Origin of the sequence: Sporanaerobium hydrogeniformans, from assembly GCF_002735925.1 — a bacterium.
GTDB classification, from domain to species: Bacteria; Bacillota; Clostridia; order Lachnospirales; family Cellulosilyticaceae; genus Sporanaerobium; species Sporanaerobium hydrogeniformans.
In genome coordinates, this window is record NZ_PEDL01000009.1 from 57672 (window position 1) to 115342 (window position 57671).

At 33.5% G+C, this 57671-nt stretch carries 57 protein-coding genes and 1 riboswitch (2 of these 58 cut by a window edge); of the genes, 17 read left to right on the forward strand and 40 right to left on the reverse strand.

Going from position 1 to position 57671, the window contains the following annotated elements; genetic code table 11:
* From CS063_RS09745 to CS063_RS09760, 4 genes are all read right to left on the reverse strand, one after another.
* On the reverse strand, window positions 1-473 hold the beginning of the coding sequence (locus CS063_RS09745; RefSeq protein ID WP_099449515.1) for an oleate hydratase. 1267 nt of this gene lie to the left of the window's left edge; the window shows 473 of its 1740 coding nt (coding positions 1-473); the start codon lies at window positions 471-473; its stop codon lies off the left edge, out of view.
* Window positions 474-609: 136 nt separating this feature from the next.
* Window positions 610-2046, reverse strand: a complete 1437-nt coding sequence (gene proS, locus CS063_RS09750) for a proline--tRNA ligase (RefSeq protein ID WP_099449516.1) — start codon at window positions 2044-2046, stop codon at window positions 610-612.
* Between the two features lie 293 nt (window positions 2047-2339).
* Window positions 2340-4058: a proline--tRNA ligase gene (locus tag CS063_RS09755; RefSeq protein ID WP_099449574.1), complete on the reverse strand. Its 1719-nt coding sequence runs from the start codon at window positions 4056-4058 to the stop codon at window positions 2340-2342.
* A 381-nt stretch (window positions 4059-4439) separates the two neighbouring features.
* Window positions 4440-4724 carry a sodium ion-translocating decarboxylase subunit beta gene (locus CS063_RS09760; protein ID WP_099449517.1) on the reverse strand — a complete coding sequence of 95 codons (285 nt, stop codon included), beginning with the start codon at window positions 4722-4724 and terminating at the stop codon, window positions 4440-4442.
* A 359-nt stretch (window positions 4725-5083) separates the two neighbouring features.
* Here CS063_RS09760 and thiT point away from each other — a divergent pair, with 359 nt between their 5' ends.
* Complete coding sequence (gene thiT / locus CS063_RS09765; protein WP_099449518.1) at window positions 5084-5749, forward strand: energy-coupled thiamine transporter ThiT; 666 nt, start codon at window positions 5084-5086, stop codon at window positions 5747-5749.
* A gap of 79 nt (window positions 5750-5828) precedes the next feature.
* On the opposite strand, the gene CS063_RS09770 is transcribed toward thiT, so the two are convergent.
* The 5 genes from CS063_RS09770 to gatC are packed head-to-tail and all read right to left on the reverse strand — an operon-like array spanning window position 5829 to window position 12520.
* Window positions 5829-7916 (reverse strand): glutamine synthetase III family protein, encoded by a 2088-nt coding sequence (locus CS063_RS09770; RefSeq protein ID WP_099449519.1) that lies wholly within the window; start codon window positions 7914-7916, stop codon window positions 5829-5831.
* Window positions 7917-7976: 60 nt separating this feature from the next.
* Window positions 7977-9293, reverse strand: coding sequence for an aspartate--tRNA(Asn) ligase (gene aspS / locus CS063_RS09775; RefSeq protein WP_099449520.1), 1317 nt, complete (start codon window positions 9291-9293; stop codon window positions 7977-7979).
* 16 nt (window positions 9294-9309) lie between these two features.
* Window positions 9310-10749 carry an Asp-tRNA(Asn)/Glu-tRNA(Gln) amidotransferase subunit GatB gene (gene gatB / locus CS063_RS09780; RefSeq protein ID WP_099449521.1) on the reverse strand — a complete coding sequence of 480 codons (1440 nt, stop codon included), beginning with the start codon at window positions 10747-10749 and terminating at the stop codon, window positions 9310-9312.
* A 19-nt stretch (window positions 10750-10768) separates the two neighbouring features.
* Complete coding sequence (gene gatA, locus CS063_RS09785; protein WP_099449522.1) at window positions 10769-12217, reverse strand: Asp-tRNA(Asn)/Glu-tRNA(Gln) amidotransferase subunit GatA; 1449 nt, start codon at window positions 12215-12217, stop codon at window positions 10769-10771.
* 18 nt (window positions 12218-12235) lie between these two features.
* A complete protein-coding gene (gatC, locus tag CS063_RS09790) occupies window positions 12236-12520 on the reverse strand; it encodes an Asp-tRNA(Asn)/Glu-tRNA(Gln) amidotransferase subunit GatC (protein WP_180270745.1) in 285 nt (94 codons plus the stop codon).
* A gap of 522 nt (window positions 12521-13042) precedes the next feature.
* Between gatC and CS063_RS09795 the strand changes: the two genes are divergently transcribed.
* From CS063_RS09795 to CS063_RS09835, 9 genes are read left to right on the forward strand one after another with little or no spacing between them, the layout of a single operon-like run.
* Window positions 13043-14140, forward strand: coding sequence for a class II glutamine amidotransferase (locus tag CS063_RS09795; protein ID WP_099449524.1), 1098 nt, complete (start codon window positions 13043-13045; stop codon window positions 14138-14140).
* Window positions 14140-15642, forward strand: a complete 1503-nt coding sequence (locus CS063_RS09800) for a glutamate synthase-related protein (protein WP_330401005.1) — start codon at window positions 14140-14142, stop codon at window positions 15640-15642. Before CS063_RS09795 ends, CS063_RS09800 begins: the two co-directional genes overlap by 1 nt.
* A gap of 12 nt (window positions 15643-15654) precedes the next feature.
* Window positions 15655-16086, forward strand: coding sequence for a 4Fe-4S dicluster domain-containing protein (locus CS063_RS09805; protein ID WP_099449526.1), 432 nt, complete (start codon window positions 15655-15657; stop codon window positions 16084-16086).
* Window positions 16087-16089: 3 nt separating this feature from the next.
* Window positions 16090-17328, forward strand: coding sequence for an NAD(P)/FAD-dependent oxidoreductase (locus tag CS063_RS09810; protein ID WP_099449527.1), 1239 nt, complete (start codon window positions 16090-16092; stop codon window positions 17326-17328).
* Window positions 17318-18040 carry a GltB/FmdC/FwdC-like GXGXG domain-containing protein gene (locus tag CS063_RS09815; RefSeq protein WP_099449528.1) on the forward strand — a complete coding sequence of 241 codons (723 nt, stop codon included), beginning with the start codon at window positions 17318-17320 and terminating at the stop codon, window positions 18038-18040. Before CS063_RS09810 ends, CS063_RS09815 begins: the two co-directional genes overlap by 11 nt.
* A gap of 44 nt (window positions 18041-18084) precedes the next feature.
* Window positions 18085-19401 carry a type I glutamate--ammonia ligase gene (glnA, locus tag CS063_RS09820; protein WP_099449529.1) on the forward strand — a complete coding sequence of 439 codons (1317 nt, stop codon included), beginning with the start codon at window positions 18085-18087 and terminating at the stop codon, window positions 19399-19401.
* A 41-nt stretch (window positions 19402-19442) separates the two neighbouring features.
* Window positions 19443-20012, forward strand: coding sequence for an ANTAR domain-containing response regulator (locus CS063_RS09825; RefSeq protein ID WP_099449530.1), 570 nt, complete (start codon window positions 19443-19445; stop codon window positions 20010-20012).
* A 22-nt stretch (window positions 20013-20034) separates the two neighbouring features.
* Window positions 20035-20871 (forward strand): diaminopimelate epimerase, encoded by an 837-nt coding sequence (gene dapF / locus CS063_RS09830; protein ID WP_180270746.1) that lies wholly within the window; start codon window positions 20035-20037, stop codon window positions 20869-20871.
* Window positions 20872-20882: 11 nt separating this feature from the next.
* Window positions 20883-22085: an LL-diaminopimelate aminotransferase gene (locus CS063_RS09835; protein ID WP_099449532.1), complete on the forward strand. Its 1203-nt coding sequence runs from the start codon at window positions 20883-20885 to the stop codon at window positions 22083-22085.
* 76 nt (window positions 22086-22161) lie between these two features.
* On the opposite strand, the gene CS063_RS09840 is transcribed toward CS063_RS09835, so the two are convergent.
* The 16 genes from CS063_RS09840 to CS063_RS09915 form a co-directional block, all read right to left on the reverse strand.
* The gene (locus CS063_RS09840) at window positions 22162-22845 is read right to left on the reverse strand and encodes a cyclase family protein (protein WP_099449533.1); all 684 of its coding nucleotides are present in this window, start codon (window positions 22843-22845) and stop codon (window positions 22162-22164) included.
* Window positions 22846-22857: 12 nt separating this feature from the next.
* On the reverse strand, window positions 22858-23766 hold the full coding sequence (locus tag CS063_RS09845; RefSeq protein WP_099449534.1) for a ketopantoate reductase family protein: 909 nt from the start codon (window positions 23764-23766) through the stop codon (window positions 22858-22860).
* Between the two features lie 26 nt (window positions 23767-23792).
* Window positions 23793-25079 (reverse strand): TRAP transporter large permease, encoded by a 1287-nt coding sequence (locus CS063_RS09850; RefSeq protein WP_099449535.1) that lies wholly within the window; start codon window positions 25077-25079, stop codon window positions 23793-23795.
* Entirely contained in the window at window positions 25079-25564 is a 486-nt protein-coding gene (locus CS063_RS09855) for a TRAP transporter small permease (protein ID WP_099449536.1), read from the reverse strand. The genes CS063_RS09850 and CS063_RS09855 overlap by 1 nt, the downstream gene beginning before the upstream one ends.
* Before the next feature lie 29 nt (window positions 25565-25593).
* Window positions 25594-26667 carry a TRAP transporter substrate-binding protein gene (locus tag CS063_RS09860; protein WP_099449537.1) on the reverse strand — a complete coding sequence of 358 codons (1074 nt, stop codon included), beginning with the start codon at window positions 26665-26667 and terminating at the stop codon, window positions 25594-25596.
* A 33-nt stretch (window positions 26668-26700) separates the two neighbouring features.
* Window positions 26701-27165, reverse strand: coding sequence for a YhcH/YjgK/YiaL family protein (locus CS063_RS09865; protein ID WP_099449538.1), 465 nt, complete (start codon window positions 27163-27165; stop codon window positions 26701-26703).
* Window positions 27166-27181: 16 nt separating this feature from the next.
* Entirely contained in the window at window positions 27182-28186 is a 1005-nt protein-coding gene (gene yiaK, locus CS063_RS09870; RefSeq protein WP_099449539.1) for a 3-dehydro-L-gulonate 2-dehydrogenase, read from the reverse strand.
* Window positions 28187-28449: 263 nt separating this feature from the next.
* Window positions 28450-29436: a LacI family DNA-binding transcriptional regulator gene (locus tag CS063_RS09875; protein WP_099449540.1), complete on the reverse strand. Its 987-nt coding sequence runs from the start codon at window positions 29434-29436 to the stop codon at window positions 28450-28452.
* 105 nt (window positions 29437-29541) lie between these two features.
* Window positions 29542-30453, reverse strand: a complete 912-nt coding sequence (locus tag CS063_RS09880) for an AEC family transporter (RefSeq protein WP_308415478.1) — start codon at window positions 30451-30453, stop codon at window positions 29542-29544.
* 218 nt (window positions 30454-30671) lie between these two features.
* Entirely contained in the window at window positions 30672-31250 is a 579-nt protein-coding gene (locus CS063_RS09885) for a TetR/AcrR family transcriptional regulator (RefSeq protein ID WP_099449541.1), read from the reverse strand.
* Between the two features lie 262 nt (window positions 31251-31512).
* The gene (locus CS063_RS09890) at window positions 31513-32859 is read right to left on the reverse strand and encodes an alanine/glycine:cation symporter family protein (RefSeq protein WP_099449542.1); all 1347 of its coding nucleotides are present in this window, start codon (window positions 32857-32859) and stop codon (window positions 31513-31515) included.
* 185 nt (window positions 32860-33044) lie between these two features.
* A riboswitch (glycine riboswitch) is annotated at window positions 33045-33134 on the reverse strand.
* Window positions 33135-33313: 179 nt separating this feature from the next.
* On the reverse strand, window positions 33314-34450 hold the full coding sequence (locus CS063_RS09895) for a metallophosphoesterase family protein (protein WP_099449543.1): 1137 nt from the start codon (window positions 34448-34450) through the stop codon (window positions 33314-33316).
* Window positions 34451-34553: 103 nt separating this feature from the next.
* Window positions 34554-35327 (reverse strand): ABC transporter permease, encoded by a 774-nt coding sequence (locus CS063_RS09900; protein WP_099449544.1) that lies wholly within the window; start codon window positions 35325-35327, stop codon window positions 34554-34556.
* Window positions 35321-36019: an ABC transporter ATP-binding protein gene (locus tag CS063_RS09905; RefSeq protein WP_099449545.1), complete on the reverse strand. Its 699-nt coding sequence runs from the start codon at window positions 36017-36019 to the stop codon at window positions 35321-35323. Before CS063_RS09905 ends, CS063_RS09900 begins: the two co-directional genes overlap by 7 nt.
* A gap of 2 nt (window positions 36020-36021) precedes the next feature.
* Entirely contained in the window at window positions 36022-36390 is a 369-nt protein-coding gene (locus tag CS063_RS09910; protein ID WP_099449546.1) for a GntR family transcriptional regulator, read from the reverse strand.
* A gap of 12 nt (window positions 36391-36402) precedes the next feature.
* Window positions 36403-36597, reverse strand: a complete 195-nt coding sequence (locus CS063_RS09915; RefSeq protein WP_099449547.1) for a hypothetical protein — start codon at window positions 36595-36597, stop codon at window positions 36403-36405.
* 215 nt (window positions 36598-36812) lie between these two features.
* On the opposite strand from CS063_RS09915, the gene CS063_RS09920 reads away from it, so the two are divergent.
* Both CS063_RS09920 and CS063_RS09925 read left to right on the forward strand, forming a co-directional pair.
* The gene (locus CS063_RS09920) at window positions 36813-37217 is read left to right on the forward strand and encodes an ACT domain-containing protein (protein WP_099449548.1); all 405 of its coding nucleotides are present in this window, start codon (window positions 36813-36815) and stop codon (window positions 37215-37217) included.
* A 91-nt stretch (window positions 37218-37308) separates the two neighbouring features.
* A complete protein-coding gene (locus CS063_RS09925) occupies window positions 37309-37803 on the forward strand; it encodes an SseB family protein (RefSeq protein ID WP_099449549.1) in 495 nt (164 codons plus the stop codon).
* Between the two features lie 5 nt (window positions 37804-37808).
* On the opposite strand, the gene CS063_RS09930 is transcribed toward CS063_RS09925, so the two are convergent.
* The 15 genes from CS063_RS09930 to rpmH all read right to left on the reverse strand — a co-directional run bounded on the left by CS063_RS09930 (window position 37809) and on the right by rpmH (window position 51621).
* Window positions 37809-38213, reverse strand: coding sequence for a GtrA family protein (locus tag CS063_RS09930; protein WP_099449550.1), 405 nt, complete (start codon window positions 38211-38213; stop codon window positions 37809-37811).
* A gap of 55 nt (window positions 38214-38268) precedes the next feature.
* Window positions 38269-38772: a DUF4446 family protein gene (locus CS063_RS09935; protein WP_099449551.1), complete on the reverse strand. Its 504-nt coding sequence runs from the start codon at window positions 38770-38772 to the stop codon at window positions 38269-38271.
* 18 nt (window positions 38773-38790) lie between these two features.
* Complete coding sequence (locus CS063_RS09940) at window positions 38791-39651, reverse strand: ParB/RepB/Spo0J family partition protein (protein WP_099449552.1); 861 nt, start codon at window positions 39649-39651, stop codon at window positions 38791-38793.
* Between the two features lie 2 nt (window positions 39652-39653).
* Window positions 39654-40415, reverse strand: coding sequence for a ParA family protein (locus CS063_RS09945; protein ID WP_099449553.1), 762 nt, complete (start codon window positions 40413-40415; stop codon window positions 39654-39656).
* Between the two features lie 227 nt (window positions 40416-40642).
* On the reverse strand, window positions 40643-41551 hold the full coding sequence (locus CS063_RS09950) for a diacylglycerol/lipid kinase family protein (RefSeq protein WP_099449554.1): 909 nt from the start codon (window positions 41549-41551) through the stop codon (window positions 40643-40645).
* A gap of 270 nt (window positions 41552-41821) precedes the next feature.
* On the reverse strand, window positions 41822-43534 hold the full coding sequence (gene argS, locus CS063_RS09955) for an arginine--tRNA ligase (protein WP_099449555.1): 1713 nt from the start codon (window positions 43532-43534) through the stop codon (window positions 41822-41824).
* Between the two features lie 182 nt (window positions 43535-43716).
* Window positions 43717-44517 carry a nucleoid occlusion protein gene (gene noc, locus CS063_RS09960; RefSeq protein ID WP_099449556.1) on the reverse strand — a complete coding sequence of 267 codons (801 nt, stop codon included), beginning with the start codon at window positions 44515-44517 and terminating at the stop codon, window positions 43717-43719.
* A 105-nt stretch (window positions 44518-44622) separates the two neighbouring features.
* Entirely contained in the window at window positions 44623-45345 is a 723-nt protein-coding gene (gene rsmG, locus CS063_RS09965) for a 16S rRNA (guanine(527)-N(7))-methyltransferase RsmG (RefSeq protein WP_099449557.1), read from the reverse strand.
* A gap of 3 nt (window positions 45346-45348) precedes the next feature.
* On the reverse strand, window positions 45349-47259 hold the full coding sequence (mnmG, locus tag CS063_RS09970) for a tRNA uridine-5-carboxymethylaminomethyl(34) synthesis enzyme MnmG (RefSeq protein ID WP_099449558.1): 1911 nt from the start codon (window positions 47257-47259) through the stop codon (window positions 45349-45351).
* 9 nt (window positions 47260-47268) lie between these two features.
* Entirely contained in the window at window positions 47269-48651 is a 1383-nt protein-coding gene (gene mnmE / locus CS063_RS09975) for a tRNA uridine-5-carboxymethylaminomethyl(34) synthesis GTPase MnmE (protein WP_099449559.1), read from the reverse strand.
* Window positions 48652-48698: 47 nt separating this feature from the next.
* Entirely contained in the window at window positions 48699-49508 is an 810-nt protein-coding gene (jag, locus tag CS063_RS09980) for an RNA-binding cell elongation regulator Jag/EloR (RefSeq protein ID WP_099449560.1), read from the reverse strand.
* Window positions 49509-49589: 81 nt separating this feature from the next.
* The gene (locus CS063_RS09985) at window positions 49590-50756 is read right to left on the reverse strand and encodes a YidC/Oxa1 family membrane protein insertase (protein WP_099449561.1); all 1167 of its coding nucleotides are present in this window, start codon (window positions 50754-50756) and stop codon (window positions 49590-49592) included.
* 28 nt (window positions 50757-50784) lie between these two features.
* Entirely contained in the window at window positions 50785-51021 is a 237-nt protein-coding gene (yidD, locus tag CS063_RS09990; protein WP_099449562.1) for a membrane protein insertion efficiency factor YidD, read from the reverse strand.
* Between the two features lie 70 nt (window positions 51022-51091).
* Window positions 51092-51430 carry a ribonuclease P protein component gene (gene rnpA, locus CS063_RS09995; protein WP_099449563.1) on the reverse strand — a complete coding sequence of 113 codons (339 nt, stop codon included), beginning with the start codon at window positions 51428-51430 and terminating at the stop codon, window positions 51092-51094.
* 56 nt (window positions 51431-51486) lie between these two features.
* Window positions 51487-51621, reverse strand: a complete 135-nt coding sequence (gene rpmH / locus CS063_RS10000) for a 50S ribosomal protein L34 (protein WP_099449564.1) — start codon at window positions 51619-51621, stop codon at window positions 51487-51489.
* Window positions 51622-52243: 622 nt separating this feature from the next.
* Here rpmH and dnaA point away from each other — a divergent pair.
* The 5 genes from dnaA to gyrB all read left to right on the forward strand — a co-directional run.
* Window positions 52244-53584 carry a chromosomal replication initiator protein DnaA gene (gene dnaA / locus CS063_RS10005; RefSeq protein ID WP_099449565.1) on the forward strand — a complete coding sequence of 447 codons (1341 nt, stop codon included), beginning with the start codon at window positions 52244-52246 and terminating at the stop codon, window positions 53582-53584.
* A 247-nt stretch (window positions 53585-53831) separates the two neighbouring features.
* Complete coding sequence (dnaN, locus tag CS063_RS10010; protein WP_099449566.1) at window positions 53832-54938, forward strand: DNA polymerase III subunit beta; 1107 nt, start codon at window positions 53832-53834, stop codon at window positions 54936-54938.
* 82 nt (window positions 54939-55020) lie between these two features.
* A complete protein-coding gene (gene yaaA / locus CS063_RS10015) occupies window positions 55021-55227 on the forward strand; it encodes a S4 domain-containing protein YaaA (protein ID WP_099449567.1) in 207 nt (68 codons plus the stop codon).
* Window positions 55228-55242: 15 nt separating this feature from the next.
* Entirely contained in the window at window positions 55243-56325 is a 1083-nt protein-coding gene (gene recF / locus CS063_RS10020) for a DNA replication/repair protein RecF (protein ID WP_099449568.1), read from the forward strand.
* A 150-nt stretch (window positions 56326-56475) separates the two neighbouring features.
* Window positions 56476-57671 carry the 5' portion of a DNA topoisomerase (ATP-hydrolyzing) subunit B gene (gyrB, locus tag CS063_RS10025; protein ID WP_099449569.1) on the forward strand. It continues 709 nt past the right edge of the window, so the window shows 1196 of its 1905 coding nt (coding positions 1-1196); the start codon lies at window positions 56476-56478; its stop codon lies beyond the right edge, outside the window.

Sequence of the window (57671 nt, forward strand, 5' to 3'; positions counted from 1 at the left end):
CGGGCTTGTGCATGTGTTGGATGAAGATGGTCAAAGTTTAAAATCTCTTCTGTTACACTTTTATTAGGAACCTCTAAAGAAGGGATACTTCTGAAAAGCTCCCAAAAGTTTTCATAGGTTTCCTCATTGAGCATTCGCCCCCCTCGACATACAAAACCATTTTGAGCATTTCCTCCACCATCATTACTGCCTCCTAAAATTTTAAGGCCTTCAATAACATGAATGTTTTCTCCTTTAAAATGACAATCTCTTATTAAGTAAGCTGCTCCAGCTAAAGAGCCTAGACCACCTCCTATAAAATAAACATGTCTGTCTTTGCTTTTCATGGAGGGAAGCCTTTTTTGGACTTGCTCCTTTCTACTAGCTACACATGCTTTTTTTCCATTGATCTTCCATATAGCCAGACCCATACCTGCTGTTATTCCCATTAATAACCATGGGTAGTTATTTTTCTTACGCCTTTTTCTATTCATAACGTCCCTCTTTTCTTTTTACATAATAGCATTTACTATTACCTATAGATTAAGCAGAGGGTTTTAGAATTATTCAATTCTAAGCAAAAAGTGAGTACAGCTTTTATACCGTACTCACTTTTATTTAAAATATTTTTTAGTAGGCTTTACCCCAATAAACCATCTTCTTAGCGGGCTTACCACAACAGATACACGTCTTAGCAATTTCTTCTTGTTCAAACGGCATACAACGTGACGTTGCACCTGTTTCTTCTTTAATTTTGTTTTCACATGCTTCATCGCCACACCACATTGCTTTTACAAACCCTGGTGTTTCTTCTACTGTTTTTGTAAACTCTTCCATAGTAGTCGCAGAGTAAGTGTGTGCTTCTCTATGGTTTCTGGCTTTCTCTAACATTTCTTTTTGCATAGCTGTAAGTAACTTTGTTACTTCTTCTTGAATATGATCAAGAGATACTACCACCTTTTCACCTGTATCGCGTCTTGCAAGAACCGCTTGATTTGCTTCAATATCCTTTGGTCCTATTTCTAAACGTACTGGAACGCCTTTCATTTCATGCTCACTAAACTTCCAACCTGGTGATTTGTCACTGTCATCTACTTTTATTCTGCCAACCTCTTGAAGCTTTGCCTTAAGTTCATAAGCTTTATCAAGCACACCTTCTTTATGTTGTGCCACTGGGATAATCATCACTTGGACAGGGGCAATAGCAGGTGGTAATACAAGCCCACTATTATCACCGTGTACCATAATCAGTGCTCCGATAAGGCGTGTGGTCATCCCCCATGAGGTTTGATGGACATATTGTAATTGGTTATTTTTATCTGTGTATTGAATGCCAAAAGCCTTTGCAAAGCCATCACCAAAATTGTGACTTGTACCTGATTGAAGGGCTTTACCATCGTGCATCAAACTTTCTATAGTATAAGTTGCCTTTGCACCAGCGAATTTTTCTTTTTCTGTCTTTTGACCTTTTACTACAGGAATAGCAAGGACATTTTCACAAAACTCAGAGTAGACATTAAGCATGCGTACTGTTTCTTCTTCTGCTTCTTCTGCTGTTGCATGAGCCGTATGACCTTCTTGCCATAAGAATTCAGTAGTACGAAGGAAAGGACGCGTTGTTTTTTCCCAACGTACAACCGAACACCATTGATTATAAAGCTTAGGTAAGTCTCTATGAGATTGAATTTCCTTTGCATAGTGATCACAGAATAAGGTTTCTGAAGTAGGACGTACGCAAAGTCTCTCTGCAAGCTGCTCTTTCCCACCATGTGTTACCCATGCTACTTCTGGTGCAAAACCCTCTACGTGATCCTTTTCTTTTTCTAATAAGCTTTCTGGGATAAACATAGGCATATAGACATTAACATGTCCTGTTTCTTTAAAACGTTTGTCTAATTGTTGTTGTATAAGTTCCCAAATGGCATAGCCATAAGGTTTAATAATCATGCAACCTTTTACACTTGCATAGTCCACAAGCTCTGCTTTTTTAACCACATCGGTATACCACTGTGCAAAATCCTTATCCATATCTGTAATCTCAGATACAAACTTTTGTTTTCCTGCCATTTCTTCTTCTCCTTTTATTTAAACATATTATTTTTATTATAAACATCCCCACACCCTCGTAGGGGACGATTCCATATCGTCCCTCCTCTTTCCTCATCGTCCCTCAACACCTTATCTCCAAAAACTTTCTCCTCTATCCAAATATAAAATAGCCTTTGGCATAGTTAAAGAAGTAGAGTAGAGTGTGGATGGATATAAGTTTTAAAACGGATATGAGATTCCGGTTGGATATGGAATCCCAGGTGGATATGGAGTCTCGGGCGGATATGGAATCCGCCCCTACGGGGAAATGATTAGAGGTTTGATTTTAATAGTTGTTCTATAAGACTTGTTACTTCTTGCTCAATACCTGCAACAGGTACAAGTTTCTTAACTGACTTATCTCTTGTTACAAGTTCTACTTTGCCTTCTTTAAGATTTTTTTCTCCGATCACTATACGCACAGGTATACCAAGAAGGTCTGCATCTGCAAATTGAACGCCTGGTGCTACATTTCGGTCATCCATTAAGACTTCAAACTGCTTATTTAACTTGCTATAAAGATCAAGTCCAATAGCATTTGTATCTAGAGATTTACTCTTAAGAGCACAGATATGCACTTGCCATGGTGCTACTGATATTGGCCAAATGGGACCCCATTCATCATGTCGTGCTTCAATAATACAAGCCAGTAATCGACCTACTCCAATGCCATAACAACCCATAATAGGTGTTTTTGACTTACCGTCTGAGTCGGTATAAGTCATATGCATACTCTCTGAATAACGTGTACCAAGTTGGAAAATATTCCCCACTTCTACACCACGTTTAAATTGTAATTTGCCCTGACAATGTGGGCACTCATGTCCTTCATTAACTTGTGCAATATCATAATAAGCTTCTGGCTTAATATCTCTCTCCATACTAATGCCTTTGATATGATAATCTACCTTGTTTCCTCCTACTACGAGATTTTTCTCATTTCTAAGAGATTCATCAAAAATAAGAGTTGCCCCATCTGCTTTTAAATGATAAGGCCCCATGAAGCCATAGCAAAGGTTAGGAGTATCTTCATAACGTTCAAAAGGTCGAATTTGTGCTTTAACTACTTTTTGTAGCTTCGACTCATTTACTTGCAGGTCTCCTCTAATAAATACAATAAGAGGTTCTTTTTGCCCTTCTACTTCAAATACACACGCTTTTAACGTTTGGTCATTTGTTACACCCAGTAAATTTGCTACTTGTTCAATCGTATGGGCATTAGGTGTATATACTTCTTCTATTTGTCCCTCTATAGTTGTGGCAACTGGTAATTTAGAAGTAGCTACCTCCATATTAGATTGGTAATCACAGCTGTCACATACTACAATCGTATCTTCTCCAATATCTGTAAGAAGCATAAATTCGTGAGCAACCTTTCCTCCCATCATTCCTGTGTCTGATTTCACACAGATGACTTCTGGCACACCCGCCCTTCTAAAGATGGTATGATAAGCTTGCAGACATTCCTCATAGTAACTTTCTAAGTCTTCTTGAGAAGTATGGAAAGAATACGCATCCTTCATAGTAAACTCTCTTACACGAATAAGCCCACCTCTTGCTCTAGGTTCATCTCTAAATTTAGTTTGGATTTGATAAATCATGAAGGGATATTGACTATAGGACTTGGCTTCTGTACGTGCTAAATGCACAGCTGCTTCCTCATGTGTCATACCTAATACCATATCTTTACCTGCTCGATCCTTAAAACGGACCAATTCACTGCCTACTCCTTCAAAGCGTCCTGATTCTTGCCATAATTCTCCTGGAAGAGCCACTGGAAACAGAACCTCTTGTCCATCAATTTTATCCATTTCTTCCCTGATAATGTTCTCAATTTTAGCTACTACCCTTTTAGCTGGAGGTAATAAAGAATAAATACCATTCGTTACTTGACGTACATATCCTCCACGTAATAAATAGATGTGACTAATACTCGTTGCATCTCCTGGTTTTTCTTTAAAGCGTTCACCTAATAGTTTGCTCATTAACATAATCTTTTCATCCTCTTCTTTAAAATAGCCTTTATAGTCAAAAAAACCCCTATGCATCAATGCATAGGGGCCATGTAATCTCGGCGGTACCACCCTAATTAACACAAGACCTGCTTATGTTATCTTAGTTACTCTATAACGGGAGTTCCCGCTGCGTTTATGTTTTTGCGCAGAGCTCCGAGCTTGGACAATATAGCTTAGCTTTAGAAGCCTTTCACCCGGTGAGCTTCCTCTCTTTATATAATTAAAAGCTAGTTTTATACTGATTTCTCTTCTCAGCTAATTTACTTATTCTATTTACCTATAAGCATAATCAAAACCCTAAGCCTTGTCAAGATAACCTTAGCATCTCACCACAAACTTCTCTTGCGTCCTTCTTTTTCATTTCTTATTTCTCCATAAAATGATGCTCCCTATAATAGTAAGTCCTAATAAAATAACTATTCCTATTAAAGAACCTAGATTAAGTTTAGTCCCTACAAAAATAGCTGTTGGTCCATCTGCCCCTCCTATGATACCAACACTTGCCGCTCCAAAATTTTCTTTAATTAACTTAAACATAAAGTACTTCTTTAATAAAAAAGGAACAACTGTAGTTATTACTAACAACATCCCACTTAAAAGGGTTATAACCTTAATAATTATTAATTTTAACTCTTTTTTCATACGCTCCCCCTACTTGATTCCTATAGACTATTGGTAAACTTGAATTCTTATCCTATTCTATCACTTTGCATTTAACATCACAACATTTCAAATATTTAACCTAGTAAAACTTAAAAGTTTGACAACCTCTAGAGGCTATACTATAATAATTTTGATAATCAAATATTCTTTTGCTAGGGGAGCTTTTAGCTGAGAGTGTACATATCGTACAGACCCTTATAACTTGCTTACAGATAATGCTGCTGCAAGGAAGCGAATGTGCTCCGAAAATAGTATGAGTCACACATTCGTGTGGCTTTTTATTTTTGTGCATAGATACCTTCTAGCGAAGAAAAATAATCTTTGAAAGGGGTTTTTTTATGTCTCATATTTTTACAAAGCTTTTAGAAATCAGTCCTCTTGTATGGACTATTTTGGGTGTCATCGTATTGTTTTCCTTATTAGGTCTTGTTTGGACTTCTAAAAAAGAGGCAAAACAATCTTCCACTTTAACTACAAAGAAAGTTGTTTATGGTGGTATGTGTATTGCGCTTTCTTTCATTCTCTCCTATATTCGCCTCTATAAAATGCCTCAAGGAGGTTCTATTACTTTAGCAAGTATGTTCCCTATTATCTTATATTCCATGGTATTTGGTCCTATAGCGGGCATTGTAACAGGTGTAGCCTATGGCTTTCTTCAGCTTATTCAAGACGCTTGGGTACTGAACTGGGCACAGCTCCTCTTTGATTACCCCTTAGCCTTTGGTTTCTTGGGGCTTGCTGGTATGGCACCAAGCGCAATTAAAGCAAAAGAACTACGTACCGTTTTAGCGGTTTCTATCGCACTTTTAGGCAGAGGACTCATGCACTTCTTATCTGGTATCATCTTTTTTGCAGATTCTGCTCCAGAAGGTACAAGTGCTGTACTCTACTCTTTAGGCTATAATGCTTCTTACATTATTCCTGAATTAATTATTACCCTTATCCTTTCTGTTATCCTTATTTCAACCCCTATTTATGGAGCTATGAAAAAATCTGTTGCTTAATTATTAGGCATTCACTTGATAATCAATCAAAAAAAGACGCCGGGAGTAGCGGCGTCTTTTTTTTGGAGTATCTATGTGATTATACGTAGAAGAGTAGGTCTACGTATGTTGGAAATGGCCATTTCTCAGCAGGAATCATCGTTTCAAGTTCATCTGCTACAACTCTTAAAGTTTGCATCGCTTCAAAGATATACTCTCTGTAAAATTTAGCAGCATCTAGCACATCTGAGTAATTCTTTGTTTCAAGTACAAGCTTGTCAAGTTCATCAATTTTACTCATTAAGGATTCGGTTAAATTCGAAAGCTTTGTAGCATAAGCTTGCTCCTTTTCTACACTCATATTAAAACCAAGCTCTTGCTTCACTTTAAGGGTCTCAAATATTTCTTTTGAGTAACTAAGAACTACTGGTAAAATTTCCCTCTTCACCATATCTAACATAGTAAGAGCTTCTATATTAATTGTTTTTGAGTAGCCTTCAAGCATGATTTCACAACGTGATTCAACTTCTGCCTTAGTAAAGATACCATGTTTAACAAAGAGATTAATACTTTTTTCATAAGCAAAAGTTGGAAGTGCTTCAACAGTTGTCTTAAGGTTGTGAAGCCCACGTTTAGTTGCTTCTTTTACCCATTCCTCACTGTAGTTATTACCATTAAAGATAATACGTTTATGATTTTTAACTGTTTCTTTTATAATTTCCATCACTTCTGCTTGGATATCAGCTACTGCTTCTAAGCGATTTGCAAATTGCTCTAATTCCTCTGCTACAATGGTATTTAAAACAATATTGGCACCTGCAATAGACGCTGCAGAACCTAACATCCTAAACTCAAATTTATTACCTGTAAAAGCAAATGGAGAGGTCCTATTACGGTCTGTTGTATCCTTTGCAAACCTAGGAAGTGCTGTGACACCTGTTTCCATAAAACATTTGGCGGTCTCTTCAGCTATTTCACCTCTTTCGATGCATTCTAAAATGTGTGTGAGCTCATCACCTAAAAACATAGAAACAATAGCTGGAGGTGCTTCGTTGGCTCCTAAACGATGATCATTTCCTGCACTTGCTACCGCTACACGAAGAAGGTCTGCATATTCATCAACAGCCTTAATAACAGCAGCTAAAAATAATAAGAATTGTGTATTTTCCCTTGGTGATTTGCCTGGTTCAAGGAGGTTTTCACCTGTATTGGTAGAAATAGACCAGTTATTGTGTTTACCAGAACCATTTACGCCTGCAAAAGGTTTCTCATGAAGTAAACATACAAGACCATGTCTTTCTGCTACCTTTTTCATAAGCTCCATTGTTAATTGATTATGATCTGTTGCAAGGTTTGTTGTTCCGAAAATTGGAGCTAGCTCATGCTGTGCAGGAGCCACTTCGTTGTGCTTTGTTTTAGCCAAAATACCCAACTTCCATAATTCTTCGTCTAAGTCTTTCATGTATTCTGAAACCCTTGTACGGATATTTCCAAAGTAGTGATCTTCTAATTCTTGCCCTTTTGGAGGTTTCGCCCCAAAAAGTGTTCTACCTGTTAAAATAAGATCTTTACGTTTTTTATACATTTCTTTATCTACTAAAAAGTATTCTTGTTCAGGCCCTACCGTGGTAGTTACCCTTGTTACACTTTTTCCTAACTGACTTAAAATACGGATTGCTTGAACATTAATAGCTTCCATCGAACGAAGTAAGGGTGTTTTTTTATCAAGCACTTCACCACTGTAAGAGCAGAAGGCTGTTGGAATATAAAGTGTACCATCTTTTACAAAGGCATAAGCAGTTGGATCCCAAGTTGTATATCCTCTTGCTTCGAAGGTTGCGCGAAGGCCTCCTGAAGGGAAAGAAGATGCATCTGGCTCTCCCTTAATTAGTTCCTTACCTGAAAACTCCATAATGATTTTGCCATCTGCTGTTGGTGAAATAAAGGCGTCATGCTTTTCTGCTGTAATACCTGTCATAGGTTGAAACCAGTGAGTGAAGTGTGTGGCACCTTTTTCAATTGCCCAGTCTTTCATTGCACTGGCTACTACTTCTGCTACCTCTGGTTCAAGCTCTGTGCCTTCTGCCATTGTTTTCTTAAGAGATTTAAAGATGTTTTTAGGTAATCTTGTTTGCATTACTGTTTCATTAAATACATTACATCCAAATATTTCTGATACTGCTGTCATACTAAATTCCTCCTCAATTTATACTCTTTATTTTTTATTTATTAACTTAAAGGATTTACCTTAAGGCTCTAGTCGATGAACATCCCTTGGAAACATACTTGCCTGCCTTATATTTTGCAAATCTAAGAGCTTCATGACAAGCCTCTCAAGCCCTATTCCAAGTCCCCCATGAGGTGGCATACCATATTTATGAATGTTTAAATAATGATAAAACTCCTCTGGATGCATGCCCATTTCCTTCATTTTAGCTACTTGCTCGTTATAATCATGAATCCGTTGTCCCCCTGTTGTAATTTCTAGCCCTCTAAAAAGTAAATCAAAGCTTAGTGCAAACCTTGGATCTTCCTTATCATTCATAGCATAAAAGGGTCTTTTTGAGGCTGGAAAATGTGTAATAAATATAAACTCACTTCCCCAGTTTTCTTTGGCATACTCATAAAGAAATACCTCATCTTCTGGTTCTAGGTCATATTTATTTTTACCACCTTTACCTTTTAGCACTTCTAGTGCTTCCATAAAGGTTAGTGAAGGAATAGTGTCTACTACTGGGAGGGTAACACCTAGTATTTCAAGGTACTCTTTGTAATGTGTATAAAGGTATTCTAGGGTGTATTTCAGCATGGCTGTTTCCATCTCCATGACATCATACATACTCTCTATATAGCCCATTTCAAAATCAAGACCAATATATTCATTTAAATGCCTTGAAGTATTGTGCTTTTCTGCCCTATATACAGGTGCTATTTCAAATACACGATCAAAAAATGCTACACATGTTTGTTTATAAAATTGTGGGCTCTGCGCCAAATAGGCTTCTTGGTTAAAATAATCTAATTTAAAAATATTTGCTCCACCCTCTGCACCAGCTGCTACTATTTTAGGTGTAAACACTTGGGTAAAGCCTTCCTTAAGCATAAACTCCCTAAACCCAGATACTACCCCCTCTTGTATTTTAAAGATAGCTCTCTCATAAGGATTACGAAGGGCAACGGAGCGATTATCTAAATTAGCCTCTAAACCACAGCCTAGTTTTTTATGACTTACATTAAGGGGATATTCCCCTTGAGGACTACTTAAGATTTTTATTTCTGTCAGTAAGATCTCAAAACCTAGTATAGCTCTTTCATCCTCTCTAACATGTCCCTTTACTTTTACATAACATCCTACTTTTAATTGCTCTATACTATCCCCACATCGGTCTTTTTCATAAATTCCTTGTATAAGATATCTACCTGTTCGGAGGATAATAAATGCAAACTCACTCATAGACCTTATTTTATGAATACAGGCATCTATCGTAACAACACTATCTACTTGCCTCTTTATTTCTTCTATATTGATCCATTTAATGCGTTTTACTCCATCCATAGTTAACATAGACTACTCCCCTTTCTTACCTTAACTTAGTAAGTTCGCCTTCAAGGATTTCTTTAATAGTCTTAGGGTTTGCCCTACCTGCAAGCCTCTTACTACATTGTCCCATAAGGAAACCAAATAACTTTTCTTTGCCTGCTAGATAACCTGTTACCTCTTCCGTAAATTCACTAACTACACTGCTTACCACTTCTTTGATCTCATCTGTATTATCATTCATGAGGTAGCCTTGTTCCTTTGCTATTTCCATAGGCCCTTTTTGACTTTCTATCATCAGCTTTAATATAGCTTTTGCATTATTTTTATTTACAATATCCTCTTCTGACATTTTTACTAAAGTAGCAAAGGCTTCTGCTGAAAAGGGAAGATGATTGCTTTGTATTTCTCCCTCATTCACATAGCGAAGGATTTCTACTACTATAAAGTTAGCTACCGCTTTATAATTGGGATAAATCATAACTACATCATTATAAAAATCTGAGATCCCTTTCTCATTCACTACTATTTGAGCATCCGCTTTATTTAAGCCATATTCCTTTGTGTAAAGCTGCATTCTCTCATCAATGAGTACAGGCATTTCTTTGGAAAGCTTTTCAATATCTTCCTCTGTAATAATAACCGGAATAATATCTGGTTCTTTGAAATATCTATAATCATGTGCATCTTCTTTAGAACGCATAGAAACTGTCACGCCACGATTATCATTAAATTTTCTTGTTTCCTGAACAATAGGTTCACCTGTTGTTAAGAGCTTAGTTTGTCTTTCAATTTCATAATCAATGGCTCTTACAATAGATTTCATTGAATTAAGATTTTTGATTTCTACCTTTGTACCTAATTCTTTAGCATCTGCATGTTTAAGAGAGATATTAACATCTGCTCTTAAAGAACCTTCTTCCATCCTACAAAGACTTACACCTGCATATTGAAGGAGTCCTGATACCTTTTCGATATAAGCTCTTGCCTCCTCGGCTGAAGACATATCTGGCTCTGATACGATTTCTAACAAAGGAACGCCACACCGGTTATAATCTGCAAGACTGGTATTTTCAATATCATCATGAATCAGTTTACCTGCATCTTCTTCAATATGTGCATGATGAATACGTATCTCTTTTTCACCTTTATCACCCTCTATCTTTACCTTTCCTGAAAGGCATACAGGTGAATCAAATTGTGAAATTTGATAAGCCTTAGGAAGATCGGGATAAAAGTAATTCTTTCTATCTATTTTAGAATAACGGTTTATTTCACACCCTAGTGCTAAACCTGCTTTAATCGCACATTTTACTACCTCTTGATTAAGAACCGGTAATGTCCCTGGAAAACCTGCACATACTGGACAACAGCGTGTATTTTGTTCACCCCCAAAGTCTACCTCACAGCTACAAAATATTTTTGTTTGTGTAAGAAGTTGGGCATGTATTTCAAGTCCTATAACTGGAATGTAACTTGACATTTTATTCACCTACCCTTTCTTATAAACTAGGAGCTTTCCTAATAAAATCTTTCTCAAATGCATCTGCTACTTGAATTACCTTTGCATCATCAAAAGCTTTACCTATAATAGACATACCAATTGGCATATTATCTTTGTCATAACCACAGGTTGTTGAAATACCTGGAAGACCTGCAATATTTACTGTAACAGTACAGATATCTGCTAGATACATCTTTACAGGATCATTTTCAATAGCTCCTCTTTTAAAAGCAACTGTAGGAGCTGTAGGTGTAAGCATTACATCACAGCGCTCAAAAATTTTGTTGTATTCTTCTTTAATTTTTTCTCTTATATAAAGAGCTTTCTTGTAATAGGCATCATAATAGCCACTAGAAAGTGCATAAGTTCCTAATAAAATTCTTCTCTTTACCTCATCTCCAAAACCTTCCCTACGTGTACGTTCAATACGTTCTTTATAGGTTTTAGCATGAGGCATGCAGTATCCAAATTTAATACCATCATAACGTGAAAGGTTGGAGCTTGCTTCAGCTGAGGAAAGTAAGTAATAGGCTGCTATAGCATATTTAAGGCTTGGCATAGAAACCTCTTCAATACAAACCCCCATTTCTTCATATTTTTTAGCTGCTGCAAGCACTGATTCTCTGACTTCTTTATCAATACCCTCTTCAAAGAACTCCTTTGGAAGGGCAACAATCATTCCTTTAATATCTTTACCTAATAAACTTTCAAAATCTATTTCTTGACGTGAAGAGGTTCCATCATTACAATCATAACCACCTATTGTATTTAAGATTGTTGCACATTCTTTTGCACTATGTGCCATAGGTCCTATTTGGTCAAGTGAACTACCAAAGGCTATAAGACCAAACCGTGAAACACTTCCATAGGTAGGCTTCATACCTGTAATCCCACAGAAAGCTGCAGGTTGCCTAATGGAACCACCTGTATCTGAACCAAGGGATATTGCTGATAACCTAGCCGCTACAGCCGCTGCGCTTCCCCCTGAAGAACCTCCTGGCACTCTTGTTAAATCATGAGGATTTTTAGTCTTTTTATAATATGAAGTTTGAGTAGAGCCCCCCATAGCAAACTCATCCATACTTGTTTTTCCAAGGATAACTGCTTGCTCATTTAAAAGCTTATGGATAACAGTTGCACTGTAAGGGGGAATAAAGCTTTCTAACATTTTTGAACCACAAGTTGTACGTATACCCTCTATACACATATTATCTTTAATACTTATTGGGATACCTGTAAGGGCTTTTGCCTGACCTTTAGCGATTCTCTCATCTGCTTTTTTAGCAGCTTGGATAGCTTCATCAGCGCATACTGTAATATAACTGTCTATTTGTGCATCTATTTTCTCAATTCGATTTAAATAATACCTAGTAAGCTCTACAGAAGATAATTCTTTACTATCTAGTAACGTTCTTAACTCAGCAATATTTCTATCACATAGCTCCATCATTTTCCTCCTCACTCACTATTCCATTATCTTAGGTACTACGAAAAAACCATCCTTCTTATAAAGCGCATTTTGAAGAAGTTTTTCACGCTCATAAGAAGCTTTACATACATCTGTTCTTAAGTTGTTAAGGTGTACTCCCTCACCTACCTTTTGAAAATCTTCTTCTAAAATCAGGTCATTCATCGTATCCATAAGCTCTACAATAGCACTCATCTCAGCTACAAGCTTTGGCCTACTTGCTTCCTCTACCTCTATTTTAGAAAGCTCTGCTAAATAAGTAATTAAAGCTGTATCTAGCATCCTCATCACCTACTCTTTATTAAAATTTTATAGATTACTCCAATAATCTATAGCTTTAGAAAATAAAAAGAGGCTAACCTAATAACACCTAAGTGTTACTTTAGTTAGCCCCTTTGCTAATTTTTATTCTCTTTGTGTTAGATTATACAATGACTATTTTTGAAATTCAAGAGGTATTTTAAAAATATTATCAAAATATTATTATTTTTTAATTGAGGGTTATTTACCTCTCTCTGTCAAATAATAGGATATCTTTGTACTTATAAATTTTTAGATTACCTATTCTTGCAAGACTTATTCCTTATGTTTCTATATTTATATGTTGTTTGTCTATTTAAAATAATGAATTATTATACGCTCATTCTTGCAAATTAGTTGACTTTTATAGTGAAAAATGTTATTAGTAATTATATAGGAGAACAAAGGCGTTCTTTGAGTGTAAATTGCACTCAAAGTGCGCCTTTTTTGTTTCAACTTTTATTTTGGAGTATTTTTTAATTAATTTTTATGGAGGAGATCTATATGCTAAAACGTGAAGGTGAAATTCGTATTCCTTCAGGATGTGCTATCTCTGGCTTTATTAATCGTAGTGGTAAGCGTGTGAATGGTGGTGAAATTGTAAAGTCTATCTCTTACATGCACGATCGTTCAAATGGCTTAGGCGGTGGTTTTGCTGGTTATGGTATCTATCCTGAATACAAAGATTTATATGCTTTCCATGTTTTCTATGAAAACAGTCAATCTCGCGAAGAGACTGAGAGATTTTTGGAGAAACATTTTGATATTGTTAACTTAAGTCGTATCCCTACTAGGAAGCATAAGAACATTACTCATGAACCTCTTATCTGGCGCTATTTCCTTAATCCTTTACCTACTAAATTAGCTGCTAGTCAACTAGATGAAAAGGAATATATCGTTCAGTCTGTTATTAATATCAATATTAAAATTGATGGTGCCTATGTTTTCTCAAGTGGAAAGAATATGGGCGTTTTTAAAGCTGTAGGCTTTCCTGAAGATGTAGGTGAATTCTATCGCCTTGATGAATATGCAGGTTATGCTTGGACAGCTCACGGTAGGTATCCAACTAATACACCTGGCTGGTGGGGAGGTGCTCATCCCTTTGCTCTTCTTGACTATACTATTGTACATAATGGGGAGATTTCTTCTTATGATGCCAATAGGCGCTTCGTTGAAATGTTTGGTTATAAATGTACACTTTTAACAGATACAGAAGTTATTACTTATATTATTGACCTTTTAAATCGTAAACATGAACTTTCTTTAGAAGATGTCTGTAAGGTAATTGCTGCACCTTTTTGGAGTAAAATTGATACGCTGCCAGAAAAAGAAAAAGCAAAATACATTCACCTTCGCAATATGTTTGCAAGCCTCTTAATCACCGGACCCTTCTCTATTATTCTCGGTTTTGAAGGAGGTCTTATGGCTCTTAACGACCGCCTTAAACTTCGTTCTATGGTTGCCGCTGAAAAAGGGGATACCGTTTATATAGCTAGTGAAGAGTGTGCCATTCGTGCCATCTGTCCTGAAGTTGATCGCATTTGGTATCCAAAAGGTGGAGAACCTATTATCGTGACATTAAATAAAGGTGGTGACAAATAATGATTGATTTCCTTTATCCTGATTATGAAATTATAAGAAATGAAAAAAGATGTATTACATGTAAAGTATGTGCAAGACAATGTGCCAACGAAGTTCATGCTTATGACGAAGAGTTAGATTGCATGGTAGCTGATGAAAAAAACTGTGTAAACTGCCAACGTTGTGTATCACTTTGCCCTACTCGTGCTCTTAAAATAGTTAAAACAAACAATGTTTTCAAAGAAAATGCCAATTGGCCTCAAGTACTTATAACAGAAGCTTATAGGCAGGCAGCAACGGGTGGTGTGCTCCTTTCTAGTATGGGAAACCCACAACCTTATCCTGTTTATTGGGATAAAATCCTCATTAATGCAAGTCAAGTAACTAACCCTTCTATCGACCCATTAAGAGAACCTATGGAAACGCAAACCTTCTTAGGCAAAAAGCCTCAAACAGTTAAATTTGATAAAGAAGGTAATCTCTTATCTGAAAGTTACCCTCATCTTAAACTTGAAGTGCCTTTTATGTTTTCTGCTATGTCTTATGGTTCTATTAGTAAAAATGCTCATGAAAGCTTAGCTAGGGCTGCAACAGAGTTAGGTACCTTTTACAATACGGGTGAAGGTGGACTTCATGAAGATTTCTATAAGTATGGAGAACATACGATCGTACAAGTAGCCTCTGGGCGTTTTGGTGTACATAAGAAATATTTAGAAGCAGGTGCTGCTATTGAAATTAAAATGGGGCAAGGTGCAAAGCCTGGTATCGGTGGTCACCTTCCTGGTATAAAAGTTGGAGAGGATGTTTCTAAAACACGTATGATTCCCCAGGGAACAGATGCCATCTCTCCTGCTCCTCATCATGATATTTACTCTATTGAAGACCTTAGACAACTTATTTTCTCATTAAAAGAAGCTACTCATTATGAAAAACCTGTTATTGTTAAAATTGCTGCTGTTCATAATGTGGCCGCTATTGCCTCTGGTATTGCACGATCTGGTGCAGATATTATCTCTATTGATGGTTATCGTGGTGGTACCGGTGCAGCACCAACACGTATTCGTGATAATGTAGGTATCCCCATTGAGCTTGCTCTTGCAGCAGTTGATGCCCGTCTTCGTGATGAAGGTATTCGTAATGAAGTTTCTATTGTTGTAGGTGGAAGTATACGCTCTGCTAGTGATGCAGTAAAAGCAATTGCTTTAGGTGCAGATGCCATTTATCTTGGTACTGCTGCTCTTCTAGCCCTTGGTTGTCATCTCTGTCGTAGCTGTCATGGTGCGAAATGCAATTGGGGTATTGCTACGCAGCGCCCTGATCTTGTCAAACGTTTGAATCCTGAAATAGGTTATGAACGCCTTGTCAATCTTATTCATGCGTGGGATCACGAAGTTAAAGAAATGATGGGTGGTATGGGTATTAACTCTATCGAAGCACTTCGTGGAAATAGACTTATGCTTCGCGGTATTGGTCTTTCTGAAAAAGAATTAGAAATCTTAGGCATAGCCCATGCTGGTGAATAGGAGGAAACTATCATGAAAAAAGTATATGTAAATGAGGATTGGTGCCTTGGCTGCCACCTTTGTGAATATTATTGCAGCTTTGCAAATAGTGGTGAAAGTAATATGATTAAAGCTTTTAATAAGGGTAAAAAAACAACTCCTCGTATTGTAGTTGAAGAAGGCTCTGCCATCAATTTTGCTGTTCAGTGTAGACATTGTGATGATCCCCTTTGCGTAAAGGGCTGTATTTCTGGTGCCTTATCTATTCAAAACGGTATTATCTTAGTAGATGATACTAAATGCGTAGGTTGTTATACTTGTGTACTTTCTTGTCCTTATGGCTGCATTGTAACAGATCATGAAAAGGTTATAAAAAAATGTGACTTATGTGCTTCCAACTCAGGTACACCTGCTTGTGTGCAAGGATGTCCAAATGCAGCTATTGTTTTTGAAGAAAGGAGTTAGACTATGAACTATTTAATTATTGGTAACTCTTCTGCTGCTATTGGCGCTGTAGAAGGAATTAGACAAGTAGATTCAACAAATCCTATTACTATCATCTCAGATGAGCCTCACCATACCTATGGTAGACCCCTTATCTCTTATTGGTTAGAAGGTAAGCTTTCTGACGAAAAGATGTTTTATAGACCTCAAAATTTTTATGAAAAAAACAATTGTAAACTCTTATTAGGGACTAAGGTTACAGCTATCGACATTGAAGCTCAAGTAGTCCAACTCCAAGATACAAGTTTTATAGAATATGATAAATTACTTATCGCTACTGGATCTCGCCCCCTTATGCCTCCAGTTCCTGGACTTGAACAAGTTAAAAATAAATTCTCATTTATGACTTATGATGATGCTAAAGCCATTAAAGCCATACTTAAACCAGATAGTAAGGTGCTTATTATTGGTGCTGGTTTAATTGGTTTAAAAGCAGCTGAGGGTATTACTAAAACAACTTCTGACATTACCGTTGTAGATTTAGCTGATCGCATCCTTCCTAGTATCTTAGACAGTGAAGCTGCTCAAATTATCCAAAAACATATGGAACAAAAAGATATCCGCTTTATCCTTAACAATAGAGTAGATAGCTTTTCCTCAGACACAGCCACATTATCAAGTGGTGAGACCCTTGATTTTGACCTTGTTATTGTAGCAGTAGGTGTACGCCCTAATGTAGAGCTTGCTAAGGAAGCAGGCCTTGCTGTAAATAGGGGGATCCTCTTAGATGAAAGCTGTAAAACTTCTGATGCTAATATCTATGCGGCTGGTGATTGTACAGAAAGTATGGATATTACAACCGGTGAACAAAAGATCTTAGCTCTTCTTCCTAATGCTTATATGCAAGGTGAGGTTGCTGGGATTTGTATGGCTGGTGGACAAAAAACTTATACTCATGCCATTCCAATGAATGCCATTGGTTTCTTTGGACTTCATATGATTACGGCAGGTACTTATGATGGGGAAGCTGTTGTAACTCATTCTAATGAATCCTTTAAAAAACTCGTTTTTAAAGATAATGTACTTAAAGGTTATATGATGATTGGTGATGTTAAACGTGCAGGTATTTATACTTCTCTTATCAAAGAACAAGTATCGGTTTCAAAGTTAGATTTAGAGCTTCTTCATTCTAAACCACAAATGATGCTTTTTGATAAGGCAAGGAGACTTGAAAAGCTTGGAGGTGTTCATAATGAAAATTAACGCAAGTACTCTTCATTTTCGTGCATTAAATGAACAAATAAAAGCAAGTAATGATTGTTCTATCGAAATTATTAACTGCTTAGGTCATAGATATATTGGCACTGGTGTAACCGGAAAACAAATTGATATTCATGGTGTACCAGGCAATGCTCTAGGTGCTTATCTAGCTAGTAGTACCCTTAACGTATTTGGTAATGCCCAGGATGCTACTGGTGACACAATGGATTCGGGTAGTATTATTATCCATGGTAATTGTGGAGATACAACTGGTTATGGTATGCGTGGTGGAAAAATCTATGTACAAGGTGATAGTGGTTACCGCACGGGTATCCATATGAAGGAATATAAGGACTGTCAACCTGTTATTGTTATTGGGGGTAAAGTAGGTGATTTCTTAGGAGAATATCAAGCAGGTGGTTTAATCATTGTCTTAGGTTTAAATCACGAAAATGAAATTCCTGTTGGAAGCTTTTGTGGTACGGGTATGCATGGTGGAGCCATTTACATACGTTCTAATAACCTTCCTAGTGATTTACCAGCTCAAGTTTCTGCTCATGAAGCAACTGTAGAAGATTTAATTTTTATTAAAGAATATATTGATGAATTTGGTGAATATTTTACTATTAATAGTGAAAGCATTTTAAAAGATAGATTTTATAAATTAACTGCAAATTCTAAAAATCCTTACAAACAGCTTTACACACACAATTAATAGGCTTAAACTGTGAATAATATATGATGATGGGAGGATACTCTATGTCCTTTAATAAATTAGGTGCTTTGAGATTTGTAGAAGAAAATGATGTAAAGTTTGTAAAACTTCAATTTTGTGATATGTTTGGGCATATGAAAAATATTTCTATTCCTTCAAAACAACTTCCAAAAGCCTTTGAAGAAGGCATCGCTTTTGATGCCTCTTCCATTGATGGTTTTGGAGTTATTGAAGATTCTGAACTCTTTTTATTTCCTGATCCTACTACATTATGCATCTTACCTTGGCGTCCTCAGCATGCACGAGTAGCTCGACTATTTTGTGATATTAAAACAGGAGATGGCAATCCTTTTCTAGGAGATAGCCGTTATATTCTCCGTCGCACCTTTGAACGTGCTAAAAATATGGGCTATATATTTAATGTTGGTGCAGAATGTGAATTCTTTTTATTTAAAACAGATCAGGAAGGTAAACCTACTCTCAATCCAAGTGATAGGGCAACGTACTTCGATTCTGCTCCTATGGACCAAGGCGAAAACACAAGACGTGAAATTTGCTTGACCCTTGAACAAATGGGGTTTGAGATCGAATCTTCTCATCACGAATCAGCCTATGGTCAACATGAGATAGACTTTAAATACGATAATGTCATTCAATCAGCTGATAATATTTTATCTTTTAAGTCTGTTGTTAAAACTATCGCTGGACGTAATGGACTCTATGCTTCTTTTATGCCTAAGCCACTCTCTTTAACAAGTGGTTCAGGTATGCACATCAATATGTCCTTATTTAAAGATGGAGAAAATATTTTCAATACCCAAATTGGAAATGAGCTCCCTCTTGTGGCTAAATACTTTATTGCAGGCATTCTTTCTCACATTAAAGAAATTTGTGCCGTTACTAATCCTATTGTTAATTCTTATAAAAGATTAAGTTCTGAGTTTGAAGCGCCTAAGCATATCGCTTGGTCTTATAAAAACCGTTCTTGTCTCATTCGTGTCCCCTATACAACTAAAGGCTACAATCGTATCGAACTACGTAGCCCTGACTCAACCTGCAATCCTTATCTTACTCTTGCACTCATTTTGTCAGCTGGTCTTGATGGAGTGGAGAAAAAGCTTGAGTTAATGCCCGCTTTAACACAAAATGCTTATACCCTTACAGAAGAAGAATTAAAACATTACACTATTGATTTACTACCACAAACTTTAAATGAAGCGCTTCATATCATGCAAGGTAGTGAATTTGTTAAAAGTATTTTAGGAGAACACCTCTTCAATAACTACCTTGTATCAAAAACACAGGAATGGAATATATATAATCAAACCATCCACGATTGGGAAGTTAGAACCTATCTTTAATCTTATGGAGTATAAAATGATTATAAAAAGGAGTAGGAAGCGTGGAAAAGATATTAATCGTATCTACCCAAAAAGAGTCTTCAGATGCCTTGTATGATATCATTGCGCCGCTTCTTCCCTCTGGCTATGAACATGTCTCATCTGCCAATGAAGCCCGGCGAAAAATTGATTATACAGATTTTGATCTAACTATTATTAATACGCCACTTAGTGATGAATTTGGTACAGAGTTAGTTTTGGACCTAGCAGAAAAGTCTTTATCTGCTATACTCCTACTTGTAAAGTCCGATATTATGGAACAAGTTCAAGAGAAAGTCTCTATAACAGGAGCCTTTGTAGTAGGTAAGCCAATTAACAAGCAGGTTTTACTCCAATCCATTCCCTTTGTTCTTAACTCCAAACAAATTATCTCTACTCTTAGGGAGCAAAATAAAGCTCTTAAAAAAAAGATGGATGATATTAAGGTAATCGAACGAGCCAAATTCTCTCTCATTAGATATTTAGGCTTTGATGAAAAGCAAGCTCATAGGTATATTCAAAAACAAGCTATGGACCTTAGGGTATCTCCTAGGACTATAGCAGATAACATTCTCAAGACTTATGAAGTATGATTAGAGGTGTAGGCAAATGCAAATTAATTTTACAAAAATGCACGGTATTGGAAATGATTATGTTTATGTGGATGGTTTCAAACAAACCCTTTTAGATCCCCATGTTTTTTCAGTATTTATTAGTGATCGCCATTTTGGTATAGGCTCAGACGGTCTAGTCATCATTTTACCTTCCGAAATTGCTGATTTTAAAATGCGTATGTTTAATGCAGATGGCTCTGAAGGTAAAATGTGTGGTAATGCTGCACGCTGTGTAGGCAAATATGTTTATGAAACAGGTTATACCACTAAAAAGCAAATCTCCCTTGAAACACTTAGTGGTATTAAATACCTCACCCTTACTGTAGAGGATGAAGAGGTCACCTCTGTAGAAGTCGATATGGGTAAAGCTATTTTAAATCCTAAAGAAATCCCTATTGCTTCTCAGTTAAACTTCTTTATTAATCATCCCTTAGAGATAGATGGTATTATTTACGGAGTAACAGGTGTTTCTATGGGAAATCCTCATGCAGTTATCTTTTGTGAAGATATAGACTACTTAGAACTCGAAAAAATCGGTCCTAAGTTTGAAAAGCATCCACTCTTCCCTGAAAGAATAAATACAGAGTTTGTACAAATAATAAACGCAAATACACTTAAGATGCGTGTATGGGAAAGAGGTTCTGGTGAAACCTGGGCTTGTGGTACGGGCGCTTGTGCGACAGCTGTCGCCGCTATTGTAAATGGTTACTGCACTCAAGGTGAAGAAATAACTGTAAAACTAAGAGGTGGGGAATTAAAAATCACCTACAAAGAAGATGGCAGAGTTCTAATGAAAGGCTCTGCTACTAAGGTCTTTGAAGGTATTATAGAGTACTAGGAGGATTAACAATGGCATTTATAAATGATCATTACTTAGAATTAAAAGACAGTTATTTATTTTCAACAATTGCTAAAAAAATAAATGAATTTACAAGTACTCATCCTGATAAAAAACTTATTCGTATGGGAATAGGTGATGTGACCTTACCTCTTGTTCCTGCTGTTCTTGCTGCCATGCATGAAGCAGTAGAGGAAATGGGGCAAAAAGAAACCTTTAAAGGTTATGGCCCCGAGCAAGGCTATGACTTCCTACATGAAGCGATTCAAAAATACTATGCTTCTCGAGGTGTTAACCTCTCTACAGATGAGATTTTTATTAGTGATGGTGCTAAAAGTGATATAGGAAATATTACAGATATCTTTAGTAACGCTAATGTTGTAATGATTCCTGATCCTGTTTATCCCGTTTACGTAGATACTAATATTATGTCTGGACGTCAGATAGAGTTTCTAGATTCTCATGCTAAAAATAATTTCTTACCTATGCCTCCTTCACAGGATGCTTCACCAGACATTATTTATCTCTGTTCACCTAATAATCCAACAGGCTCTGTTTATAATAAAGAGCAGCTGAAAGCATGGGTAGATTATGCGAATCATACAGATGCTGTCATCCTCTTTGATGCAGCTTACGAATGCTTTATTCAAGATCCATCTCTCCCAAGGAGTATTTTTGAGATTGAAGGAGCTAAAACCTGTGCTATTGAATTCTGTAGCCTTTCAAAGACTGCTGGCTTTACAGGTACACGTTGTGGTTATACCATCGTCCCTAAAAACCTTCTCGGTATAAACTTAGAAACTGATGAAACCTCACTTAATAAGCTTTGGCTGCGTAGGCAAACAACTAAGTTTAATGGTGTACCTTATATCATTCAAAAAGGTGCTGCTGCCGTCTTCTCTCCAGAAGGTCAAGCACAAATCCAGAAAAATATTACTTATTACATGGAAAATGCACAACTTATTGCCTCCACTATGAAAGAAAAAGGAATTGAGTTCGTAGGAGGTGATAACTCACCTTATATTTGGCTTAAATGCCCAAATGGTATGAAATCTTGGGATTTCTTTGATTATTTATTAAATGAAATTGCTGTAGTTGGTACACCGGGTGCAGGCTTTGGTCATAATGGTGAAGGCTACTTCCGTCTTACTGCTTTCGGTAGCAAAGAAGCCACCCTTGAAGCAATGGAACGATTTAAAACCTTATCTTTATAAATAGTATAAAATCTAAAAAGAGAGAAAACATGGTGAGAATAAATTCCACATGCTTTCCCTCTTTTTAAGTTCCATATTACATAAATTCTGCCAATCCTTCTATTGCGTATACACGAACAGGGCATGAATCCAATCCTTTGATTGGAAGTGGTGTATAAGAGATGAAGAAAGTATCACTCGTTAATTTTTCAAGGTTCTGTAATACTTCTAAGAATATAATATCCACTTCCATTAATACATCATGGAAAGCACATACATCTTCATAGTTATTTTCGATAGATACACCATCTCCAAATCCAACACATTTTACCTTTTTCTCTTTAAACCACTCTGCTGCTTCACGACAAATAAAAAGACGTTTATCATCAGGTGTATTCGTTAGTGGTGTAAATGGTGGTATACGATATGGAGAATCTAGTATAACTACATCTCCTTCTTTAATTCTATCCCCACAAACTTTTTCTAAATCCTCTGGCATAATGTGACTATTTGGAGCTAAATGTTCGATATTCACATAAATACCACGTCCCATAAAGCTTGTAAGAGGAAGTCCTTGAACATCTGTCCAATCATCATTATGATGATAAGGGCATTCCACATGAGTACCTAAGTGACTTGTTAAATCCATAATAGTATGGAAGTCTGGAATAGGCCCGCCTGTATTAAAACGCCATAAGTGGCACCTTCTTGATTCTGTTTGTGGATCTAATACTTTTGTTAAATCTACAACTTTTAGTTTGCCTAAATTATATGTACACATGAAATCAACCTCCTAGTTTTTTTCCTCTAGTGCATGAACTAATTCTACAATAAATTCATGGGTTGGAGCAGGTACGCCATTTCTCTTTGATGCACGTACTACAAAGCCACTTATTGTATCTACTTCTGTTTTTCTTTTATCTCTAATATCTGCATATATAGATGTATAGCCTTCATGGGCATTTATAAGTACCTCTTTTACTTTTTCTAGTACTTCATACTCATCAAACCCCATTCCATCACCATTAGCAACTTGTACAGCTTCTCTTACCAATTGTTTTACCAAAAATAATCCGTGCTCATTGTCAATAAGGTAACCTAACTTCACTTGAAGTACACCAGTTAATACACTTGCCGAAACATTTGTAAACAGCTTATCCCATATTATCTTTTGGATGTTACTACTGATATCTGTAGCAAAGCCACAAGCTTCAAAAGTTTCTTTTATAGGCATCAATTGATTCGTTTCTTTTGTAAGCATACCTATATTGGTTTTTCCACTACCACCATGATTGATATAACCCTTTTCTATAATAGAGGCATTATGTTGGGTAGTCCCTATAATGATACGATCTTCTGAAACAAATTCTTTTAATATCTCTTCATGACCAGAACCATTTTGCAGGGTCAAAACATAGGTGTCCTTTCCAATTAAGGATTTGTTACTTTCTAAAGCACTTCTCGAAAACAAGGCTTTTACAAATAAAATAATTAAATCAGCTGTTCCTATAGTTGAAGAATCTATTAATGCTTGGGGATAAAATAATTTATCCCCATCCTTTTCTTTTATTTTTATGCCATTTTTATTAATTATATCTACTTTTTCAGGATCATTATCGATTAAATAAACCTCGTTACTTTGTGAAAGGTACCCTCCATATAAGGATCCCATTGCTCCTGAACCAATTATAACAATTTTCATACTTTAACTTCCTTTTTTGTATTTGCCTAAAATAAGGCTGGAAATAAGAACTTTGGAATTTGTAACCAAAGATTGGGTGCTAAAAGCATTAGAAATAGCACAACAATAGATGATAAGAAATAGGGTAAAGTCCCCTTGAACGATTCCTCTATAGTAATCCCACTAATAGAGGATGCTATTAATAGACACAATCCATAAGGAGGTGTTACTAATCCCAATGCTAGTGTTATTACAATAATTAACCCAAGTATAATCGGACTAATACCAAGTGCCGTTGCTGATGGCAAAATAATAGGTACAAATAAAATCATTGCCGGTACAGCATCCATAAAGGTTCCAATAAACAGAAAGAATGCAACTATAACTAATAAGAAAACAAATGCCCCTCCTGGTATTGAAGTAAAGAATTGTTGTACATACACATTTAACTGGTAATAACTTAATAATTCACCAAGAGCATTTGCAGTCGCAAGTGCAAATAATGAAAGAGAAGATAATTTTAATGTTTCCATTAAAATTCTTGGTAATGCTTTAATCTTAATCGTTTTATAAAAGAATATTCCAATTACTAATGCATAGATACATGCGATTGCAGCTGATTCTGTAGGTGTAAATATCCCTAGAACAATCCCACCAATTAAAATAATAGGCGTAAGTAAAGCTGGTAGTGACTCAAAGGTTAATCTCATTACTTCTTTAAAAGGAACTCTTTCACTTGTTGGGAAATTTTTTCTTTTTGAATAATATTTAACAACTAGCATCATTGCAAGTCCAAGTAGAATACCTGGTATAAGTCCCGTCATAAACAGTGCTCCTGTAGCTACATTCGCAATTCCTGCATAGACTACCATTGTAATACTTGGTGGGATAATAGATCCTAATGTTGAGGAGGCTGCAGTAACACCCACTGATGTTCCCTTGTCATAACCTTGTTCCTCCATTGCAGGTATGAATACCTTTCCAACACCTGCTGTATCTGCCTGTGAAGAACCAGATATCCCTGCAAAAATCATGGACACTAGTATATTAGAATAGGCAAGTCCACCACGAAAATGACCAACTAAGGCATTACAACATTTTATAAGTTTGTCTGTAATTGATCCCTCATTCATAAGATTCGCAGCAAGTATAAATAATGGTACTGCTAATAATGTAAAGCTATTCATACCATTAAACATTTTGGTAAATACAACTGCATTTGGTATTTCTGCTAAGCCTGCAATACCCACAAAGGAGACTATTCCTAACGCAAACGATATGGGTACACCGATTGCAACAAATACGATAAATAAAATAACTAAGAGTGCTGCCATTATTTAAAGTCTCCTTTCACAATATGTTTTATGTCATCTATGATAAGATATATAAGATAAATCGTGCTTGTTATACCACAAAGAGGTAAACATAACCAGGTTGGCCCCCTCTTTAAAGCGGGAATATTAACCCACTTATAGTTCCAAAACTGTTTTGTTGTTTCATAACCATATTTAATCATTAGTAAGGCAAATACTAACATTATACTGGATATAGCAATAGATAATAATCTTTTTATCTTTTCATTTTTAAGTGCATCACTTACTGAAGTGAATGCAAAGTGTCTCTTCTCATAAACCATAGCCCCTGCTCCCATAAACACCGCCCATATAAAGGAATACATAGCTATCTCTTCTGTCCAAGGAGCAGTAATGCCTGCTCGTCTTGAAAACACCTGAAATACCACAGTTATAAGGAAGATAGTTAGAAAAACTGTTCCAACTAGCAATTGCAATCTTTGCAATTGATCTATAACTTTTTTCATAGTAATTCTCCTTTACTGTTGTTTATAAATTATTTTGTTGTACGGATTAATTCTAAATAATTTTCCATTTTATTATCAGTAACAAATTTCTCTTGAATTGGAATTGCTATTGCTTTAAATGCTTCTATATCCATATCTGCATTTTCTGTAACACTTGCACCATCTGCTATAACTTTTTCTTTAGATGTTTCTGCCATCTTATAAACAATGCTTCTTTCCTCTTCTGTAGCAGCTACACAAGCTGTGTCAATCCATCCCTTTTGCTCTTCTGTTAAGCTATCGTAAAAATTACCATCCATTAATAAGAGCCTGGTTGTATAGTCATGATGTGTCTCGCTTACATATTTGCCATTATCTGTTTTATGATGCTCTTTTAGCATAAAACTTGTATAGTCATTTTCTGCCGAATCTACAACATTTTGTTGTAATGCTTGATATAATTCCCCCCAAGCTACAGATGTTGGTACGGCACCAACCTTTGACCAAAATTCTTGTTGTACGCTTGAAGACTGTGTACGAATTGTTAACCCTTTTGCATCTGCTGGTGTCTTAATTGCTTTTTTACCATAAACATCACGCACACCCGAAGACCAATATCCCATAACCCTAAACTGATTCCCTGTTTTTTCGGCTATAACATTTTTCATTGCATTACCAAACTCACCATCTACTGCCTTTTCCCAATGGTCGAAGCTATCAAATAAATATAATAATGAAAACATATCTACTTCTGGAACGCCTATTGCTGTCATAAATCCTGGAGAAGCTACTACCATAGATGCAGCACCCATTGTTAATTTCTCTATTAATTCTGATTCATTTTCACCTAATGTACCATTATGAAGTGTTACAGAGATTTTTCCACCTGAAACTTCTTCAGCTACTTCTTTAAACTTTTTGATCCCAAATGCATATGGATTTTCTAGTGAAGTTTGATTATGGGCTACTATTAAATTTATTTCTGGTTTGACTGCTGCAGCGCCTTCTGCTACTTCAGTTTCTGCTTTTGGAGTACTTGCTGCTGGACTTTTTCCTCCTCCGCAACCAGTTAAAGTTGCCAATGTTAACATTCCTGCCATTAATAATGCGATTTTCTTTTTCATAGATAAAAGCCTCCTTATTTTAATTACTATATTTTATAATAATTCTAAACTTACCTTTACTACTACCTTACGAACTAATGCATAATTTTCTATTAAAATTGATGGCCTATGTACATCTTGTGGGAAAAATATACTATAACATCCTGGTGTTGCAGTAATATATCCCTCGTCTTTTATGTTCTTATAAAATATTAAGTCTCTTTCTTCAATTCTTTCATCAACTTCAAACTCTCCTGTATCAATACAAAATCCGATACCTTCTTTTCCTGAAGCTAAGTATTGAACATCAATATATTTTTCATGTACTTCGGGTCTAATTTCATCTAATGGCTTTGGTGTTGCATCAAAAACCTGTGCATACATCTTTTTGCCATCTATTTCATAAATACCCGTTTCCATCTTATTAAAATCATTATCCTTAAGATATTGAATTGCTTTCTGAATTGCTTTAGGATACTTTGAGCAATCCTCTTTTGAGTGAATAGATGAAAATATCATGTGTTTTCTCCTCTGCCTACATTTTTTGAATTGAATTCCAAATTTCTTCTATAACTGGAATCCCATTTTCTAAATTATCTTTTCTTGTTCTTAATGAAGATTCTCCAGGATAAGAAATAACACCATTTTCTTTTATTGGCTCTGACCCTTTTATATCCTCTACAATTTTATCAACTATAGCATCTATTTCTGTTGTGCTGCTTAACTTTGTTGGATCAATAGCCATCAGAACTTGGGATAAGCCTACTTCTTCTCCTACATTCTTTCCAATATCTCCTACCGCATTGCCTCCTGATAAAATAGCTGCAACCATATCTAGTACAATGGATAAACCACTTCCTTTCCAAAAACCAATTGGAAGTACTCTCCATGTCTTTTCAATTTCAGCAGCATCTGTGGTAAGATTATCTTCTGAATCATATCCTCCAGGTACTGGAAGCGGTTTTCCCTTTAACCTATGTTCTTCAATCTTGCCATAAGAAAATTGAGAAAGTGCACAGTCAATGACTACATGCTCTCCATTACTCCTTGGAACTGCCATAATAAAAGGGTTGTTTCCTAATCTTCTATCCTTTGCACCATATGCTGGCATATTGGGCATAGTGTTTGTCCAACATATTCCAATACATCCATTATCTGCTGCTTGTCTGCCAAAAGCACCTCCTCGCATCCAATGATTGGTATTTCTAAGTGCTACAATTCCCACACCGTACTCCTTGGCTAATTCACATGCCCTGTCCATAGCTTTTAAAGCATTTGTATTTCCTAGGGCAAGATTACCATTCCATCTCTCCATCGTTCCACATTTCATTTCACATACTGGCTGGGCCTTTGGGTCAATAGCACCCTTATCAATATAAGAGATCACTCTTGCAAACCTATTTATCCCGTGAGAGTACACCCCATCCAAACTTGTTTGAGCAAAGTTTGTAGCTGCATCAAAAGCTGTTTTTTCATCCACACCTTTTTTTATTAAAACTCTTTGAAATTCCTTTAACATCATTTCATATGGAACCCTCACTCAAATATCCTCCTTGTTTTGCAATCGATTGTAATACTATATTATCACAATCGATTGCAAAATGCAATCTTTGTAAATTATTATTAAACAACAAAAATAAGCTTTAAAATTTGTGCATATAAAACAAATTTTAAAGCTTATTTTTAGTTTTTCTATTATATTTTTTTTATATATTATGCTTTTATCTTGCTTTTAAAATTAACTTATACTATCTTATTTCTATTTTATAATCTTTTCTTTGCAATCGCTTGCTATACAATATATTATGTGCTTTCTCTTTCAATAATGGTAGGAAATAACATAATCTTATGAGGTCTATCTATTCCATTAAGGCTTTCTATTAACGTTTCTGCTGCCATTAATCCTGTTTCTGGCATCTTATTATCTAATGTTGTAATACTTGGATAGCAGCTTTCTCCATATATTGAATTATTGATACCTGATACGGCTATCTGCTCTGGAATCTTAATATTTGACTCATTTAAAAAACGTATTGCACCTACTGCCATTAAATCCTCAGCACAAATTATACCGTCTATATAAGGATATCTTTCCAGTAATTTTTTGCAACCTGTATAACCTGCTTCTTTTTCCATCCCTACTTCAATTATAACTTTTTGTTCTAGAAGATTGTATTTTTTTAAACCTTCTTCATAACCCTGTAGCTTTCTATAACTACTTAACGTCCCTAAGCTTGCAATAAAGGCAATATTCCTTTTCCCTTTAGCATATAAAAGTTCTACTAACTGCCTTACTCCACTTATTTCATCCACCAATATCCCATATACGTTTGGTAAATCTAAATGTCCGTTGGCTAATACAACTGGAATATTGAGCATGCTTTCCTTTAATTTTTTTTCAACTACAGCATTTTGAAAAGTAGAGCCAACTAAAATAATCCCCTCTACCTTTCTCTGTTCTAAAACTTGTATACTTTCTACCATCATTTCAGGCTCATATCCTGCATTCAATATAATACTGCAATAACCATACTCCCTTAACTTTCTTTCTACAACATATGCTAAGGCTGAATGGTGGTCATTTCTAATATCTGCCAATAATATTCCAATAAGTTTTGTTGCCTTTTTTACTAATCCTCTTGCATTTTCATCTGGAGTATAATTATATTCTTCTAATAATTTTTTGATTTTTTCTCTAGTTTCTGCTTTGACTCCAGGCTTATTATTAATAATCCTAGATACAGTACTAGCTGATACTCCAGCTTTTTCTGCTATATCATAAATAGTCATACGCTCCTCCTTTCCTATATAAGTAATATCCTATCTCATCTATAAATACTACTTATGGTATAAGTAAATTAATTAAATTCTATTACATTATAATACCATTTTTTTCTATATTAATACTAGTATACTTGTAATAAATACTAAGCCCATAATAATAGATAATGAATTAATCGTGCTTGAAAGGCCTATATCTCCTCCTATTTTTTCTGTAAATGCTGTACTAACAGCTGAAATAGGGCTAAAAACTACCAATACTATTGCCTTACGTATCTCCATGTCAAATGGCAAAACATTATATACTATTACTGCTAATATTGCTGCTACTATATATCTAGATAGTATAATCTTAGTACTTTGTATCACTTGGCTCTTTTTAAAATTAAGTTGAAATCCTATTCCTATCATAAACATTGACAAAAATGCATTAGCAGCTCCAATTAATCCTACTAAATCTAATACGGGTGTGGGAAGATCCTTCTTTAAAAAAGCAAGTATAAGCATCACTATATAACATACTAAAGGTGGAGAACTCATAAGTTTTTTTAATATAGCGCTTATGGTCATTTTTTCTCCATTACTTTTATCTAATGAAGACGCTACAGCATAAGTTCCCCCGGTAGCCATAATAGCATTTCCTGCATCAAACAGGCATATTGCTACTATTCCTACTGGACCTAAAAAGGCTTGAGCAAAGGGAATTGTAAAGCTTCCTATGTTATATCCACCTAAATTTATCATATTAAATGATCTCTCTTCATTACTTTTTCCTATTGCTAATATATAGCCTACTACTATTAATATAACATTACATAAAAATCCAATAACAATCATAATCATTAAACTCTTTTCCATTACTAGATTTGAAAAATTTACTATAATCGCACAAGGTAGGGTTAGATTCAATACTATTTTTGAAATAGTACTAAAATCTTCTTTCTTAAAAATACCTACTCTCTTAAGTCCATATCCTATTATAATTATTATAATAAATAGCATTGCCCTTATTAATATATCAACCATATCTCCACCAATCCTCTTTTTTTGCAATCGATTGCTTTTTCTAGTATAGCACTTCTTAATTTTACTTGTCAATCTAGGTGGTAAAGGCACATCTCCTATCCTGTTGCTGATTTCAAATTTATCACCTTGAACTCTGTTTGAATAATGGGTTAAAACTAAAAAGGTACTAAACTCTACTTACCATTTGCTTGGCTTAAGTAGCTTAGTACCTTTTTTATTTATACAGCTATTGCCTCTTGCTGACTTTGAAATATACCAAGGCTATCTATAAAGGTTAAATAATGCTTTGTTGCCTGCTCCTTTGTTGTATGGGGTAAACACCCTATTAAAATATTCCATACAATAAGATGACTTATTTCTTTTTTATCTATATTCCTTTTTATTTGTCCTTTTCCCCCTGCTTCATTAAGTAGCATATAAACATATTTATACAATTCATTAAAGTACTCTCCAAATTTAGAAAACCGATCTTTTAAATAAACATAAAATATTGCACCTTCATAATACTGGCTAGATAAATAAATATTATTTTGTAAAAGTGAAAGCGCTCTACTCACCTCTTCATATCTTCCTCTTAGGATATCCGTATAAGCTAATTCCTTCTTTAACTGCCTTATAAGTAAATCATTTACTAAATCATCCTTTGTAGGATAGTATTTATAAAGTGTCCCTATAGACATATCGCACATCTTAGCTATCTTTTTCATATCTAAAGAAAAATAGCTTTCCTCTACGCTAAATTGTCCTTCTACTGTTTTTAGTATCTCTCTTTTATCAATCTCTTTTTTTCTAGGCATGTTATCCTCCCCTTTTGTCTAAGTATTTGTAGACCTACTTATCCTATCTGAACTTTATTCAAACAAAGATAATCTGGAAAACTCTATTCAGATTAAATATTCTTTAAATTATTTATTATAAATATAATAACATGTTTTACATTTTTTGGGAACTAAAAGCAGTAATAACTTCTTTATTTTGAAGTCATTACTGCTTTATCTTATTTTTTATACCTAAAGGGGGAAAGCTCTTTTGTAGGAACTTTCCCTCCTTTTATATGTTTTATTGATTTTTTTCTATATGTTTCATATATTTTTTTGTTTCATTTATTACTACACCAGATAGTCCTAATAATGCTACTAGGTTAGGAAATGCCATAAGCCCATTTACAATATCTGCTAAACTCCAGATCACATCTAGTTCTAAAAATCCTCCTAATGCAATCATTAGAGTAAAGAGCATTCTATACCCAGTAATAACTTTTACACCTGCTAAATATTCTAGACATCTTTCCCCATAATAGCACCAGCCTAAAATGGTTGTAAAGGCAAAAAGCACAAGACAAAAAGTTACTAAAATAGGTCCAAGCGTAGGCATAACACTTGCAAAGGCTTGTTGCGTTACTACTGCACCTTTAGTTCCATCGCACCATGCTCCAGTTACAATAATACTTAAACCTGTGAGTGTGCAAATAATAATCGTATCAATAAAAGTTCCAGTCATAGAAATAAGCCCTTGCTCAGCTGGCCATTCTGTCTTAGCTGCTGCTGCTGCAATAGGGGCACTTCCCAAACCTGATTCATTAGAAAAGATACCTCTTGCAATACCTGATTGAATTGCTTTAGCCACTGTTGCTCCTGCAAATCCTCCGATAGCAGCACTTGCCGAAAAAGCCCCTTTAAAAACTGAGTTAAAAGCTGGAATAATAGCTTCATAATGTGCACCAATAATAATAACTGAAAAGATAATATAAACAATTGCCATAAAGGGAACAACCTTCTCTGCTACTTTAGATATACTCTTGATCCCCCCAAATACAATGATAGCTACTAATACAGCCATTACTAAACTTGTAATACGTCCATCTAATCCAACTGTAGATTGAATACTTGAAGTAATCGCATTAACCTGTGAAAAAGTTCCAATCCCTAAAAGTGCTACCAAAATTCCACTTATTGCAAAGAAAACAGCTAAAGGTTTAAACTTTTTACCTAGTCCATTTTCTATATAGTACATAGGTCCTCCAGATATTTGACCATTTGCATCTTTCGTCCTGTATTTAATAGCTAGTACACCTTCTGAATACTTAGTTGCCATTCCAAAGAATGCTGCTAACCACATCCAAAACAATGCTCCTGGTCCACCTGCTCCAATAGCGGTTGCAACTCCAACTATATTACCTGTTCCTACTGTAGCTGCTAGTGCTGTACATAGTGCACCAAAACTATTAATATCTCCTGCTCCTTTATTCTCTGCTTTAAAAATAAGCTTAAATGCTGTGGGTAGTTTAATAATCTGTATTAAACCCAACCTTACCGTAAGATATACTCCTGTAGCCATTAAAAGTATAATGAGTGGCGGCCCCCATATAAAATCATTAATTCCTCCTAAAATAGCCAATAAATCCATAAAAAATACTCCCTTTCTTTTAATAAAATTAAAGTAAGAGGAGTTTCCCTAAGTTTATAAGACTATGCAAATACAAGTAACTTCTTCTAGGCAGGTTAACTAACCCTTCTAGATTATGTATACTTTAATAACCTTAATCTTATACATTAAGTCAATTAAACTATACGTCTATGAAGATTAACTATGTAAATGTCTCTGTCCTTTTGCCTGAGAGATTAAGCAAATGCTTTTGCCCCTTCGGCGCCCACAACTTGGGTCTCTCCAGAGTCCTGTCTGCTATACAGTCATACTTTCTAAAAAGTACCTGAGAGTGTTACTCCTTCGGTGGACCATTTGGCCTCTCTTCTGTAAAGCTTCATCCAGTTCATTATTATAATCTTCATCTTATTATATTCAACTTGAAAAGTCAACATGAAGCAAAATTTTTTGACAAGAAATCTCACATAAATAAATTTTATTTACATGAGATTTCTTGTTTTTTATTAGTAATCGTTCTATTTGCATCAATACTATAGGAAATATTCATTTCCTTTAGTAGATTTTCTAATTGTCTTTGCTCTTCTTCCATAAGCCTTCTTAAAAAACATTCACTCCCATAATGGTGAATGCTATAAATAGGTGTTTTGGCATTGTATTTATCATAAAAAGAGACTTCTAACCATTTAAATCGATTAACTATATCCCTATTCTTTTCTATTAAAAGTTTTATGACTTCTTCATTAATCTCACCCATATACCATTCTTGACCACTATTTATACATTTCTTAAATTCTCGGCACTTTAAATGCCATAAAAGCTCTTTAATTAACTTTTTTTCATAATCCCAACATCCTATAGAAATAAAACGACTCTGTTTAACAGCAATTTTTAATATAGCCTCTATAATATCTGGAGGTAATACTTTTTCTCCTCTAGCATTATATTTATCTTGATAAACGTGCATAAATATTTCCTTAGACTTTTGATTAGATTTACAAATTTCCTTCTTTAATTCAATGTTTTTAAAAATAAGATCTCTATTATTTGTGCTTAAGTCCATCACTACAAAGTATCCTAATCCTTCATTTAATGAAGCAAGACTACCAGGATCAATGATTTTATTTTTTATAAAAGGATCTTTTATATGGGTAAACTCTTGTTTATGACTTCCACCATAAAAAATATAATCATATTCCTCTAATTGCTTCTCCTTACCGTGCGCTACCTGTTGTGCTATTTGACTAGCTCCATTTCGATGTATGAAAAGCATTCTTTTATTACCTATTTTTACTTCCCTATATCTTGGTAATTCTTTTAAACGCTTTAATCTTTTTTCCCCTAATATGTTTTTAAGTTTCTGTTTTCCATCACTCTTCTTATTATCTTCTAGTGTATTTAATAATTCTTCTTCATCGAACCCACTGATATTTATAAAGCGCCTATTATTCATTACTTGATCAAAGACCTGACAAGGTTCTTTTCCCTCACTTACAAAATCTCCTAAATTAAATATAAAATCTACTTTCTCTGTCTCTATATATTTTAAAAATGCTTCCAAGGCACCCTGATGGGCATGAATATCAGAAACAATAGCAATCTTTTTTATGTCCATCCTAATCCCCCTAATAAATGTTCCTAAATTTATAATATTCTACATATAATAATTTCGGCACTCTAAGAGGATATCTTAAACCTTACTCTTCTTAAACTCTCATTTATTCTAAATTAAGATGCTTTTTAAGGATAAAATTAATAATCATAAATAATGCTATATCAACTGCTATGCAACCTATTGTTATTAAGTTAAGTCCCATGTTGCTAGATATACTAAAACCACTATAATCTATAATATTTCCTATAATCATAATAGCCCATTGCCCTACTGTAGTAATTATAAAATAAGTAATAAATGAAAATAGAACTCTGTGTTTATTAAATATAGGGAGTTGCCCTACTGATATAGATAAATAAATCATCAATACTGTATTAATATACATACAAAGAGATATAATAGGTACTTCCACAATAAAAAAGATAGGATTTCCTCCAAACTCTTGTCTTATGCCTTCTAAAAAGTAGTTCCAATTTGCAACTGTAATAAGCTCTTTTATTTGACTAAAAAACGTTGCATCACCTAATAAAATGAGGATCGCTAAAATTGCAACAATTCCACTTATCACCGTCCATAAAAAGCTAATAATAAGTTTTGACAAAATCAAATCACTTATTTTTACAGGTAACGTAAACATCAAATATCCTTCATCTGATAATAAGTTTTTGCTGAAACGCTGAATAATCATAATAAGTGTAATCACACCTAATGCAATAAATAATCCTACAATCACTAAAACACTTAAAGTAAATCCCATTTCAATGTTATTCATTCTAAATACTCTATTAATAGCTGATACAATTAATAATGCTATATAAATAGGAATGAATGTCCTCGCGGTTGCTTTTGCTTCATATTTTAATAATTTACCTAACATATAAATACCTCCCTAAATAAAGCATCTATTGATTTACCTTTTTCCTCTCTAATCTCATCCACACTTCCCTCTAATACAATCTTCCCTTGAGATAAAAAGATAACATTATCACAGATGTTTTCTATTTCCTGAATTAGATGAGTCGCTAATAAAATGGAACTAGTTTCTGAATAATTTTTAATAATCGTTTTAAGAATATAGTCTCTTGCTGCAGGGTCTACTCCTCCAATAGGCTCATCTAGTATATATAAGTCAGCCTTTCTTGACATAACTAAAATAAGTTGTACTTTTTCCTTTGTTCCCTTTGACATAGTCTTAAGTTTATCCGATTCATTAATCTGTAAGCTATGAAGCATATTAAGTGCTTTATTATAATCAAAATCACTATAGAAATCTTGAAAAAAATTTAGAAGTTGTTCTACACTCATCCAATCGTTAAGATACGTTCGTTCAGGTAGGTATGCAATAATCTTTTTGCTTTCTATGCCAGGTTTGTTTCCCCTTATTAACACTTCACCATTTGTAGGCTCTAAAAGCCCATTAATCAATTTAATCATCGTACTTTTGCCACTACCGTTAGGTCCTAATAGCCCTATTATTTTTCCTTCTGGAATAGATAAATTGATTTCCTTTAAAGCTTCTTTTTTACCATAAAATTTTTTCACATTTTTTAATTCTAATATCGTTTCCATATTTACTCCTCCTTATTTAAATAGGAATGAATGAGCTCAATAAGCTCATTTTTACTATAGCCCATTTGTAATAATGTTGTAGTTAACTCATTTATTTTCTCCATTGCAAATGTTCTTCTTAACTCTTTTACTAAATTCTCATCTTCTGTCACAAATCTACCTGTTGTTCTTTGACTAAAGACTAAATTCTCCCTCTCTAATTCTGCTAGTGCTCTTTGCATGGTGTTGGGGTTTACACCTGCCTCTTCTGCCATGTCTCTTACAGATATGAGTTTACTTCCTATTGGAATAGTGCCTGAAATAATTTGTAATTTTAATGCCTCTACTAATTGAATATAAATAGGTTTGCTATTATCAAATTGCCATGCCATACCTTTTCTCCTTTACTTATTATTAGTTGTCAACATATCTATACACTCTCTTAATTCTTCTTTGCTATATCCTGATACAATAAGCTGGCTTGTAACCTTTTGAATAGCTTTTTTTGCCTCAACTAACTTAATATCCTTAATACATCCTATAAATATTTTATCTAAAAGTAAGTTTTGATTTGAAGAATAATTCATTCTTGTTATCACTGTTTCCCCTCCTTTTAAAATCTCTATAACCTTAGAATCTTTTAATTTTTTCTTTTAGGATAAGATTTATATTGATTACCAATGTATTATTATGTTAATGTATTAATCTACTAATACAATAATATTTCTTTTTTATTTTCTTGTCAATACATTTTTCAATATTCTTTTTAAAATTTAAATGCTATAATAAATTAAAATTTCTATTGGAGGTTCCTATGTCAAACTTTAAACTTACCCTACAACTTCTTGAGGGTTCTTATTCCGTGTGTAAAAACTACCCTCTTTCTGATTTACAATATCTTATTGAGCATTCTCATTTCTTTTCTTTTACTAAAACTTCTGATGAACTTTCATTTGTTATCAATTCTTCAGCTTTAACTGACTATCCTAATGTTCAATATGAAAAAGATTGGCGCATACTTAAGGTTTTAGGCCCCCTTGACTTCTCATTAGTGGGGATTTTATCGGACTTAACCACTACTTTATGTAAAGCAAATATCAGCTTATTTGCTCTTTCTACTTTCGATACAGATTATATTCTTGTTAAGGAAAATGTAATAAATCCTGCTATCTTAGCATTAAAAAAGGAAGGCTATGAAATCCTTCCTGATTTATTATAAATAAACTATTTAATCTTTATTTGACTATTTTAAGAGCTATTAAAGTGTGCTATCATCATTATATATCGCTATTAACTAAGGAGGTTTTTTAATGCCTAACTTTTATGATCTTAACCCCCATCACAAACCTAATACAAGCTCTACTTCTCCCTCTATCTCTTTGGAACTAAATACTTCTCTTACTAATGAAAATTTTTATAAATATCTTGAAGCTTATTTGCAATTACCTTCAGAAGAAACTCAAAATGTGCTAGGAGCTTATCTTAATAAAATGAGCTACTTAATAGCTATTATTCCTGATACTGCATCACATAATAATACCTTAACCCTTACTCTAGGCGATGAATTTCAACTTCTTATTTGCTATAATGAAAATCGCGAGGTGTTTCTACCTATCTTTACTGATGATAAAGCTCTTAAAGATTGGTATAAGGCTCCTATCCATACACTCACAGTCCCTGCTGAATGGCTCTGGCGTTTTATCTTACGCTCCAAAAATTATGCTGGAATTATTATTAATCCAGATACTATTAGTTGGAGTATTAACTTAGAACAAATTCAATCTTTACTTGATGATATTAAATAGTCCTACTACTCATTTTTTTTAATAAATACATATAACTTTAAAAGAATAAATGTAATGGGCATCCCTATAGCAGCAGCTAGTATATAGCCTATCATCTTATGCCAACTAAATATTTCTACAACTAACCAGACAATTATTAGTTGTGTAATGAAGTTCGGTATACAAGAGATTAAAAACTTTACATATTTTTTTATTCCTAGCTCGTCTTTAAAGGTAATATAGCTGTTTAAGATATAAGAAATAAATGTTCCTGTCGTATATCCTAATATAAAGCTAAATACTTCCTCAAATAGTAAAGAATATATATAGGATACTATTATAGTTACTATTGAGTTAATACCTCCTATTAAGATAAATAACATAAATTGCTTGTTATAAAAGATATTAACTACTTTTTTTAGATTATTCATCTTATCACCCTCTTAAATTTTTATATTTTAATAAAAAAGTATGTAGCTTTATAGGCTACATACTTTTTTGATTAAGGGCTTTATTAATAGCTTCTTTTTCCTCATCAGATAAATTATAAGTACTTTTTCCATCTTGAAGAGGTTTTGCATACGTGTAAGAGCCATCTCTACTATAGATTCCATTTAGTACAAACCCATTGTTTTTACTATCTAATAAGGCAATAGCAAAAGATAAATCTGCTCCCATATGCGCAATAGCATTATATCTTACTACTCCTACTTTTTTTATACAAAACTTCATATCTTCTTCTATTTTTTTAATGGTATCCATCATTTCCTTTTCATTCTGAAGGAGTATATTTAATTTCTTGGTATATTGGACGAGTAATTCTTCTAAATCTACTTCTTCCTTAGACATAAATTTCTCATAACGATGTTGAATCTTTTTTAATTTTACCATATAAGTAATTAACATAATAAACATAATTACTATTGCTAACGCTAATCCTGCCACAATATAAAGTATATTGCTATTTAATATTTCCATTATCTGTTGCATTTTTTAACCTTCTTATCTTTATTTATTTACATGCATTAAGCTAATAATTCTTTCTAATTCATCATCTGAATAATACTCTATTTCTATTTTTCCTTTTTTTGCCCCCATTGAAATAGTTACTTTTGTCCCTAAACTCTTTTGCAAATTCTCTTGAATCTCCCTATAAAAAGGATTATAAGCTTCTTTTTTCTCTTTTTTACCTTCCTTTTCGTTTAGCAAACCTTGTACATATTTTTCTGTTTCTCGTACACTTAATTTCTTTCCTATAATATAATCTACAAGTTGCTTTTGAACCTTTATATCTTTTATTGAAAGTATTGCCCTTGCATGGCCAAAACTAATCAGATTTTCTCTTAATTTTTCTTGTGCATAAGGTGTTAGATTCATTAATCTTAGAATATTAGTTACTGAAGGCCTGCTTTTCCCCACTCGATCTGCTACTTCATCTTGATTCAAATCAAATCTTTCCATTAATAAATTATAAGCACACGCAAGTTCCATTGCGTTTAAATCTTGTCTCTGGATGTTTTCTATAAGTGCTATCTCTAATGTTTGTTTGTCATCAAATTCTTTTACTATAATAGGTATTTCATTTAATTCAGCCATTCTAGCTGCCCTATATCGTCTTTCACCTGCTACAATCTCATATTTATTGTCTTTTTTTCTAACAATAAGAGGTTGTAAAATACCATGTTGTCTTATAGAAAGACTTAATTCTTGAAGTTCTTCTTGATTAAATTTTTTGCGCGGCTGATCAAAATTTGTCTCTATATCATTTATATTAACCATTTGAACGCCCACATGATTATCTCCTCCTACATTTAATGCTTCATCTGATAAAAGTGCATTTAATCCTTTTCCTAATCCTCTTTGTTTCATTTTTAGCTATTCCTTTCTATAAACTCTTTACTAAGTTGTCTATACTGTTCTGCCCCCTTTGACCTTCCATCATAACTAATACATGACATCCCAAAACTTGGAGCTTCACTTAATCGTACACTTCTTGTTATTTTAGTTTTATAAACATGATTGCTAAAGTGAGTTTCTACCTCTTTCACTACTTGATTAGATAGATTAGTACGTGTATCATACATAGTAAAGAGTATGCCTTCTAAAACGAGTTTAGGATTTGTACTTTTTTTAACCAATCCTATAGTTTGAACAAGTTGTGACAGTCCTTCCAAAGCATAATATTCACATTGCATAGGAATTAAAACAGTATTAGCCGCCGTTAGTGCATTAATAGTGAGTATATTAACTGCTGGTGGACAATCAATAAATACATAGTCATATTTATCTTTTACCTTATCCAATTGCTCCTTAAGTATGAACTCTCTTTTTTTAGTATTAACTAACTCCACCTCTGTTCCTGCTAAATTCATGTTGGAAGCAATAATATCTATTTTTTCATTAGGTGAGGTTTTTATTACCTTTTTAATATCTGATTCATTAATGAGTATATCATATATGGTTTCTTGCTGACTTTTTTGAAGTCCACATCCACTAGTTGCATTTCCTTGAGGATCTATATCAACAATAAGTACTTTATAATTGGCTTCTACTAATGCTGCTGCTAAGTTTATAACGGTGGTTGTTTTGCCGACTCCTCCTTTTTGATTAACAACTGCAATTATTTTTCCCATCAACATTCTCCTTTTAAACCTTTTTAATAAAAGTATATCATATCTATATTTTTATATAAACCATTTTATCCTCTTAATCTCAAATGTTTTAACAATAAATCGTCTTATTTTTAATGTTCCACGTGGAACATTTTTATTATTCCTTTTAATGTTTCACGTGGAACATTAAAAAGCACCTCATGCTTCACGCTTAAGGTGCTGAATAGAATTAGATTTCTAAACTAGTATTATCTAGAAGTAGATGGCATAAATATTTTCATAGCTTGTGGTATAACAGATATATTTAAAGGCAGTAAAGGTCCTTTCTCTCCATCTACATCCGTACAATACTGTATATTCTGCTGACTATTAATGGTTAATGATTTTGTTTGGAAATAAAGAACATTAGGATTATCAAAATGCTCTCCCTGTAAAACTTTTAAAAATAAAAGAGGCATATCTTGAAAAGCTAAATTTTTAAAACATACCACATCAAAAAGGCCATCAAAAAGACTAGCATCCTTTGCTAACTTCATAAAACCTCCTGCCCCTTTGCCATTAAATATAAGAACTAAAAAAAACTTACCACTATAGCATTTGTCTTCAGTAATTAGTTCTAGATCCATATCTTGATAATTTTGAATTACATCAAAACCTTTTACATAATAGGCTAATTTACCAAATTTATTTTTAAGTTCTGTATCCACTTCATGTGAAACTTGACTAAATGCTCCCATGTTACATACATTCACAAAATAATTATCATTTACATTTCCTATATCTACTAAATCATAATATCTATTTGCTATAATGTCTAAGGCTTGTGAAAGCTTACTAGGTATTCCTAAAGAATTTGCAAAATCATTAGCAGTTCCTAAAGGTAAAATACCTAATGGAATATGAGTAAGTTTCTTTCTAATCATACCTTGAACACATTCATTAATAGTTCCATCTCCTCCTGAAACAATTATCATTTCAGTAGTATCAGAGTCTATTTTTTCCATTATATACTTTTCCATTGAACCTTTTCCCTGACTACGAAAAATTTGCAAATTGCACCCCATATCCTGTATGCGTGCTGTAATGTAATCTAAGTTTGATACTACTTCTTGGTGTCCAGAATAGGCATTATATAATAACACAGCATTTTTATTCATCTTTAAATCCCCTATACATCAATATAATAATATTATTTTACCTATTTCACATAAATACATTATGTGTTTATGATTAGTATTTTATTCTACTCTACTTATTAAATCAATATATTATATATACAATTTCAATCTAATTTGCAGTTTAAATTGTAACATATTAACAAAAAAATAAAATGAGCTCTCTAAAGTATTCCTTAACTATAGAGCTGGATTTATTTATCATATACCTTCTCTATTAAATACTTTAGAATGACTCATTTTAAACCTATTTTACATCTGACTAGGTGCTTCAATCCCTAATAAGAATAATGCATTTTTAATTACATATTTTACTGCCACCACAATAGCAAGTCGAGAATCTCTCACCTTATGATCTTCTACTAAAATAGCATTGTCATGGTAAAATTTATTGAAAGCTTGTGCTAAATCTACTGCATAACGTGCGATATAAGAAGGTTCATACTTATGTGCTGCCTCTCTTATTGTCTGCTCAAATACTGCTAGTTCTTTAATAACACCTATAGATGCTTCGTCTGATATAATACTATAATCTATATCCAATTGAGGAATTTGATTTAAATTAATATTAGCCTTCTTTAGTACACTACATGCCCTTGCATGAGTATATTGTACGTATGGGCCTGTCTCTCCATCAAAATTTAACACACGTTCCCATGAAAATTGAATATCTTTTATAATATTGTTATACATATCATCAAATATAACAGCTCCAATACCTACTTGTTTTGCAATTTCATCTTTATTAAGTAAATCTGGATTCTTCTCTTCAATAATTTTCTTAGTCTTTTGTATTGATTCATTAAGAATATCCTCCAAGAAAACAACATTTCCTGAACGAGTAGAGAGCTTTCCTCCTTCCATACTTACCATACCAAATGGCACATGTACAAGGTTTTTTGACCATTCATATCCCATTTTCTCAATTACCTTAAAAAATTGTGCAAAGTGCAAGTTTTGCTGCAAAGCAGTAACAATGATACATTTTTTAAAGTCATACGTTTCTTTACGGTATTTAGCTGCTGTAATATCACGTGTCGCATAGAGTGAACTACCATCATTTTTTGTAATCAAACATGGAGGCATATTTTCTTCATCTAAACGAACTATTTTAGCACCTTCACTTATTTCAATTAATCCTTTGTCCTCAAGCTCTTTAACAACTACACTCATTTTATCATTATAGAAAGCCTCACCGTTATAACTATCAAACTTAACACCTAGCATATCATATACACGTTCAAATTCTTTTAAGCTAACACTTTTAAACCAGTTCCAAAGAGCAAGTGCTTCCTCATCACCATTTTCCATTTTTGTAAAATAATCTCTAGCCTCTTGCTCCATTTCTGGATATTTTTTTGCTTCATCATGGAACAAAACATAGATTCTTAAAAGTTCCGAAATACCTTTCTCTTCAACATCTTCTTTACTAGAGTATTTTTTATAGGCCACTATTAGCTTACCAAACTGAGTACCCCAATCCCCTAAATGATTCACACCCACACATTTATAGCCTAAAGCTTCGTAAATACGATATAAGCTATTACCTATAACCGTAGAACGAAGATGACCTACATGAAAAGGTTTAGCAATATTAGGTGAAGAATAATCGATAACTATATTTCCAAGCTCTTTTGTTTGACTTATGCCATAGTACTCTTTTTGTTCTAGTACATCACTTAAAATAGACTTTACTAAAGCCATTTTGTTTAAAAAGAAGTTTACATAAGCATTAACATTCTCAGTACGTTCAACTATTTCACTCTCTCCTAAACTTTCCTTAATCTCTTTAGCGATAATAGGTGGTGCCTTTCTAAGCTCTTTTGCTAACTTGAAACATGGAAATGCAAAATCTCCCATTTCAGTATTTGTTGGAATCTCTAGCATATTATATATCTCATCTTGATTTAAATAATCAATTTTATTACTAAGTAACTTTGCAATCTCTATCTTGAAATTATTCATTTTCTATTCTCCTTCATTTGCAAATCTATTCATATTGTACATAATTATTACTACTATAGCAAGTTGTGATTTCTATCTGTTCCTTTTATTGCTTATCACTTATAATCATTATTTCCTTGGTTCTTTCACTCTAATCATTCTCTACCCATTATAAAAAGCAGCTAAATAAACTTAGCTGCCTTTTATTGGTTTATAGGAATCTTAATCCTTATTTCATAACCATCTTGTTGTTCTTTCATTGTATATTTAGCATCTATCCCGGCCTTTTGGATCATATCTACGGCCTGTGTAATGGTATTTGTCACAAGTCTAATATCTTTTATATATGATTTAACTTTTTGATTCGACTTATGTTTAATCATCTCTTCTTTTGTTAAATCAACCAACATCTGTTCTATAAGCTGCTCTGTTCGCTTAACATTTAAGTCCTGTTTTATAATTTTCTCTAAAGCCACTAAATGCATTTCTTCATTTGGCAGCTTTAATAAAGCTCTAGCATGTCTTTCTGTTAAATTATTTTCAACTAATAATTTTTGAACAATGGAAGATAACTTTAAAATTCTTAATTTGTTGGCAACAGTAGATTGGTTTTTACCAAGAGTATTAGCTAACTCTTGTTGAGTATACCCATAATCCTGCATAATATTATAATAGGCTTGACTTTCTTCTAAGAAATTAAGATTTTCTCTCTGCAAATTCTCTATCAATGCTAGAACTGCACTATCTTTAGTTGTTACTTCTATAATAACAGCTGGAATGGTTAGGAGTCCTGCTAATTTAGATGCTTTTAATCTTCTTTCACCAGCAATTAATTCATAAAAGTTACCTATGGCTCTCACAGTAATTGGTTGCATAAGTCCATGCTCTAAAATAGAATTAGCTAGCTCTTGTAATGCTGTCTCTGAAAATACTTTCCTAGGTTGATATGGATTAGGTTTAACAAGGTCAACAGGAACTAATTCTATTTTTAATTCTTTTTGCATTTTTTACTGCTCCCCTCTAATTCAACGATTTTCGCTAAACTTAATTATACCATATATTGCCTCTAAAAACTATAATGCACAAAAATTATTAATAATTCAAACTTTTCATACACCTAATGGATTTTTTGTAGGTTCTCCTGCTTTTCTAGGATATTTTTTAGCTGTTTTATTCACTTTAATAATTTTAGCTATTCGATGATTAAGTTCTGTAAAAGGAACAGTTGCATCCACTATCTCTTCTAATTTCCCCCCTAATATTTGAATGGCTTTTGAGCCTTGTTCAAGCTCTTCATCTAACTTTTGCCCCTTTAAAGCAAGAAGGTATCCTCCTTGCTTTACAAAAGGAAGGGTGTACTCACTTAAAACTGCTAAATTAGCTACCGCTCTAGATGCACACATATCAAAAGCTTCTCTGTATTCTTCTTTTTTGCCTAGATCTTCTGCTCTCGAATGTACACAACTTATTTTCTCTAATTTTAACTCTCTTATGACTTCATTTAAGAAATTTAAGCGCTTATTAAGGGCATCTACTAAAATAATATCTATATGAGGATATACTATTTTTATAACTAACCCAGGAAAGCCTGCCCCTGTTCCTATATCAATCAGTGTTTTTATATCTTTCATATTTGTGGCTTTATTCACTGTTAGGCAATCTAAAAAATGTTTTGTAATAATCTCTCTATCATCTGTAATAGCCGTAAGATTTAGTTTTTGATTCCACTCTAAAAGAAGCTCTTTATATCGAAGTAATTGATTGATTTGCTTTTGATCTAATTCTATACCTAGTAATAAAGCTCCTTGTGCTAATAATTCTCTTTCGTTCATCTTTTAATCCTCTTTCGATGCTACATCATCTTTTTTATCTCTTCTTCTCTGTTCTAAATAAACCAATAACATAGAAATATCTGCTGGGGATACTCCTGATATACGAGAAGCTTGTCCTATAGATACAGGTCTAATCTGCTCAAGTTTTTGTTTAGCCTCTAATCTTAAACTAGAAACATCATTGTAATTAATATCTTGAGGAATTAGTTTACGTTCCAATCGCTTAAACTGTTCAACTTGTTTAAGCTGTCTTGAAATATAGCCTTCATATTTTAATTCAATCATAACTTGATTAATAATATCACTTTCTAGGTTAGGTCTTTGGGCATCCACTTGAGCAAAATCGCTATATTCTAATTCAGGCCTTTTTAATAATTCCGATAAAGCTATTCCAGATCGTAGAAGTGTGCTTCCTTTAGCTTCAAGTATTTGTTGAACAGCTTCACTTGTGCCTACATATACTGTCTTTAATCTTTCAAGCTCTTCTTGAATAGCTATACGTTTTTCAATAAATTTATTATATCTTTCCTGATCTATAAGTCCAACTTCATAACCTTTTTCAGTTAATCTTAAATCTGCGTTATCCTGTCTTAAAAGAAGTCTATACTCTGCACGAGATGTCATCATACGATAAGGCTCTTTTGTTCCTTTGGTTACTAAGTCATCTATTAGGACACCTATATACCCTTCTGATCGGTCAATAACTAAAGGTTCTTTACCTTTAATTTTAAGAACTGCATTAATACCAGCTATTAGACCTTGTGCTGCTGCTTCTTCATAACCTGAACTTCCATTCATTTGTCCAGCACTAAAGAAGCCTTCTATTTCTTTGAATTCAAGAGAATGTTTAAGTTGAAGTGGATTAATACAATCATACTCTATTGCATAACCTGTTCTCATAACTTCTACCTTTTCCATTCCTTTAATAGAACGTAACATCCTAAGTTGAACTTCTTCTGGTAAGGAAGAACTCATCCCTTGAACGTACATTTCGGTTGTATCCTCTCCTTCAGGTTCAATAAAAATTTGATGACGTGGTTTATCTGAAAATCTTACCACCTTATCTTCAATAGATGGACAATATCTAGGACCTGTTCCCTCTATAACTCCAGCATATAGTGGTGAAAGATGTAAGTTATCCCGAATAATTTGGTGAGTTTCTTCTGTTGTATAAGCTAAATAGCAAGGAAACTGCTTTCTTTTAATATCCTGTTCTTTATTTTCAAAAGAAAAAGGAACGATGGCTTCATCACCATGTTGAGGTTCCATTTGACTAAAATCAATCGTTCTTGCATCTACACGAGCTGGTGTACCTGTCTTAAATCTTCTTAACTCTATATTATGATTTTTTAAAGCTTCACTAAGTGCGTTAGATGTTTTTAATCCATTAGGACCTGTATATTCAATACACTCACCTGTTAAACATCTTGAACGAATATAAGTCCCACCTGCTAACACAATCCCTTTACACTCATAAAATGCACCTGTATTAGTAATAACACCTTTTACTTTATTGTTTTCTATTTTTATATCTACAATCTCTTGTTGCCTTATTGATAAGTTAGGGGTATTTTCTAAAACATGCTTCATTGACTTACTATATTTCACCTTATCTGCTTGAGCTCTTAGTGAATGTACAGCTGGTCCTTTGGCTGTATTTAGCATACGAGATTGAATATAGGTTTTATCTATATTCTTTCCCATTTCCCCACCTAGTGCATCAATCTCTCTCACTAGATGACCTTTTGAAGTCCCTCCTATATTAGGGTTACAAGGCATCATTGCAATGCTATCTAGAGACATCGTAAACATTATTGTCTTACAGCCCATTCTAGCTGCTGCAAGAGCTGCTTCTGAGCCAGCATGCCCCCCTCCTATTACTGCAATATCTATTTTTTCTGCAATATAAGCCATATTTATCGCCTACTTTCCTAAACAAAATCTACTAAATAACTGATTAATTATTTCATCTTTTAATGCTTCTCCTATAATCATCCCTAAATGACCATAGGCATCATGAAGATCAATTGCTAAGCAATCTTCTGGAAGACCTATTTCAATTGCCTCAATTACTTTATTTAAGCTTTTAATAGCTTTAACAAGTGCTTCTTTTTGTCTGTTGTTGGATAAAGTCACCTCTCCATTAATAGAAGTACTTCCTTTTATCACAAACTGTTTCATACTATTTTTCAATTCAACTAATCCATACTGTGTCTTAGAAGAAATATTAATTACTTCACCATATCTTAAATATTCCTCTACTATTTCTCGGGAAATAGTATTGCCTAAGTCATTTTTTGTACAAACATAAATTATTTTCTTCCCTCTTACTTGTTCTAAAATCTCTATATCTTTATCTGTTATCCCACTATGGCTATCTATTAGCATAAGCACTATATCTGCTGCTTCAATAGAACTTTTAGATTTCTCAACCCCTATTTTTTCAACCACATCTTCGGTTTCTCTAATCCCTGCGGTATCTAATAATAAGAAAGGGATACCATCTATATTGAGATACGCCTCCACAATATCCCTTGTTGTACCTGGAATATCTGTTACTATAGCTTTATTTTCTTCAAGTAATGCATTTAGTAAAGAGGATTTTCCTACATTAGGTCTTCCCACAATAGCTGTTTTCACACCTTCCCTAATCATCTTACCCGTATCAGCTGTAGCAAGTAACTCATTAAACTCTTGTACTAAATCTCTTAATTCCATTTCAAAGTCATCTGTTATAGGTTCATCTTGATCATATTCAGGATAGTCTATAGATACTTCTATACGGGCAATCACTTGTATTAATCTCTCTTGATATTCCCTTATTTTTTTAGATAAACGTCCTTCTAACTGACCTACAGCCTGCGAAAGAGAGAGTTCTGTCTTAGCCTCAATAATATCCATAATTGCTTCTACCTGTGCTAAATCTATACGTCCATTTAAAAATGCCCTTTTAGTAAATTCACCATTCTCAGCAAGTCTTGCACCATTTTTAATAAGTTCCATTAGGACAGTATTAAGAGGCACAGGGCCACCATGACAATTTATTTCAACTACATCTTCTCTCGTAAACGTCCTAGGCCCCTTCATCAGCATTACAAGTACTTCATCTAATATTTCACCATTATCATTAATTATATGTCCATAATTAATAGTATGAGTGTGTGTATCTATCAATAATTTTTTATTAGCAGCTCTAAAGACTTTATCTACTATTGTAACACTATCTCTCCCACTAACTCGAATGATTCCAATTCCACCTACTCCGATAGGTGTTGAGATAGCTGCTATAGTATCTTGAAATAGCATTATTTTTCATCCTTTCTTTAAAAAAAACCCAGTAATGAAACTGGGTTTTATCTATATGATTTATTTTGGTATGCTGGACTAATTACGACCCTTCTAAACGGCTCTTTACCTTCACTATGAGTTTTTACAAACCTACTATCTTGTAGCGCAGAATGAATAATTCTTCTATCATATGGATTCATAGGCTCTAAAATAATAGGTTTTCTTGTTTGCTGCACTTTTTTACTTAATTTATAAGCCAACTTACGAAGGGTTTCCTCTCGTCTTTCTCTATAGTTTTCTGTATCAATCATTATTTTAATATATTCTTGTCTCTGCTTATTAGCAACGATATTTACAATATATTGAATAGCATCAAGGGTTTCCCCTCTCTTCCCTATTATGATCCCCATATTATTACCTGAAATACTGATACTAATTCTGTTGTTATTTACAACCTTACTAGTCATTGTTGCATCTATAGACATTTCTTTAAGAAGTTTTTCTAAAAAACTCATAGCGAGACCTGTTACCTCTTCTAATTCTTCAGGTGTTACTACTACAAAGTCTTCTGAATCCTTTTTAAGTTCTTTTTTTACTTCCTTTTTCACTTCTTTATTTGGGAGCTCTTTTTTTGTATTTTCTACTTCTTTAGGTACTTCTTTCTCAAATTTAACTTGTAATTTAATAGGTTCTTCTTTAACTTTCTCTTTAATAGAAACTCTTACTTTAGCTTCTTTAGCTCCGAAACCTAGCAATCCTTTTGAACCTTTTGATATTACTTCAACTTCAACTTCATCTCTACTAGCACCTAATTCAATACATGCTTCAGTAACTGCATCTTCAATAGTTTTCCCTACTTTTTCAACAAAATTCATATCAACACCCCCAGGTTTTGGTATAGTTATTCCTTTTGATCTGATTCCTTACTGTCTACATTTACTGTTTATTATTCGCTTTTATCTTGCTTTTGTACAGGTACTTTTTTTTATTACTTTTTTAGTTCTCACTACTTTATGTGTTGTTTCTTGTACCTCTGATTGTACTGCTGTTTTTTCAACTGGAACCTTTTTAACTACTTTTTTCTTTATGATTTTTTGATCAACTAATGCTGCTTCACGTTCTTTTCTAAGTTGTTCTTCTAACTTTTCCTCTTGTTTTAAAACAATTTTATTAACTACCCACTGTTGCCCCACCATAATGACATTACCAGCAATCCAATAGAGAGCTAAACCAATTGGCATTGTATAGGCAAAGAACCCTGTCATAACTGGCATCATTATATTCATTACTTTCATCATTGATTCTGTAGAATTTCCTTGAGCATTACTATTAGCAGCAGCCTGTTGACTAGCCATACTACTAGCCATTGTAATTTTAGAGAAAATATAAGTTGAAGCACCTGCAATAATAGGTACTAAAACAGCTAACCACATTCCCCCTCTTATTAAAAGATCAGGAGTATCTACTAGGTTTACTCCTAAAAAGCTTTCATAATTTTGTTTTACTTCTAAAGCCTTTTCAATGATAGGTTGTGCTGTAGAACCAACATTGCTCAAAAATTCATTCCACTGGTTAGTATTAAGATGACTTAAAAATTGAGATAACCCATCAACTTGTCCTAAATCATACTCCATACGTGAGGTCACTTGAACAGATTCCTTAAATCCTTCTAATAAAGTTGGATAATTACCTACATGCTCTTTAATCGTCTGAGCAATAAAAGTATATTCATTACCTAGTTTGGTAATGTATTTAGCCGGTTCACGTAATACATTAAAAAGTGCCATAATAATTGGAAACTGAATAAGTAATGGTAAACACCCTGCAAGAGGATTAATTTTATACTTTTTATATAAGGCTTGCATTTCTTTACTATATTCCATTTGCGAAGCCTGATCTTTTTTATTTTGATATTTTTTTTGAAGCTTTTGCATCTCTGGTTGAAGCCTACTCATCCCCCTGGATGTACGTTGAGATGATAATTGAAATGGTGTTAACAATAGCCTTGCAACTAATGTAAAAATGATAATAGCAATACCTAGTGTGTACACAGGTGAAATTGCTGCCACTCCATCAAATATGAAGTTTAGAATTACACCAAAAAAATTGTTGATAATTCCCATTATTCTCCTCCTAAATTATATTGAGTATTTATCTACACTTTTTTTCAGGCACAGGGTCATACATTACCTTATGAAATGGATGACATTTAGAAATACGTATGACCCCTAGTAAAGTACCCTTAAAAAAGCCATGAATCTGAATTGCTTCATAAGTATATTGAGAACATGTGGGAATAAATCTACAGTTTTGTCCAAGCATAGGTGAAATTGCTTTTTGATAAAACCTTATAAGCTTAAGTGCCACTATCTTGGGCATATCCTTCATGTTACATATCCTCTCTACAGCAGATTATATCATATCATAGACTACTTATATTATAAAATATTAGATTAAATTATAAAATAGCTTTATGTTGTTTTAATAAACATAAAAGAGATGAAGAAATTTCCTGATAAGTAGCCCCATTAGCAGCACTTCGTGCTACTATAACAAAATCCCATCCATCCTTATTTATAATTTCTTCATTTAAACGATAGCTTTCTCGTACTAAACGTGTTACACGACTACGTACTACACTATTTCCAACTTTTTTACTTACAGAAATACCTAATCTATTTATTCCCTTATTATTTCTATATTTATAAAGAACTAAGTACCTATTAGCAAAAGATCTTCCTTTTTTATATACTACCCTAAATTCGAAATTTTTTTTCAGCGATTCTGTATACTTCATTAACTATACTCCTAAATTTATATAAGGCAAAACAAGGCCACTAATGCGGCCTTGTTCTATGCTGTTAATTTTTTTCTACCTTTTGCTCTTCTTCTAGCGAGTACCGCTCTACCATTTTTAGTTCTCATTCTTTTACGAAAACCATGTTCTTTACTTCTTTGACGTTTCTTTGGTTGGAAAGTCATTTTCATAGTGTGCGCCTCCTTAATTAATAAAGTAGTTACACAATATGCACACAATAAATGACAAAAGAGTTACTATGAACTACTCCGTCATTTGAAAAATAAATATTTACACACAACTAAAAAAATAAATAAGCACTATGCATAGTATAGAAGATTTATGAATAGTCGTCAAGTATTAGTTGATATTTATCTTCTATATAAATATTGGAATTTTACAAAGTACTTCTCAAATTTATATTAAAGAAATTACTAAAAATATATACTTATTACACAAATTTATCCACATTTTTTTTATCTTTATAACCTGTGGATATTTTTTCATAACGGTTGCTTTTCCACAGGTAATTTGCTATTATAAAACTATCTGTAGATAAGTTGTTAATTATAATAAGTTATTCACATTCTGTTGATAACCTTGTGTATAACTTATATTTTTTCTTCTTTTTTTGCTTATTTCCATATTTATTTCAGATTTTTAAGGTCTTTATAACTTTATCCACAACTTGTTTACGTTTTATTTTTATCTCAAAATATATTCACTTTTTACTATGTCTGTTGATTAAATTATTCACATATTGAACATACTTGAATAACTTGTTAATAAATTGTTTACTTAGGAGGATAAATAATGGTATCGCTGTATGATAAACACTGGGAAGCTATTCTCAATATCATTGAATTAGAAACATCTAGCGTAAGTTTCAATACCTGGTTTAAAGAAACCGCACTTATTGATATGGACAGTACTACCCTTACAATAGGTGTAAAAAATGAGTTTACTAAAGAGATTCTTAATACAAGATATTTAGAACTTATCAAAAATAGTGCTATGCAAATTTTAAATAAAGAATACAGCATTAAGTTTGTACTTCCTAATGAACAAACTACTATTGAGAAAAAAAATATAAAAAAATCAGATCAATTACAAGATCCGCTTAATATTCCTAGTAATCTTAACCCTAGATATGTATTTGATAGTTTTGTAGTTGGCAATAGTAATAGAATGGCTCATGCTGCTGCTCTGGCAGTTGCAGAAGCCCCTGCCAGAGCTTATAACCCTTTATTTTTATATGGTGGAGTAGGTTTAGGCAAAACACACCTTATGCATTCAATTGCTCACTATATATTAGATCAAAACCCAAATGCTAAGGTTATTTATGCTTCATCTGAAAAGTTTACCAATGAATTAATCAATTCTATTCGTGATGATAAAAACGAAAGCTTTAGAAATAAGTATAGAAATATTGACGTCCTCTTAATTGATGATATTCAATTTATTGCAGGTAAGGAACGTACCCAAGAAGAATTCTTCCATACTTTTAACACACTTCATGAAGCAAATAAACAAATTATTATCTCTAGTGATCGCCCTCCTAAGGAAATTGAAACATTGGAGGATCGCTTACGTTCACGTTTTGAATGGGGACTTATCGCAGACATTCAAAGTCCAGACCTAGAAACCAGAATTGCTATCTTACGTAAAAAGGCAGAAATAGAAAGTCTTTCTGTTCCTGAAGAAGTTCTTCTTTTCATAGCTAAAACCGTTATATCTAATATTCGTGAATTAGAAGGTGCTCTTAATCGTATTCTTGCATTCTCTTCTCTTACAAATAAGCCAATCACAGTAGAGCTAGCTAATGAAGCTCTTAAAGACCTTATTTCTAAGGACAAGCCTAAAATAATTACGGCTGACTATATTCAAGATACAGTAGCAGCTTATTTTCATTTAAAACCAGAGGAGCTTCGTTCTTCTAAACGTACACGTAGTATTGCCTATCCTAGACAAATTGCTATGTACTTATGTAGAAAGCTTACTGATTTATCATTACCTAAAATAGGTGAGAGATTTGGTGGTAGAGATCATACCACTATTATTCATGGTTTTGAAAAGATATCTAAGGATTTGCAAACAGATATTGAACTTTCTCAGATTATTAATGAACTTGAATCAAAAATAACTTCTAAATAACTATGTGTATATTCATGTGAACTTAAAGTTAACTACTTGTGGATTATTTTTTTAAAAATTTATCATTGTTAATGTTGTGGATAAACCTAATCCTTTTACTAAACAAATCCACAAGTCTATATACATGTTATTTTTTTACTCTTTATTAGGTTTTAAGGTGTTATCCCCAATACCCACAGCACTTACTACTATAATTGCTAATTTAACTTTAATTATTATCATGTTTTTACAGAAAGGAGATATCCACATGCATATAAATTGTAGGCAAGATCTTTTATTAACAAGTATCAATAATGTACTAAAAGCATGTTCAACTAAAACAACTTTACCCATACTTGAATGTATATTACTTCAAGCTCATGGCGGTAAACTAACACTTACAGGTAATAACCTTGAACTAGGTATAGAAAGTACTATCGATGCAGAAGTAACAGAAGAAGGTTTTGTAGCTTTAGAAGCAAGAATATTTTCTGAAATTATCAGAAAAATGCCAGGTGAAATGATTGAAATTTCATGTGATGATACTTATATGACTAAAATTATAAGTGAAAAATCAAAATTCCAAATTGCAGGTCAATCAGGTAAAGACTTTCCTGAGCTTCCAGCTGTTCAAAAGTTACACAGCTGTAGGATTAAGCAGCTTACTTTAAAAGATATGATTCGTCAAACTATTTTTTCTGTAGCTCAAGATGAAACAAGACCAATACTAACAGGTGAAATGTTGCAAATTAAAGAAGGGCGCTTAAATATTGTTTCTGTAGATGGCTATCGTATTTCTTATAGAGAGACCCCACTCTCAAATGAGAATGAAAGTATAGAAGTTGTCATCCCAGGAAAGACACTCACTGAAATTAACAAGATTTTATCAAGTGAGGAAACTGAGGAACTAAATATTTATTTTGGTGATAAGCATGTTCTTTTTGATCTAGGAGATAGCAAGGTAGTTTCACGTTTACTAGAAGGAGAGTTTTTAAAATATGAACAGGTTTTTTCTTCTGATTACGAAACAAAAATACTAATAGATCGAAAGAATTTTTTAATGTGCATTGAGCGTGCAGCTCTTATTTCTCGTGAAGGGAAGAAGAATCCTATAAAAATTCAAATAGATGGTGATAAAATGATCATTACCTCTAATACAGAATTAGGCACAGCTAGAGAAGAAATAGATGTTATTCTTGAAGGTAAAGAACTTATTATTGCCTTTAATCCAAGATATCTTATAGATGCTCTTAAAGTTATTGATGAAGATAAGGTTTATATTAACTTTATATCTTCTTTAACACCATGTATTATTAAGCCTCAAGAAGGTGAACATTATAAATACTTAATATTACCTATACGTGTTAATGCATAATAAGTTTTTTAATCGCTCTACTATTCAGGATTGAATTATAGAGCGATTTGTTGATTGAATTTAAAACTAAGGAGAAATAGAAATGAAAGAAATTAAGATTAATACAGAATTTATAAAGTTAGACCAGCTTATGAAATTTGCTAACTTAGTGCAAAGTGGAGGAGAAGCTAAAGGTTTAATTGCTCAAGAACTTGTATTAGTTAATGGTGAAATATGTACTCAAAGAGGGAAGAAAATTAGACCAGGTGATCAAGTAGAATTTGACGGAGAAGTAGTTTGTGTTAAATAGAAAAGGAGCACTTTTATGTATATTAAAGAGCTATCCTTAACGGATTTTAGAAATTATGGGGACTTGGATATAAAATTAGATAAAGGGATTAATATATTTAAAGGGGATAATGCTCAAGGTAAAACTAATATTTTAGAGGCTATTTATCTATGTGCTACAGCACGTTCTCATCGAACACATAAAGAGAAAGAAATCATTAAATGGGGAACGGAAGCTGCACATGTAAGGATACGTTTACAGAAAAATTATGTTGAGGATATAATAGATTTTCATCTTAATCAAAATACAAAGGCTGTAGCAATTAATAAGTTACCTATAGCTAAACTTGGAGAACTCTTTGGGTGTTTAAATATTGTAATGTTTTCGCCAGAAGATTTGCAGCTTATAAAAAATAGCCCTAAGGAAAGAAGAAGGTTTATAGATATAGAATTATGCCAAATTGATAAGATGTATTATTATGCATTGAGACAGTATCATAAGGTTTTAAAACAGAGAAATTTGACACTAAAACAATATTATATGACAAAGGATACATCAATGATTGATATTTGGGATATTCAGTTAGAACAATATGCTTTAGATGTTATAGATAAGAGAGAGAAGTTCATAGAGGAGCTAAATAAAATAGCTAATAAAATACATTTTGATATTTCAGGTGGGAAAGAAAGCTTAGAGGTTATTTATGAGCCTAATGTAAGTGCTACTGATTATAGTAATAAGATGTTAAAGTATAGAGAAAAGGATATTCTTTATCAAAATACTTCTATAGGGCCTCATCGTGATGATTTAAAATTTATGATAAATGGTATGGATGTTAAGATGTACGGTTCACAAGGTCAGCAACGGACGGTTGTATTATCTATGAAATTAGCAGAACTAAATATCATGAAGCAACATATAGGAGAAAATCCTGTTCTATTATTAGATGATGTATTATCAGAACTAGATGACCATAGGCAAGTCTATTTGTTTAAGTACACAAAAAATATTCAGACTTTTATTACTTGTACAGGTATAGAACAAAGTGTATGGAATACACAAAAAATTGGAAAACTATATTACGTAAAAGAAGGAAAAGTTATAAGTAAAGATTTTTAGACAGAATATTTTAAAATATAGGTAAATTTGCCTTTGTTAGTATTTTGATGTATAATAAATGTTGGATTAATATGCTTATTTTTATAAAAATAAGTTTGTAATAAATTTGAGTTAGTGTATGTAAAAAATAAAAGGAGTGAGATCTTAGTTATGGCAGCAACGTATAATGAAAATCAAATACAAATATTAGAGGGGCTGCAGGCAGTACGAAAAAGGCCTGGTATGTATATAGGCAGTACTTCTTCAAAAGGTCTTCACCATCTAGTATATGAGATAGTAGATAATGCAGTTGATGAAGCATTAGCAGGTGCATGTGATACTATTATAGTATCTATTCATCCTGACAATACCATATCAGTCCTAGATAATGGACGTGGTATTCCAGTAGGCATACATCCACAAAAAGGTATATCTACCGTTGAAGTTGTATTTACGATCCTTCATGCTGGTGGTAAGTTTGGTGGTGGAGGGTATAAGGTATCCGGTGGTCTACATGGGGTAGGAGCTTCAGTTGTTAATGCTTTATCTGAATGGCTAGTTGTAGAGGTTTATACTGAAGGTAAAATATACCAAGAAAGATTCTCAAGAGGGGAAGTAATACAACCTCTAACTGTTATAGGTAGTACAGATAAGACAGGTACTTTTGTACATTTTAAGCCAGATGAAGAGATTTTTGAAGAAGTGATTTTTGACTTTAAAATGCTAGAGCAACGTCTCAAAGAAACAGCATTCTTAACTAAGGCACTTAAAATACAGCTTATAGACTTAAGAGAAAATGAAGAAAAGAAGAAAGTTTTTCATTATGAGGGTGGTATTAAAGAATTTGTAGGACACTTAAATAAACATAAAACCCCTATCTATGATGAAGTTTTTTATTGCGAAGGTGAAAAGGATGGTATTTCTGTAGAAGTTGCTTTTCAACATAATGATGCCTATGTAGAAAATATTTTTAGCTTTGTAAATAATATTAATACAACTGAGGGTGGAACCCATTTATCTGGTTTTAAAACAGCTGTTACAAAAACATTAAATGATTATGCACGTAAAATGGGACTTTTAAAAGATGCAGATAAGAATCTAAGTGGTGAGGATATTCGTGAGGGTATGACAGCCATAGTTAGTATTAAAATAGGGGAACCACAATTTGAAGGGCAAACAAAGACTAAATTAGGCAATAGTGAGGCAGCAGGAGCTGTACAATCTGTATTTGGAGACCAACTTACTTATTTTTTAGAACAAAATCCTAATGTAGGTAAGATTGTTGTACAAAAAGGTATTATGGCTGCAAGAGCAAGGGATGCTGCACGAAAAGCAAGAGATTTAACCCGTCGTAAGAGTGCGCTAGA

Coding starts and splice junctions, on each gene's coding strand:
- CS063_RS09845 (WP_099449534.1), bottom strand. CDS start 23,766: ATGAAAATTGTTATAATTGGTTCAGGAGCAATGGGATCCTTATATGGA.
- gatB (WP_099449521.1), bottom strand. CDS start 10,749: ATGTCAAGTTACATTCCAGTTATAGGACTTGAAATACATGCCCAACTT.
- CS063_RS09930 (WP_099449550.1), bottom strand. CDS start 38,213: ATGAATAATCTAAAAAAAGTAGTTAATATCTTTTATAACAAGCAATTT.
- CS063_RS09890 (WP_099449542.1), bottom strand. CDS start 32,859: ATGGATTTATTGGCTATTTTAGGAGGAATTAATGATTTTATATGGGGG.
- CS063_RS09905 (WP_099449545.1), bottom strand. CDS start 36,019: ATGGAAACGATATTAGAATTAAAAAATGTGAAAAAATTTTATGGTAAA.
- CS063_RS09835 (WP_099449532.1), top strand. CDS start 20,883: ATGGCATTTATAAATGATCATTACTTAGAATTAAAAGACAGTTATTTA.
- CS063_RS09770 (WP_099449519.1), bottom strand. CDS start 7,916: ATGACAGCAGTATCAGAAATATTTGGATGTAATGTATTTAATGAAACA.
- dnaN (WP_099449566.1), top strand. CDS start 53,832: ATGCATATAAATTGTAGGCAAGATCTTTTATTAACAAGTATCAATAAT.
- mnmE (WP_099449559.1), bottom strand. CDS start 48,651: ATGCTATTTCAAGATACTATAGCAGCTATCTCAACACCTATCGGAGTA.
- CS063_RS09805 (WP_099449526.1), top strand. CDS start 15,655: ATGAAAAAAGTATATGTAAATGAGGATTGGTGCCTTGGCTGCCACCTT.
- CS063_RS09795 (WP_099449524.1), top strand. CDS start 13,043: ATGCTAAAACGTGAAGGTGAAATTCGTATTCCTTCAGGATGTGCTATC.
- mnmG (WP_099449558.1), bottom strand. CDS start 47,259: ATGGCTTATATTGCAGAAAAAATAGATATTGCAGTAATAGGAGGGGGG.
- CS063_RS09880 (WP_308415478.1), bottom strand. CDS start 30,453: ATGGTTGATATATTAATAAGGGCAATGCTATTTATTATAATAATTATA.
- noc (WP_099449556.1), bottom strand. CDS start 44,517: ATGCAAAAAGAATTAAAAATAGAATTAGTTCCTGTTGACCTTGTTAAA.
- aspS (WP_099449520.1), bottom strand. CDS start 9,293: ATGTTAACTATGGATGGAGTAAAACGCATTAAATGGATCAATATAGAA.
- CS063_RS09885 (WP_099449541.1), bottom strand. CDS start 31,250: ATGCCTAGAAAAAAAGAGATTGATAAAAGAGAGATACTAAAAACAGTA.
- CS063_RS09920 (WP_099449548.1), top strand. CDS start 36,813: ATGTCAAACTTTAAACTTACCCTACAACTTCTTGAGGGTTCTTATTCC.
- CS063_RS09895 (WP_099449543.1), bottom strand. CDS start 34,450: ATGGACATAAAAAAGATTGCTATTGTTTCTGATATTCATGCCCATCAG.
- rsmG (WP_099449557.1), bottom strand. CDS start 45,345: ATGAACGAAAGAGAATTATTAGCACAAGGAGCTTTATTACTAGGTATA.
- CS063_RS09755 (WP_099449574.1), bottom strand. CDS start 4,058: ATGTTAATGAGCAAACTATTAGGTGAACGCTTTAAAGAAAAACCAGGA.
- glnA (WP_099449529.1), top strand. CDS start 18,085: ATGTCCTTTAATAAATTAGGTGCTTTGAGATTTGTAGAAGAAAATGAT.
- rpmH (WP_099449564.1), bottom strand. CDS start 51,621: ATGAAAATGACTTTCCAACCAAAGAAACGTCAAAGAAGTAAAGAACAT.
- rnpA (WP_099449563.1), bottom strand. CDS start 51,430: ATGAAGTATACAGAATCGCTGAAAAAAAATTTCGAATTTAGGGTAGTA.
- CS063_RS09900 (WP_099449544.1), bottom strand. CDS start 35,327: ATGTTAGGTAAATTATTAAAATATGAAGCAAAAGCAACCGCGAGGACA.
- CS063_RS09850 (WP_099449535.1), bottom strand. CDS start 25,079: ATGGCAGCACTCTTAGTTATTTTATTTATCGTATTTGTTGCAATCGGT.
- CS063_RS09815 (WP_099449528.1), top strand. CDS start 17,318: ATGAAAATTAACGCAAGTACTCTTCATTTTCGTGCATTAAATGAACAA.
- yidD (WP_099449562.1), bottom strand. CDS start 51,021: ATGAAGGATATGCCCAAGATAGTGGCACTTAAGCTTATAAGGTTTTAT.
- CS063_RS09950 (WP_099449554.1), bottom strand. CDS start 41,551: ATGAATAAAAATGCTGTGTTATTATATAATGCCTATTCTGGACACCAA.
- CS063_RS09875 (WP_099449540.1), bottom strand. CDS start 29,436: ATGACTATTTATGATATAGCAGAAAAAGCTGGAGTATCAGCTAGTACT.
- CS063_RS09840 (WP_099449533.1), bottom strand. CDS start 22,845: ATGTGTACATATAATTTAGGCAAACTAAAAGTTGTAGATTTAACAAAA.
- CS063_RS09910 (WP_099449546.1), bottom strand. CDS start 36,390: ATGGCATGGCAATTTGATAATAGCAAACCTATTTATATTCAATTAGTA.
- CS063_RS09810 (WP_099449527.1), top strand. CDS start 16,090: ATGAACTATTTAATTATTGGTAACTCTTCTGCTGCTATTGGCGCTGTA.
- CS063_RS09855 (WP_099449536.1), bottom strand. CDS start 25,564: ATGAAAAAAGTTATAGATCAATTGCAAAGATTGCAATTGCTAGTTGGA.
- gatA (WP_099449522.1), bottom strand. CDS start 12,217: ATGGAGCTATGTGATAGAAATATTGCTGAGTTAAGAACGTTACTAGAT.
- CS063_RS09945 (WP_099449553.1), bottom strand. CDS start 40,415: ATGGGAAAAATAATTGCAGTTGTTAATCAAAAAGGAGGAGTCGGCAAA.
- yaaA (WP_099449567.1), top strand. CDS start 55,021: ATGAAAGAAATTAAGATTAATACAGAATTTATAAAGTTAGACCAGCTT.
- argS (WP_099449555.1), bottom strand. CDS start 43,534: ATGAATAATTTCAAGATAGAGATTGCAAAGTTACTTAGTAATAAAATT.
- dnaA (WP_099449565.1), top strand. CDS start 52,244: ATGGTATCGCTGTATGATAAACACTGGGAAGCTATTCTCAATATCATT.
- CS063_RS09760 (WP_099449517.1), bottom strand. CDS start 4,724: ATGAAAAAAGAGTTAAAATTAATAATTATTAAGGTTATAACCCTTTTA.
- CS063_RS09985 (WP_099449561.1), bottom strand. CDS start 50,756: ATGGGAATTATCAACAATTTTTTTGGTGTAATTCTAAACTTCATATTT.
- CS063_RS09935 (WP_099449551.1), bottom strand. CDS start 38,772: ATGCAACAGATAATGGAAATATTAAATAGCAATATACTTTATATTGTG.
- jag (WP_099449560.1), bottom strand. CDS start 49,508: ATGAATTTTGTTGAAAAAGTAGGGAAAACTATTGAAGATGCAGTTACT.
- CS063_RS09800 (WP_330401005.1), top strand. CDS start 14,140: ATGATTGATTTCCTTTATCCTGATTATGAAATTATAAGAAATGAAAAA.
- gatC (WP_180270745.1), bottom strand. CDS start 12,520: ATGCTAGATACAGCTTTAATTACTTATTTAGCAGAGCTTTCTAAAATA.
- CS063_RS09940 (WP_099449552.1), bottom strand. CDS start 39,651: ATGAAACAAAGAGGATTAGGAAAAGGATTAAATGCACTTTTATCAGAT.
- thiT (WP_099449518.1), top strand. CDS start 5,084: ATGTCTCATATTTTTACAAAGCTTTTAGAAATCAGTCCTCTTGTATGG.
- CS063_RS09860 (WP_099449537.1), bottom strand. CDS start 26,667: ATGAAAAAGAAAATCGCATTATTAATGGCAGGAATGTTAACATTGGCA.
- proS (WP_099449516.1), bottom strand. CDS start 2,046: ATGGCAGGAAAACAAAAGTTTGTATCTGAGATTACAGATATGGATAAG.
- recF (WP_099449568.1), top strand. CDS start 55,243: ATGTATATTAAAGAGCTATCCTTAACGGATTTTAGAAATTATGGGGAC.
- CS063_RS09865 (WP_099449538.1), bottom strand. CDS start 27,165: ATGATATTTTCATCTATTCACTCAAAAGAGGATTGCTCAAAGTATCCT.
- CS063_RS09925 (WP_099449549.1), top strand. CDS start 37,309: ATGCCTAACTTTTATGATCTTAACCCCCATCACAAACCTAATACAAGC.